Annotated in this window: 49 protein-coding genes, 1 tRNA gene and 1 other RNA gene (2 of these 51 running past the window's edge); 30 read left to right on the top strand and 21 right to left on the bottom strand. The window is 61.7% G+C overall.

Annotated features, from left to right (window positions below):
* Positions 1-4 carry the start of a sensor histidine kinase gene (locus FHS06_RS08285; protein ID WP_167048328.1) on the bottom strand. It extends 1,688 nt beyond the left edge of the window, so only the first 4 of its 1,692 coding nucleotides appear in the window; it begins with the start codon at positions 2-4; the stop codon falls past the left edge of the window.
* Between the two features lie 193 nt (positions 5-197).
* Between FHS06_RS08285 and FHS06_RS08290 the strand changes: the two genes are divergently transcribed.
* Complete coding sequence (locus FHS06_RS08290; protein WP_167048329.1) at positions 198-1,826, top strand: serine hydrolase; 1,629 nt, start codon at positions 198-200, stop codon at positions 1,824-1,826.
* A 6-nt stretch (positions 1,827-1,832) separates the two neighbouring features.
* Here FHS06_RS08290 and FHS06_RS08295 read toward each other — a convergent pair whose 3' ends face one another.
* Positions 1,833-2,864, bottom strand: a complete 1,032-nt coding sequence (locus FHS06_RS08295; RefSeq protein ID WP_167048331.1) for an LLM class flavin-dependent oxidoreductase — start codon at positions 2,862-2,864, stop codon at positions 1,833-1,835.
* A 146-nt stretch (positions 2,865-3,010) separates the two neighbouring features.
* On the opposite strand from FHS06_RS08295, the gene FHS06_RS08300 reads away from it, so the two are divergent.
* Entirely contained in the window at positions 3,011-5,896 is a 2,886-nt protein-coding gene (locus tag FHS06_RS08300; RefSeq protein ID WP_167048333.1) for a glycoside hydrolase family 2 TIM barrel-domain containing protein, read from the top strand.
* Positions 5,897-5,900: 4 nt separating this feature from the next.
* On the opposite strand, the gene FHS06_RS08305 is transcribed toward FHS06_RS08300, so the two are convergent.
* Entirely contained in the window at positions 5,901-6,632 is a 732-nt protein-coding gene (locus FHS06_RS08305) for a VIT1/CCC1 transporter family protein (RefSeq protein ID WP_167048335.1), read from the bottom strand.
* Positions 6,633-6,813: 181 nt separating this feature from the next.
* Here FHS06_RS08305 and FHS06_RS08310 point away from each other — a divergent pair, with 181 nt between their 5' ends.
* The 9 genes from FHS06_RS08310 to FHS06_RS08350 all read left to right on the top strand — a co-directional run bounded on the left by FHS06_RS08310 (position 6,814) and on the right by FHS06_RS08350 (position 17,852).
* Entirely contained in the window at positions 6,814-7,410 is a 597-nt protein-coding gene (locus FHS06_RS08310) for a DoxX family protein (protein ID WP_208388129.1), read from the top strand.
* Between the two features lie 239 nt (positions 7,411-7,649).
* Positions 7,650-10,556, top strand: a complete 2,907-nt coding sequence (locus tag FHS06_RS08315; protein ID WP_310734783.1) for a glycoside hydrolase family 3 N-terminal domain-containing protein — start codon at positions 7,650-7,652, stop codon at positions 10,554-10,556.
* A gap of 72 nt (positions 10,557-10,628) precedes the next feature.
* Complete coding sequence (locus FHS06_RS08320) at positions 10,629-13,097, top strand: glycoside hydrolase family 3 C-terminal domain-containing protein (RefSeq protein ID WP_167048337.1); 2,469 nt, start codon at positions 10,629-10,631, stop codon at positions 13,095-13,097.
* Entirely contained in the window at positions 13,097-13,723 is a 627-nt protein-coding gene (locus tag FHS06_RS08325; RefSeq protein ID WP_167048339.1) for a hypothetical protein, read from the top strand. The genes FHS06_RS08320 and FHS06_RS08325 overlap by 1 nt, the downstream gene beginning before the upstream one ends.
* Positions 13,720-14,760: a glycosyltransferase family 2 protein gene (locus FHS06_RS08330; RefSeq protein WP_167048341.1), complete on the top strand. Its 1,041-nt coding sequence runs from the start codon at positions 13,720-13,722 to the stop codon at positions 14,758-14,760. The genes FHS06_RS08325 and FHS06_RS08330 overlap by 4 nt, the downstream gene beginning before the upstream one ends.
* A 54-nt stretch (positions 14,761-14,814) precedes the next feature.
* Entirely contained in the window at positions 14,815-15,537 is a 723-nt protein-coding gene (locus tag FHS06_RS14340) for a LytR/AlgR family response regulator transcription factor (protein WP_167048343.1), read from the top strand.
* Positions 15,534-16,856, top strand: a complete 1,323-nt coding sequence (locus FHS06_RS14345; RefSeq protein WP_167048345.1) for a sensor histidine kinase — start codon at positions 15,534-15,536, stop codon at positions 16,854-16,856. The genes FHS06_RS14340 and FHS06_RS14345 overlap by 4 nt, the downstream gene beginning before the upstream one ends.
* A gap of 143 nt (positions 16,857-16,999) precedes the next feature.
* The gene (locus tag FHS06_RS08345; RefSeq protein ID WP_167048347.1) at positions 17,000-17,326 is read left to right on the top strand and encodes a hypothetical protein; all 327 of its coding nucleotides are present in this window, start codon (positions 17,000-17,002) and stop codon (positions 17,324-17,326) included.
* 52 nt (positions 17,327-17,378) lie between these two features.
* Positions 17,379-17,852 (top strand): GNAT family N-acetyltransferase, encoded by a 474-nt coding sequence (locus FHS06_RS08350; protein WP_310734784.1) that lies wholly within the window; start codon positions 17,379-17,381, stop codon positions 17,850-17,852.
* A gap of 1 nt (position 17,853) precedes the next feature.
* Here FHS06_RS08350 and FHS06_RS08355 read toward each other — a convergent pair whose 3' ends face one another.
* Entirely contained in the window at positions 17,854-18,657 is an 804-nt protein-coding gene (locus tag FHS06_RS08355) for a GNAT family N-acetyltransferase (protein WP_167048349.1), read from the bottom strand.
* Positions 18,658-18,766: 109 nt separating this feature from the next.
* On the opposite strand from FHS06_RS08355, the gene FHS06_RS08360 reads away from it, so the two are divergent.
* Positions 18,767-20,824 carry a heavy metal translocating P-type ATPase gene (locus FHS06_RS08360; RefSeq protein WP_167048351.1) on the top strand — a complete coding sequence of 686 codons (2,058 nt, stop codon included), beginning with the start codon at positions 18,767-18,769 and terminating at the stop codon, positions 20,822-20,824.
* Positions 20,825-20,930: 106 nt separating this feature from the next.
* On the opposite strand, the gene FHS06_RS08365 is transcribed toward FHS06_RS08360, so the two are convergent.
* Positions 20,931-22,241 carry an HNH endonuclease signature motif containing protein gene (locus tag FHS06_RS08365; RefSeq protein ID WP_167048353.1) on the bottom strand — a complete coding sequence of 437 codons (1,311 nt, stop codon included), beginning with the start codon at positions 22,239-22,241 and terminating at the stop codon, positions 20,931-20,933.
* A gap of 133 nt (positions 22,242-22,374) precedes the next feature.
* Complete coding sequence (locus FHS06_RS08370; RefSeq protein ID WP_167048355.1) at positions 22,375-22,986, bottom strand: HD domain-containing protein; 612 nt, start codon at positions 22,984-22,986, stop codon at positions 22,375-22,377.
* Between the two features lie 63 nt (positions 22,987-23,049).
* On the opposite strand from FHS06_RS08370, the gene FHS06_RS08375 reads away from it, so the two are divergent.
* The 3 genes from FHS06_RS08375 (at position 23,050) to FHS06_RS08385 (ending at position 24,933) form a co-directional block, all read left to right on the top strand.
* Complete coding sequence (locus FHS06_RS08375) at positions 23,050-23,679, top strand: SRPBCC family protein (RefSeq protein WP_167048357.1); 630 nt, start codon at positions 23,050-23,052, stop codon at positions 23,677-23,679.
* Complete coding sequence (locus FHS06_RS08380; protein ID WP_167048359.1) at positions 23,676-24,347, top strand: DUF4166 domain-containing protein; 672 nt, start codon at positions 23,676-23,678, stop codon at positions 24,345-24,347. Before FHS06_RS08375 ends, FHS06_RS08380 begins: the two co-directional genes overlap by 4 nt.
* A gap of 61 nt (positions 24,348-24,408) precedes the next feature.
* Positions 24,409-24,933, top strand: a complete 525-nt coding sequence (locus FHS06_RS08385; RefSeq protein ID WP_167048361.1) for a hypothetical protein — start codon at positions 24,409-24,411, stop codon at positions 24,931-24,933.
* Between the two features lie 8 nt (positions 24,934-24,941).
* Here FHS06_RS08385 and FHS06_RS08390 read toward each other — a convergent pair whose 3' ends face one another.
* From FHS06_RS08390 to FHS06_RS08400, 3 genes are all read right to left on the bottom strand, one after another.
* Entirely contained in the window at positions 24,942-25,685 is a 744-nt protein-coding gene (locus FHS06_RS08390; protein ID WP_167048363.1) for a hypothetical protein, read from the bottom strand.
* A 94-nt stretch (positions 25,686-25,779) separates the two neighbouring features.
* Positions 25,780-27,027 carry an LCP family protein gene (locus FHS06_RS08395; RefSeq protein ID WP_167048365.1) on the bottom strand — a complete coding sequence of 416 codons (1,248 nt, stop codon included), beginning with the start codon at positions 27,025-27,027 and terminating at the stop codon, positions 25,780-25,782.
* Between the two features lie 46 nt (positions 27,028-27,073).
* Positions 27,074-27,478 (bottom strand): hypothetical protein, encoded by a 405-nt coding sequence (locus FHS06_RS08400; protein ID WP_167048367.1) that lies wholly within the window; start codon positions 27,476-27,478, stop codon positions 27,074-27,076.
* 148 nt (positions 27,479-27,626) lie between these two features.
* On the opposite strand from FHS06_RS08400, the gene FHS06_RS08405 reads away from it, so the two are divergent.
* Both FHS06_RS08405 and FHS06_RS08410 read left to right on the top strand, forming a co-directional pair.
* A complete protein-coding gene (locus FHS06_RS08405) occupies positions 27,627-28,070 on the top strand; it encodes a thioredoxin domain-containing protein (RefSeq protein ID WP_167048369.1) in 444 nt (147 codons plus the stop codon).
* A complete protein-coding gene (locus tag FHS06_RS08410; RefSeq protein ID WP_167048371.1) occupies positions 28,051-28,581 on the top strand; it encodes a DUF4395 domain-containing protein in 531 nt (176 codons plus the stop codon). The genes FHS06_RS08405 and FHS06_RS08410 overlap by 20 nt, the downstream gene beginning before the upstream one ends.
* A 14-nt stretch (positions 28,582-28,595) precedes the next feature.
* On the opposite strand, the gene FHS06_RS08415 is transcribed toward FHS06_RS08410, so the two are convergent.
* Positions 28,596-29,042, bottom strand: a complete 447-nt coding sequence (locus FHS06_RS08415) for a pyridoxamine 5'-phosphate oxidase family protein (protein WP_167048373.1) — start codon at positions 29,040-29,042, stop codon at positions 28,596-28,598.
* A gap of 198 nt (positions 29,043-29,240) precedes the next feature.
* Here FHS06_RS08415 and FHS06_RS08420 point away from each other — a divergent pair, with 198 nt between their 5' ends.
* Positions 29,241-29,702, top strand: coding sequence for a DUF3817 domain-containing protein (locus tag FHS06_RS08420; RefSeq protein WP_167048375.1), 462 nt, complete (start codon positions 29,241-29,243; stop codon positions 29,700-29,702).
* 203 nt (positions 29,703-29,905) lie between these two features.
* Here FHS06_RS08420 and FHS06_RS08425 read toward each other — a convergent pair whose 3' ends face one another.
* A complete protein-coding gene (locus FHS06_RS08425) occupies positions 29,906-30,310 on the bottom strand; it encodes a glucose-6-phosphate dehydrogenase (protein ID WP_167048377.1) in 405 nt (134 codons plus the stop codon).
* A 249-nt stretch (positions 30,311-30,559) separates the two neighbouring features.
* Between FHS06_RS08425 and FHS06_RS08430 the strand changes: the two genes are divergently transcribed.
* Together FHS06_RS08430 and FHS06_RS08435 are read left to right on the top strand one after the other, a co-directional pair.
* On the top strand, positions 30,560-32,089 hold the full coding sequence (locus tag FHS06_RS08430) for an HNH endonuclease signature motif containing protein (RefSeq protein ID WP_167048379.1): 1,530 nt from the start codon (positions 30,560-30,562) through the stop codon (positions 32,087-32,089).
* Positions 32,090-32,166: 77 nt separating this feature from the next.
* Positions 32,167-32,868 (top strand): NUDIX hydrolase, encoded by a 702-nt coding sequence (locus FHS06_RS08435; RefSeq protein ID WP_167048381.1) that lies wholly within the window; start codon positions 32,167-32,169, stop codon positions 32,866-32,868.
* Here the strand turns inward: FHS06_RS08435 and FHS06_RS08440 are convergent.
* From FHS06_RS08440 to FHS06_RS08470, 7 genes are all read right to left on the bottom strand, one after another.
* Positions 32,856-32,943: transfer RNA gene (locus tag FHS06_RS08440), tRNA-Ser, on the bottom strand. The genes FHS06_RS08435 and FHS06_RS08440 overlap by 13 nt on opposite strands.
* Before the next feature lie 75 nt (positions 32,944-33,018).
* Entirely contained in the window at positions 33,019-35,292 is a 2,274-nt protein-coding gene (locus tag FHS06_RS08445; protein WP_167048383.1) for a transglutaminase TgpA family protein, read from the bottom strand.
* A complete protein-coding gene (locus tag FHS06_RS14200; RefSeq protein WP_167048385.1) occupies positions 35,279-36,616 on the bottom strand; it encodes a DUF58 domain-containing protein in 1,338 nt (445 codons plus the stop codon). The genes FHS06_RS08445 and FHS06_RS14200 overlap by 14 nt, the downstream gene beginning before the upstream one ends.
* Complete coding sequence (locus FHS06_RS08455) at positions 36,534-37,541, bottom strand: AAA family ATPase (protein ID WP_167048387.1); 1,008 nt, start codon at positions 37,539-37,541, stop codon at positions 36,534-36,536. Before FHS06_RS08455 ends, FHS06_RS14200 begins: the two co-directional genes overlap by 83 nt.
* Positions 37,542-37,620: 79 nt before the next feature.
* Positions 37,621-38,085, bottom strand: a complete 465-nt coding sequence (locus tag FHS06_RS08460) for a hypothetical protein (RefSeq protein ID WP_167048389.1) — start codon at positions 38,083-38,085, stop codon at positions 37,621-37,623.
* 88 nt (positions 38,086-38,173) lie between these two features.
* Positions 38,174-40,189: a primary-amine oxidase gene (locus FHS06_RS08465; protein ID WP_167048391.1), complete on the bottom strand. Its 2,016-nt coding sequence runs from the start codon at positions 40,187-40,189 to the stop codon at positions 38,174-38,176.
* Positions 40,190-40,275: 86 nt separating this feature from the next.
* Positions 40,276-41,751, bottom strand: a complete 1,476-nt coding sequence (locus FHS06_RS08470) for an APC family permease (RefSeq protein WP_167048393.1) — start codon at positions 41,749-41,751, stop codon at positions 40,276-40,278.
* Between the two features lie 219 nt (positions 41,752-41,970).
* On the opposite strand from FHS06_RS08470, the gene FHS06_RS08475 reads away from it, so the two are divergent.
* A complete protein-coding gene (locus tag FHS06_RS08475; protein WP_167048395.1) occupies positions 41,971-43,473 on the top strand; it encodes an APC family permease in 1,503 nt (500 codons plus the stop codon).
* Positions 43,466-44,167: a helix-turn-helix domain-containing protein gene (locus tag FHS06_RS08480; RefSeq protein ID WP_167048397.1), complete on the top strand. Its 702-nt coding sequence runs from the start codon at positions 43,466-43,468 to the stop codon at positions 44,165-44,167. Before FHS06_RS08475 ends, FHS06_RS08480 begins: the two co-directional genes overlap by 8 nt.
* Here the strand turns inward: FHS06_RS08480 and FHS06_RS08485 are convergent.
* Both FHS06_RS08485 and FHS06_RS08490 read right to left on the bottom strand, forming a co-directional pair.
* Complete coding sequence (locus FHS06_RS08485) at positions 44,164-44,739, bottom strand: dihydrofolate reductase family protein (RefSeq protein WP_167048399.1); 576 nt, start codon at positions 44,737-44,739, stop codon at positions 44,164-44,166. The two genes, FHS06_RS08480 and FHS06_RS08485, sit on opposite strands and share 4 nt — an antisense overlap.
* Positions 44,740-44,814: 75 nt before the next feature.
* Entirely contained in the window at positions 44,815-45,240 is a 426-nt protein-coding gene (locus FHS06_RS08490) for a GNAT family N-acetyltransferase (RefSeq protein ID WP_167048401.1), read from the bottom strand.
* Between the two features lie 74 nt (positions 45,241-45,314).
* Between FHS06_RS08490 and ffs the strand changes: the two genes are divergently transcribed.
* The 7 genes from ffs (at position 45,315) to recR (ending at position 55,190) form a co-directional block, all read left to right on the top strand.
* Positions 45,315-45,414: signal recognition particle sRNA small type (gene ffs / locus FHS06_RS08495), an RNA gene on the top strand.
* 72 nt (positions 45,415-45,486) lie between these two features.
* Entirely contained in the window at positions 45,487-47,634 is a 2,148-nt protein-coding gene (pta, locus tag FHS06_RS08500; RefSeq protein ID WP_167048403.1) for a phosphate acetyltransferase, read from the top strand.
* Between the two features lie 4 nt (positions 47,635-47,638).
* On the top strand, positions 47,639-48,865 hold the full coding sequence (locus tag FHS06_RS08505) for an acetate/propionate family kinase (protein ID WP_167048405.1): 1,227 nt from the start codon (positions 47,639-47,641) through the stop codon (positions 48,863-48,865).
* Between the two features lie 105 nt (positions 48,866-48,970).
* Complete coding sequence (locus tag FHS06_RS08510) at positions 48,971-49,702, top strand: HAD family hydrolase (protein ID WP_167048407.1); 732 nt, start codon at positions 48,971-48,973, stop codon at positions 49,700-49,702.
* A gap of 53 nt (positions 49,703-49,755) precedes the next feature.
* Positions 49,756-52,281 (top strand): glycoside hydrolase family 65 protein, encoded by a 2,526-nt coding sequence (locus tag FHS06_RS08515; protein WP_167048409.1) that lies wholly within the window; start codon positions 49,756-49,758, stop codon positions 52,279-52,281.
* 162 nt (positions 52,282-52,443) lie between these two features.
* Positions 52,444-54,597, top strand: a complete 2,154-nt coding sequence (locus FHS06_RS08520; protein ID WP_167048411.1) for a DNA polymerase III subunit gamma and tau — start codon at positions 52,444-52,446, stop codon at positions 54,595-54,597.
* A complete protein-coding gene (gene recR, locus FHS06_RS08525; RefSeq protein ID WP_167048414.1) occupies positions 54,597-55,190 on the top strand; it encodes a recombination mediator RecR in 594 nt (197 codons plus the stop codon). Before FHS06_RS08520 ends, recR begins: the two co-directional genes overlap by 1 nt.
* An 84-nt stretch (positions 55,191-55,274) precedes the next feature.
* Here the strand turns inward: recR and FHS06_RS08530 are convergent, their stop codons facing one another.
* On the bottom strand, positions 55,275-56,672 hold the full coding sequence (locus FHS06_RS08530; RefSeq protein WP_167048416.1) for a threonine/serine exporter family protein: 1,398 nt from the start codon (positions 56,670-56,672) through the stop codon (positions 55,275-55,277).
* A 203-nt stretch (positions 56,673-56,875) separates the two neighbouring features.
* Between FHS06_RS08530 and FHS06_RS08535 the strand changes: the two genes are divergently transcribed.
* Positions 56,876-57,671, top strand: partial view of an aspartate kinase gene (locus tag FHS06_RS08535; RefSeq protein WP_167048418.1) — the 5' portion only. 491 nt of this gene lie beyond the right edge of the window; 796 of the gene's 1,287 nt are visible here — the first part of the coding sequence; its start codon is at positions 56,876-56,878; the stop codon falls past the right edge of the window.

The raw sequence follows: 57,671 nt of genomic DNA on the forward strand, positions 1-57,671 counted from the left end.
ACATCTTGCTCCTGACGGCGGGGTTGGGTTGTTATGGGGCGGGTGTTCTGCCTCTCACTATCTTCCGGGAAAGCGGTGGGTCTCTATAGACCCATGTCTATATCGCACGTGGTTCTGGTGGTTAACGATGGGTGAGAAACATCGGGCACGATCATGCCCGATATCTCTCTTTCTGTGATCCCTGCCAAGGAGCAACCGTGCGTTCGCGATACCGCTTCCCCCTTGTTCTTCTTTCTTCGCTTGCGATCGTTGGGCTGGTGGCGGGGTGTACGAGTGAACCAGCGACAGTCGAGGTTGTTACCGGCGGTAGTCCCGACGCCGACGCAGTTGCGTTCCCGAAGGGCGCGAGCAATGAGGAGATCGATGCCGCCGTCGATTCGGCGCTCGAGCAGTTGCCGGAGCTCGCGCAAGAAGCGCTCGACACAGCTGGTGTTCCCGGACTCGCGATTGGGGTCGTGCATGGTGGCGAAACTGTCTATGCGGATGGTTTCGGCGTAAAGAACATAGAAACCGGCGCCCCGATCGAGGCCCAAACCGTGTTTCAGCTCGCTTCTCTTTCGAAACCGATATCTGCAACTGTCGTGGCTAAGGCGATCACTGCCGGCGCGATCACATGGCAAACACCAGTTCAGAGTGGACTCGACGGCTTCGCGATGTCAGATCCGTACGTGACTGAGAACGCGACTGTCGGCGATTTCTTCTCTCACCGCTCGGGGCTGGCTACGGGAGCCGGCGACGATCTCGAAGATATCGGGTTTGATCGTCAGTACATTCTCGATCACATGTACCTCCAGCCTTTGACTCCGTTTCGGGCGCAGTATCACTACTCCAACTACGGAATCACGATTGGTGCAGAAGCCGCAGCATCCGCGATGGGGATGACGTGGGAAGACACCGCTCAGACGTACCTTTACGAGCCCCTCGGCATGGATTCGACGAGCTCTCGGTACGAGGATTTTCTCGCTCAGGCCGATCGAGCCGACCTGCACGCGGTCGTCGACGGCGAGTTCACGCCGATCTTTGAGCGCGATCCGCAGGAGCAGTCGCCCGCGGGTGGTGTCTCGTCCAACGTCGAGGATCTCGGCACCTGGATGAACGTGGTGCTTTCGGAGGGCGAGTTTGAGGGAGACGCCTATATCGACTCGTCAGCTCTGCTGGCCGCGACGACAGGGCAGATGGTGTCGGGTCACCCGGGCACCGCGGCGGGACGAACGGGAATGTACGGATTCGGCTTCCAGGTGGGGTCCCTACCGGGTGGGCGAGCCTCAATCAGTCATTCGGGGGCTTTCGTCTTGGGCGCGGGAACCAGCTTCAGAATGATTCCGAGTCTTGATCTGGGGATCGTCGTTCTCACCAACGGTGCTCCCGTGGGCGCCGCGGAGGCAGTCACGTCATCATTCTTGGATCTTGTGCAGTTTGGATACGTCACGCGCGACTGGTTCGCCGACTACGCCGGTGCGCTCGGCGTCTATCTCGCACCCGCTGGTGATCTCGCGGGCGAGACCCGCCCGACAGATGCTGCAGCTCCCGGTGACTACGCCGAATACGTTGGCACGTACGAAAGTGACTACTACGGCACCCTCTCGATCACAGCGACAGACGACGGATCGACTCTGATGGGAGCCCTCGGGCCCGACGGTCAGTATGAGTTCGTGCTTTCGCCGTGGGACGGTGACGAATACTCGTTCATCCCCACCGGAGAGAACGCGCCGGAGGGATCTCTTTCTTCCGCCGAGTTCGTCCGTGACGGCGGGCAGGCCACCGCTGTCACGCTCGACTTCTTCAATTCGCAGGGGTTGGGCACCTGGCAGCGCGTGTCCCCCTAGCCTGCGCTAGCTATTACTCGGTTCCCACCCGAGCGCGGGTGCGACGTACTTCGCGAACGACTCGACCATACGCAGGTTGAATTCAACACCCAACTGGCTCGGGATCGTGAGCATGAGTGTGTCGGCAGTGCGGATCGCCGCATCGTCAAGCAACTGCTCGACGAGTACATCGGGGGCGGCCGCGTACGTCTTACCGAACGTCGAGCGCATGCCGTCGATGACTCCGACCTGGTCGCCGTCCTGGCGCCCGCCGAAGTACATGTTCTCTTCTGCCGTCGTGATGGGGAAGATGCTGCGGCTCACCGATGTCCGCGGGGTGCCCGGGTGACCGGCATCCTTCCATGCGGCGCGGAACGCGTCGATCTGCTGTGCCTGCAGCTCATCGAAAGGCAGACCCTTGTGCTCGGTGAGAAGCGTCGACGACATGAGGTTGACGCCCATGCGTCCAGCCCATTCGGCCGACTCGCTGTTGCCAGCGCCCCACCAGATGCGGTCACGAAGCCCGGGGGAGTGCGGCTCGATGCGCTGAAGGCCCGAGGCGCCGGTACTGAAGGGACTGTTGTTGTCGGGTTCGCCGATGCCTACGCCCTCGATTGCGCGCAAGAATTCTGCGAAATGTTCGCGCGCGATGTCGGCTCCGCGGGGGTCTTCTGACCCCGTGTAGCCAAACTTCTCGTAGCCGCGAACCACGGACTCGGGCGAACCACGGCTCACGCCGAGCGCGAGCCGACCGTCGCTGATGAGGTCAACGGCTGCTGCCTCTTCGGCGAAGTACAGGGGGTTCTCGTAGCGCATGTCGATGACGCCGGTACCCACCTCGATGTTCTTTGTGCGGGCAGCGATGGCGGCAAGAAGAGGCATAGGCGCGGCTTGCTGCCGGGCGAAGTGATGCACACGAAAATAAGCGCCGTTGACGCCGAGCTCATCCATTCCCTGCGCGAGGTCGATCGCCTGGTGTAGCGAGTCGCCGGCGGTGAGCTCACGGCCGCCACCGAGGGGGCCGTAGTGTCCGAAGGAGAGAGTTCCAAAGCGTTGCATGGTGACTGTAACGATAGGGCCCGGCGAAACATTCCAATGAATGAATCTCGGTGTTGCAGTGTCAAAGCGGCAGTGCAGGGGACTGGAACCAAGTCGCTCGTCGACCTAAGATTGCTGCTGCCCTGATATCGATAACAAGGTTGGTTATGCACCCCCAGGTTTCCGCCGGAACGCTCACTCCTCGCGCACGACTCACAAGCGATGCGCCGGAACAGCTGCTCGACGGAAAGTGGCGCTTTCGCCTGTCGAGTTCACTGCGGGGCGCGCCGGCCGGCGAGTGGCAAACGGCAAACAGTGCGCACTGGGCCGAAATCGACGTTCCCGGGCACTGGAACCTGCAGGGGTTCGAGTCTCCCGCATATTCGAACCACCAGATGCCTTTCCCGCTCGACCCGCCCTACCCGCCGGATGTCAACCAGATCGGCGACTACCGGGTTGATTTCGACACGGATGCTGCGCTCCAGCGCCAGCGCGTGGTTCTCCGTTTCGACGGCATCGAGTCGGCGGCGGAGATTTGGCTCAACGGTGATCTTCTCGGCACCACTCGAGGGAGCCGGCTCACGCAAGAGTTCGATGTGACGGCATCTCTTCGCGAGAGCGGAAACCAGCTGGCCGTGCGCGTGATGCAGTTCAGCGACGCGAGCTACATCGAGGACCAAGACATGTGGTGGCTCCCCGGTATCTTCCGCAGCGTCACTCTGCTCGCGCGCCCCGAGGGTGGCCTCGACGATGTATTCGTCATCGCCGACTACGACCCGGCGACCGGCGCAGGCATGCTCGACGTGCAGGTAGACGTCGACGCTCGACTGACGATTCCGGCGCTCAACGTCGATGCCGTCGCGAAGGGGCAGATCAAGGTCGGCCCCGTCGAACCTTGGTCGGCAGAAACTCCGACGCTGTATGACGCTGAGATCAGCACCTCGACCGAGAAAGTGCGGCTGCGCATCGGCTTCCGTCGTGTGCACACCGAGGGGGCACGGCTTTTCGTCAACGGTCGTCCGATCATGCTGCGCGGTGTCAACCGCCACGAGCACAATCCGGACAAGGGCCGTGTGTTCGAGCCTGAGCGGGTGCGCGCCGAGCTGTCGCTCATGAAGCGTCACAACATCAATGCCGTCCGCACTTCCCACTACCCGCCGCACCCCGAAGTGCTCGACCTGTTCGATGAGCTCGGCTTTTACATCATCGACGAGTGCGATCTCGAGTCGCACGGCTTCGAGCACTCCGAATGGCGTCGAAACCCCAGCAACGATGATGCGTGGCGTGAGGCATATCTTGACCGCATCCGTCGCACCGTCAACCGCGACAAGAACCACCCGAGCGTCATCATGTGGTCGCTCGGAAACGAGGCAGGAACAGGTGCCAACCTCGAGGCGATGTCTGCCTGGGTGAAGTCGTTCGATCCTTCTCGTCTCGTGCACTACGAAGGCGACTGGTCGAGCACGTACGTCGACGTGTACTCGCGGATGTACGCCTCGCACGAAGAGGTAGTCCAGATCGGGCGGGAGACCGAAGAGCCAGCTCCGATCGCCGCAACGGCGGCCGAAATGCATCGACGCACGCTCCCGTTCATTCAGTGCGAGTTCGGGCACGCGATGGGCAACGGCCCCGGTGGCGTTGCTGAGTACTGGGATTTGTTCGAGCAGCACCCGCGTCTTGCGGGCGGGTTCATCTGGGAATGGATCGAGCATGGCCTCGCCGTCGCGGGCGCTGACGGTGCTCGTCGTATCGCGTACGGTGGCGACTTCGGTGAAGTAGTGCACGACGGCAACTTCGTCATCGACGGTCTCGTTAGCGCTGATCTCGAGCCGCGGCCAGGGCTCATCGACTACGCCGCGATCATTGCGCCGGTGCGCATCGCCGTCGCGGCTGACCGCAGCCGCGTCGAGCTCGCGAACCGCTACGACATGGTCACGCTCGATCATCTGGAGCTTGTCTGGCGCCGCAAGGTCGATGGAGTCGAGGTAGCGAGCGGAGTCCTGGAAGCTTCGGGCATCGAGCCGCGCTCGCGCACGAGCATTCCGTTGGCCGAAGCCGCAAGCGACGTCGTAGAAACCAAGATCGCCGATGTGCTCACGATCGAGGCGCGCCTGCGGGATAGAACCTCATGGGCGCCCGCCGGTCACGTGGTTTCGGTAGGCGAAGATGTTCGCGCAGCATCCCAAGAGCTGCCAGAACCGGCAGATGTCGTCGCCACTACGTCGCGCGTCGGTGCCGCGTCGTTCAACGCAGTGGACGGCGCCCTTACAGCTCTCGGTGAGCTTCCGATCGCGGGCCCCTCCGTCGGAATCTGGCGCGCTCCAACCGACAATGATCGCTACCCCGGTTGGGATGAAGTGGACCTGCCACCATTCGCCGACCGCTGGCACGAAAGCGGAATCGATCGCACCGTGTCGCGGTTTATTTCAGCCGAGCCAGAATCGGCGAGCCTGACCGTGCGCACCCGAACCGGCACTCCCATTCGCGAAACCGGAATCGAGGGCACCTTCACCTGGACGGCCCTTTCGTCCACCGCAGTGCGCCTCGATGTCACGCTCGAGCCACGCGGTAATTGGACCGCAGATTGGGCTCGCCTCGGACTCGACTTCGTGATTCCATCACCGCCGCAGGGACTGGAATTCTTCGGTCTTGGCCCCGGGCAGTCGTATCCCGATTCGGCTTCCGGCGTATCGCACGACTGGTGGAGCGTTGAGCGTAAAGATCTCACGGTCGATCACGTGCGTCCGCAAGAGAGCGGTTCGCGCCGAGATGTGCGCGAAGCAACTGTGCAAACGGATGCTGGTGCGCTCACTGTGCGCACGCTGTCGCAACCGTTCGCGCTCACAATTTCGCCACATTCGCGTCAGACGCTCGCTGCGACAACGCACAACGCTGACCTCGTCGCTGACGGCAATACATACGTGTCGATCGATATCGCGCAGTCGGGGGTGGGAACCGCGACCTGTGGCCCAGGCATCCTGCAGCGCTATCGAGTCGCTCCGCAGCCTGGACGCATCTCGCTCATCCTCAGCGCCGCGCCCACCGGGAGCTAGATACCTAGATACCTGAGACGCCGAGTAGCGAGCCGATTCCGTAGGTTGCAAAAAGTGCCACGGCACCGCCGATCAGCACGCGAACGACTGACTTTGTGCGCGAACTCCCGCCGATGTAGGCAGCGACCCATCCGGTAATGGCAAGCGCGAGCAATACCGAGACGAATGTCACGGGCACACGCCAGCCAGCAGGCGGAAGAAGAATTGCCAGCAGAGGAAGAATCGCGCCGATCGTGAAAGCGAGAGCGGATGCCGCGGCTGCGGCCCACGGGCTCACGACATCACTCTCGTCGATGTTGAGTTCTGCCGCGAGGTGCGCTGCGACGGCATCGTGTGCTGTGAGTTCGACCGCGACTTGACGAGCGGTTTCGGGCGTGAGGCCTTTGGATTCGTAGATGGCCGTGAGCTCGTCAAGCTCTTCTTCTGGCATTTCACGCAGCTCCCGCTTCTCTTTTTCGATGAGTGCGCGCTCGCTGTCGCGAGCGCTGCTGACCGAGACGTACTCGCCAAGAGCCATTGATATTGCGCCACCGACGAGCCCTGCGATCCCGGCGATGAAAATCGGGGCGACACTGCTCGTCGCTCCGGCGACACCCACAACGATCGCGGCCGTCGATACGATTCCGTCGTTCGCACCGAGCACTCCGGCGCGCAGCCAGTTGAGGCGCTTCGCGAGGCCCTCTTGGTGAGGTTCGTGAGGGTGCCCGGCAGGGAAGGCCGCGGAGTTCGTCGTCATAGACAGAGCAAAGCACGGTGATGCGGCCCGCAGATAGATTTCTGAGAAATTTCTGTGCACTGGGACCAAAGTCCCTATTGCTGCGAGTCGATAAGGAGGATTGTTTATGTGGTCAGACCACATAGACAACTAGGGAATCCGGACAGAGAATCGGACCCTGATCAGCATTTAGGAGAACACCATGTCCACCACCGCGGCTCCCCGCGTCACCACGACCGCTGCTACGAGCAACGCCGCGGCCACCAAGGCCATCCCCGCCGAAAATGATGTCGTCACGACAGTTATTGCTCGTCGGGTTCTGGCTGTATCTCGCTACGCCATCGGCTTCATTTTCCTCTGGGCGTTTCTCGACAAGACCTTCGGGCTGGGCTTCTCTACTCCGGTAGAGCGAGCTTGGGTCAATGGCGGCACCCCCGCTCAGGGCTTCCTCAACAGCGAAGCAGTCACTGGCCCTTTGCAGCCCTTCTTTCAGGGCATCGCAAGTCCGCTGGTTGATGTGCTCTTCATGGCAGGAATGCTCGGTGTCGGACTCGCGGTCATGATCGGCATCGGACTTCGCATCTCTGCTGTTGCCGGCACCGCGATCATGATCATGATGTACCTCGCAGAATGGCCCTTCGCCATCCTGACCGGGTCCACCAACCCGATCGTTGACTACCACATCATCTACGCGTTGATGCTTGTTTTTGTCGCCGCAGCTTCTGCTGGTGACACCTGGGGGCTCGGCGCTCAGTGGAAGAAACTGCCGATCGTGCAGAAGAACCACTGGCTCGTCTGACCGCAGCCAGCCCCTACGGCCCGCAACCTCCTCCAGGTTGCGGGCCTTTTTCGTCGCTAGCGTTGGGTGTGCGAGCAAAATTTGATCCTGGGCGAACAGATCATGCGAGCAAAATGACAGTTTGTGCATTTATACCGATGAGCCTCTTGAGGCCGATGTGGAATGGGTCATGGCGCCGCCGCATTGTCGCGCGGCGCTGACCCCCGAAGACGAGGGTCTGCACACAAGAGGAGAACACAGTGAGTTCAACCACGGCTAAGAGGCCGATGTCGAACAAGAAGTTTCTCGCGATCTGGATCCCGGTTGTGGCAGTAGTGGCGATCATCGCCATCGGAGCCAACGTCGCGATCGGGATGTTCCGAGGAGCTATCGAGTCCTACATGGGCACCGGTACGTACGAGATCACGAACACCGCGGAGGGTTCAGATCTCGACACCGAGTACTACTCAGGCGACTACGCGACCGTTGACGAGGCAAAGGCCGCATCGACGAAGGTTGTCGAAGACATCGCAGATGAAGGCATGACGCTGCTGAAGAACACCGGCGCGCTGCCGTTGGCTGAGGGTAATGTCACTCTCCTCGGTCGCGGTGCAGCAGACCCCATCTACGGCGGTTCGGGTTCCGGCGGTGCTGACACGCGCACGGCAGTGGATATTCGCGCTGGCATCGAGAACGCCGGATTCACCGTCAACGACACGGTCTATAGCGAGCTTTCGGCCTTCGCCGAAGACAATGCTGCCGCAGACGGTGGCCGCACAAACATCGTCATGGACAAGCCAGACGAGTCCAACTACAACATCGGTGAAATGCCGGTTGCCGACTACACGCAGGACGCCATCGACAGCTTCGCTGACTACAACGAAGCGGCGATTGTTGTGATCGGCCGTGGCGGTGGCGAAGGTGGCGACCTCGCGACCAACATCGAAGAGTGGGACACGAACGCGGAGGCTGGACAGCACCAGCTCGAGTTGAACAAAGATGAAAAAGACCTCATCGCGCTCGCCGAAGGCAACTTCGATACCGTGATCGTCGTCATCAATGCATCGACATCGTTCGAACTCGGTGGACTGCAGGACGATCCCGAGATCAACGGAATCATCATGGCCGGTTCACCAGGTGTCTCGGGCTTCAACGCCCTCGGTCGCGTGCTCAGCGGCGCTGTGAATCCCTCCGGACACACGGTCGACATTTTCTCGCGTGATTTCACAGCGGACCCGACGTTCCAAAACTTTGGTGACTACGCCTACACGAACGTTGAGGACGGCTACTTTGTCGACTACAACGAGGGCATCTACTCGGGCTACCGTTACTACGAAACAGCTGCTGTTGAAGGTTTCATCGACTACGACCAGGCGGTCGTCTACCCGTTCGGGTACGGACTCAGCTACACCGACTTCAGCTGGGCTGTGAGCGACGAGCAGCTGGGCGACGTTGATGGCGACATTTCCGTCGATGTCGATGTCACGAACATTGGTGATGTGGCCGGTCGCGATGTCGTGCAGCTGTACTACACGGCGCCCTACACGCCTGGTGGCATCGAGAAGTCTTCGGTCGTTCTCGGTGACTTCGCAAAGACGAGCTTGCTTGAGCCCGGAGCGACGGAGACTGTCACACTGACAATCCCGGTGGAAGACATGGCGTCTTACGACATGTCGGGCACCGGCTCGTACGTTCTCGACGCAGGAACCTATGAACTCAAGGTTCAGACCGATTCGCACAACCTCGCCGACGGTATCGACCCGATTTCGTACACGGTTGATAGCACCGTCACGTACACGGACGGACGCCAGAGCGACGCCGCGCCCGCGACAAACCAGTTCGCCGACGTGACCGAGCCGTATGTCGATGGTTCGCTCACTGCGTTCTCGCGCGCCGACTTCGCAGGTACATTCCCGACGGCTCCGTCTGCTGAGAACTACGTGGCAAGTGATGCGACAGTCGCAGCATTCGCTCCGTATGACGCTGCTGCTGCCGCCGCCGAGAATGAAGACGCTGTGGCGCCAACATGGAACGCCGAGGGTGATGCTTCGCTCGTTAACATGCGCGGATTGAGTTGGGATGACCCGGCATGGGACGCTCTGCTCGATCAGCTGGACATCGACGAGACCGTGGCGCTTCTGACATCTGGTGCATACAACACGGCCGGACTTCCGGAAATCGGAAAGATTCGCACGAACGACATCGACGGTCCCGCCGGTTTTAGCTCGTTCATCAACCCGGACCTGTGGACCGGAACCGCGTTTCCCTCCGAGTACCTCATCGGTCAGTCCTGGAGCACTCAGCTCGCTTCAGACATGGGCGTCGCTATCGGAAACGAAGCGATGGCTATGGGCATCAACGGATGGTACGGCCCCGCAGTAAACCTGCACCGTTCCCCGTTCGCTGGGCGTAACTTCGAGTACTACTCCGAGGACCCGACGCTGTCGGGGCGCCTCGCGACGTATGCAATCGATGGCGCGCTCACCAAGGGCGTCTACTCGTTCACGAAACACTTCGCGATGAACGACCAGGAGACCAACCGAGTAAACGGCAACGGTCTTGCTACCTGGGCTACTGAGCAGACGATTCGCGAGCTCTACCTGACGCCTTTCGAGATGGTTGTCAAAGACGTGTCCGGAGAGCTTCCGTTCTACGACGAGAACGGTGAGCTGACGTCAACCGAAATTGGTTCGACGGCCGTCATGAGCTCGTTCAACCGCATCGGTGCAACCTGGGCTGGTGGCTCACCGGCTCTCATGCACAATGTGCTGCGGGAAGAGTGGGGATTCACCGGAATGGCGATCACCGACTTCAACCTGTACCCGTACATGTACCCCGATGAGGCGTGGGCGGCGCGTGGCACCGACCACATGCTCACCTTCGAAGGCATGAAGACGATTGAAGACACGGAGAGCGCGTTCGCCCAGGAGAACCTGCGGTACGCGATCCACAACGTGCTGTACACCGTCGCGAATTCAAATGCGGTCAACGGCATGGCACCGGGTGCGACTCTGACGTATCAGGCTGCGGCGTGGGAGGTCGGCGTGATCGCTGGCACCGTGCTGCTCGGCATCCTGATCGCCGGCGCCATCGTCTGGATCATCATCCGGGTTCGTCGTCACCGCGGTCTCGCATCCGTCGTGACTGAAGAGCCAGCCGCGAGCTGATCGCCCGGCTGAAACAACACTGATCGCGGGGCCGGGGGGAGACTCCCGGCCCCGCATAGAAAGACACACACCGTGAATAACATCTCTGACTCCTCCGAAGCTGTCGCGTCCCTCAGCTTGATCGAGAAAGCCGCACTCTTGAGCGGTGAGAATATCTGGCAGACGCGAGCGATTCCGCGGATCGGGCTGCCGTCGGTATGGATGTCGGATGGGCCCCACGGTGTGCGAAAGCAGGTCGGTTCAGCGGATCATCTCGGCCTCAACGACTCTGAGCCCGCGACCTGTTTTCCGACGGCCGCCGCTGTCGCCAACAGCTGGGACGAGGAGCTATCCGAAGAAATCGGTGCGGCCCTCGGACGTGAAGCTTCGGCACAGGGCGTGCATGTTTTGCTGGGGCCCGGCCTCAACATCAAGCGCAATCCACTCGGCGGACGCAGCTTTGAGTACTTCTCTGAGGACCCGGAGCTTGCGGGACGCCTAGCGGCAGCGTACGTCCGCGGCATCCAATCGGAGGGCGTTGCTGCCACTCCCAAACACTTCGCGGTGAACAGCCAAGAGCTTCGCCGTATGGTCAGCGATTCGGTCGTTGACGAGCGGACGCTCCGGGAGCTGTACCTGACAGCGTTCGAGATCGTCGTCACGGGCGCAAACCCGTGGGCAATCATGAGTTCTTACAACCTCGTCAATGGTGCGTACGCGCACGAAAACACTCACCTGCTTGACGAAGTTCTGCGCCAAGAGTGGGGCTTCGATGGCGCCGTCATTTCGGATTGGGGTGGCGGAAACGATGCCGTTCGCGCGGTTCACGCTGGTGGCACGATCGAGATGCCATCACCTGGCTTCGACTCGGCTCGCGCGATTGCGGATGCCGTGCGCTCGGGCACGCTCTCCGAAGCTGACCTCGACGCACGCGTGCGTGAGGTCATCGACCTCGTGCGGCGCGTGACAGCTCGCGAAGCACCCGCAACCTTCGACGCTGAGGCGCATCACGCGCTCGCTCGGCGCGCTGCAGCAGAGTCTGCTGTGCTGCTGAAGAACGAAAAAGCGCTCCTGCCCCTCGAAGCAGGCACACGCGTCGCGCTTATCGGCGATTTTGCGCAGACGCCGCGTTACCAGGGCGCTGGCTCATCGAACGTCAACGCGACTCGCGTGACGAATCTCCGCACTGCAATCGCGTCCACCGATCTCGTACTCACTGACTTTGCTCAGGGCTTCCGTCGCGATGGAAAGGCTGACCCCGCGCTCGTTCGTGAGGCGATTGCTGTCGCAACGAAAGCCGACGTCGTTGTGCTGTCGCTGGGACTGCCCGAAATCGCCGAGTCAGAAGGTATTGACCGCGACACTCTCGAGTTGCCTGACGATCAGGTGGCGCTTCTAGCGGCAGTCGCCGCGGCGAACCCTCGCACCGTTGTCGTGCTCAGCGCCGGTGGCGTGGTCGAAGTGCCATGGGCGCACCAGGCTCAAGCGCTCGTGCATGGCTATCTCGGTGGGCAGGGTGGCGCCGAAGGCATGCTCGATCTGCTCACTGGGGTCGTAAATCCGGGCGGAAGACTCGCGGAATCGTATCCACACAAGCTTTTGGATGCCCCGGCTGCAGGCTCCTTTCCGAGCGTTCTTCGCACCGCGGAGTACCGTGAGGGACTCTACGTGGGCTACCGCTACTACGAGTCGGTTGCGGCATCCGTCGCTTTCCCCTTCGGGTTCGGCCTCAGCTACACGACGTTCGCTTATGAGAACCTCACGATCGATGGCGGCTCTGCGTCTTTCACGGTTACTAACACCGGCGAGAGCGCAGGCAGCGACGTGGCTCAGCTGTACGTCGCTCGCGTGAGCGAGAGTCCGCTGTACCGTCCGCGGCGTGAGCTCAAGGGTTTTGCCAAAGTGAGACTCGAGCCGGGCCAGTCGCAGACGGTCACCATTGAGCTGGGCGAACGTGCCTTCCGTTTCTTCGACGAGAACACCTCGTCGTGGCAGACCGAGTCGGGGACGTACGAGATTGCCGTCGGATCGCACGTGCGAGACCTGTCGCTAAAAGCGCAGTTCGACGTCGCAGGCACGATCGAGTCCGCCGCGGTGGCAACGTCGGCTGAGGTCTATCAGAGCGCTGACATCGCGAACGTTTCGGATACCGACTTCTCGGCGCTACTTGGTCGTCCACTCCCGCGTGCTGCATGGGGCGACGGGCTACTCGGCTTCAACGATCCGATCGATCGTATTCGGGTGGCGCGCAGCGCTCTCGCGCGCTTCGGATTCCGGATTATCGATGGACGTCGCCGCAAGGCCGAAGAATCTGGCGAGCCAGACCTCAATATTCTCTTCATCTTCAACGCGCCATTCCGTGTGCTGTCGAAAATGAGCGGCGGTCGCGCAACGCGGCAGTTGACGGACGGCGTTTTGACACTCGTGAACGGCCACATGTTCCGCGGTATTGGCCGCGTTGTGGCTGCCTATTTCACGGGCCGCCGCGCCGAAAAGCGTTCGCGCGACCAGTTCCACGCGGCTGCGGCAACTCTCACCCACACTTCACACAGGAGCTCGTGATGTTTACCAAGATCAAGAACTGGTGGGTCGACTTCGCCACTCGCCGCCCGGAAATTTCACGATTCCTCGTGTTTTTCGTGTTGTCGAACGGTGTGACGGCGCTGCAGCTCGCCATGCTGCCGATCTTTCGGTGGCTCTTCGATTCGTTTACAAATCTCGTCAACGTCGACTTTCAGACGTTGCCGGTCGGTACGAATTTCGATGGCAGCCAGTACTACATCTTCGACTACGCGGCTGGTGCTCTGCCACAGGGTGGCGGCGGGCTCGCATATTTTCTCGCGGTGCAGATCACGCTGTTGATCGCGCAGGTAATCAACTTCTTCCTGCAGCGAAACATCACCTTCAAATCCAACACCTCAGCGTGGATCGCGGCCGGTTGGTACGCGCTCGCGTACGTCGCCATTACGTTCATCGCTGCCGCTGCGCAGGGTTTCTACAAGGCGCCCATCTACGATCTACTCATGAACACCTGGGGCTGGGGATCGACGGGTGAGGTAGTCGCTGACCTCATCACCGGCGTTATCAATGCGGCGATCTCGTTCTGGGTCTTCTACCCGATCTTCCGAGTGATCTTCCGGCAGAAGAAGACCGAGTCGGAAGTTGGATCGGTGAGCGAATCGGCATGACCACAGGCGCCGCCCTGCCGCTGCTGACGATTGTCGTTCCGTCGTTCAACGCCGCCGGATATCTCCACCGTGCTGTTGATTCCCTCGTGGGTATCGACGATATCGATGTGGTGATCGTCGACGACGGTTCGACTGACGCGACAGGTGTGATCGCCGACAACTTCGCGGCACTGCACCCCGACACGATCCGGGTGGTTCATCAGAAGAATGGTGGCCATGGGGCCGCAATCGAGACTGGAATCGCGCACGCGCGGGGTCGATACCTCAAGGTGCTCGACGCCGACGACTGGCTCGATCGGGCGGCTCTGGTACGGGTGCTCGATACTCTTCGCGGGCGTGATGCGGTCGGTGGTGTTGACGCGCTGTTCACCGATTTCGTGCACGATCGGGTGGGCAAACAGAACCGGGCCTCGCGGTTCGACTCCGTCTTTCCAGAACGCCAAGTGTTCGGCTGGGATGATGTGGAGCGCTTCAGTAAACGGCAGTACCTGATGATGCACGCCATCATCTATCGCACAGCTTTGCTTCGCGAAAGCGGATTGCAGCTGCCGCACCACACGTTCTACGTCGACAATCTTTACGTCATCGTGCCGCTTGCCCGTGTGCGGACGATGTACTACTTGCCGGTGAGTCTCTACCACTACTTCATCGGGCGCGTCGGGCAGTCGGTCGACGCCAACGTGATGCTCGCCCGCGTCGATCAGCAGCTGCTCGTGAACCGCCTGGCCCTGCACGCACTGCCGTCGCCGACACAGGTTTCGAGCGGCGAAGTACCGCTCGCGCTGTACACGGCCCTGCTCCACTACGTCGAAGCGCTGTGCGCTGTTACCTCCGCGACTCTGGCCCGCGGCGGAACGCCAGAGCACCTGCGTAAACGCCAGGATTTCTGGGCTGACATCAAGCGCGAGAACCCATGGGTGTACACACGGATGCGGCGAAGCTTTATGGGCACCAGTAGCAACCTTCCGGGGCAAGCCGGTCGCCGCGTCACCCTGCTCGCGTACCACGTGGCGCGAAGGGTGGTTGGATTTAGCTAGGTTGCATACTTCTCGAGAGAGGGGTTGCACGCACCGTAAGGGAGGAGGAGAGCAGTGATTCGAGTCGGAGTAGTCGAGGACGACCCCGCGAGCATTGATCGACTGCTTTCTCACCTTGATCGGTTCCAACGCGAGCAGAGCGAAGCGTTCCATGTGGGCGCGTTTCACGATGGCGCCGACATCCTTGAGGACTATCGACCCGACTGGGACATTCTCTTTCTCGACATTCAGATGGAGCGCGTCGACGGCATGACCGCGGCGCGGCGCATCCGCGAAGTCGATAGCGAAGTGATCATCGTGTTCGTCACGAGTTCGCCGCAGTACGCGGTTGCCGGCTATGAGGTGGATGCCCTGAGCTACCTCATGAAGCCGGTGGCATATGCCGCGTTCGCGCAAGAACTGACGCGAAGTCTCGTGCGGCTGCGGCGGCGAGAACGACGGCATCTTCTGTTTGCTGCCGTTGATGGCGACCGTCACCGCGTGGATATTGCCGACATCCTCTACATCGAGAGTGTTAAGCACCACGTCATGATTCACACCCTCGACGCCGATCACGCGGTCGTGACGACCCTGAAGGCGATGGAAGCGGAACTCGTTGACGACGGTTTCTTCCGTTGCAATAGTGGTTATCTCGTCAATCTTCGTCACGTCACAGGCGTCGAAGGCAGCGACTGCCGCGTGCGCGGCGGAGTGCGCCTGCAGATCAGCAGGCCGCGGAAGAAAGAGTTTCTTGCTGTTCTTTCGGCGTATATCAGCGCACGAGGAATCACGACGTGAACGCCATTGAAGTAGCAACTGCCGCGACCGCGGACATCCCGCGTGTTTTCACCGCGTGTGCCGAGTGGGGCGCGTGCATGGTGTTCGTACTGCTCGTCAACCGACGGATGCGGTGGCTCGGAACCGCGGTTGTCGCCGTTGTTGCGTTGCTTGCGCTCGTTGGAGTTCAGATGTGGGCCGGAACGCTGCCCTTGTCTCTCTGGATATTCGGCATGCTCGCGGCAGCCCTCACGATGTTCGTCATCGTGCTCATCAGCCTCAAGGTCACGGCGACGACGGCGGGCTACGTGGCGGCGCGCGCATTCGTTCTCGCTGAGTTGACGGCATCCGTGCATTGGCAACTGGAGCGGTTCTATCTCGCCGCAGCGCCACAGCTCGTGCGGACGACTGTGCTGGTCGTTGTGTACGGGTCGGTTTTTGCCATTGCGTGGTGGGCGGAGCGGCGCCACCTGCCGCGGGGAGTCGAGTTCGAGGTCGGGGTGGGCGAGCTGGTGAGCGCATTGGCGATCGCGGCAGTGACCTTCGGCATCTCAAACCTCAGTTTCATCAATGCCAACACACCCTTCAGCGGTCGGCTCGGTACGGAAGTGTTCTACATTCGGACGCTTGTCGACCTGTGCGGATATATCGCTCTGTACGGGCAGCACGAAGTGAGACGTAGCCTGCAAGCACGGCGTGAAGCCGACGCGATGGCACGGTTGCTGACAAGCCAGCACGACCAGTACGAGATGTCTCGTCGCGCGATCGATGAAGTGAATCGCAAGTACCACGACATGAAGCATCACCTTGATGCGATTCGAGCGGAGCAAGATCCGCAATCACGGATGTTGATACTCAATGAGCTGGAACTGTCGATTCAGGACTACGGGGCGAGCATCCGGACGGGTAACTTGGTGCTCGACGCTGTCTTGATGGGCAAGCAGCTTTACGCGCGTGAAAACGGCATCGAGATGACATCGGTGGCTGACGGGCGGCTTCTGAACGAACTGAGCCCGCTCGATCTGACGGCCATTGTCGGCAACGCGCTCGACAATGCGTTCGAAGCAACGTTGCGTGTGGCTGACGCCGAGGAGCGCCTCGTGAAGTTTTCGCTCTTTGCGCGCAACGACTTTGTGATGATCAGCGTGGAGAACACGTTCGATGGGGTGGTTTCTCGCCGCGATGGTCGAATCGTGACGCGCAAGGCGGGCGATGAGCACGGCTATGGGCTTCGGAACATTGAAGCCGCAGCTGAACGGTACGGCGGATCGATGTCGCTGAGCTCGACCGACCAGTGGTTTTCACTGCGGATCCTTTTGCCGCGTGCCAAAGTGCTATGAGGTTGCTGAGAGAGCCGCTTTCTTAGCGCTCTTTGAGAGAGCGCACTCGACTATGTGGGTATGACCACTCTCGCAGCGCGGACGACAGCTCCCGCTTCCTCGGCCCCCGCACCTCGCCCGCGCACGCGTTCGCACAAGAAGGCGTGGAACATCGGAGCGAGCTTTCCGAGGCGGATGCCGACCCACGGGTTGCTGAAGTTGCGCGAGCGTGCCGGGCGGCCGAAGCCGAGACGAATGGTCTGTTTTCTGCGTACTGGCTGGGCTGTCGAGCGCGCAGCCCGCACGCACCTTCGGTCGTTGCCGACAGTCTGACCCGCGCTGATGTGTGGGCAACGGCTGCGGTGGTTGCGGGCGTCGATGATCGCTCCTGGGTGTCGAAGGCTGGAACACAGACCGGGATGCTGGTTGCCGATGATGGCCGTGTGGCCCGCTGGCTGGGCAGCACAGTCATCGAGACGGTGGCGGCATAGCGAGAGGCTGTAGCGAAAGCGCGACGCAAGTCTTCGGGATAAAATACCCGGTGTGGATGACTTTCTGGCTGCCCCTCCCTCGGAGCTGCAAGCGATGGTTTCGCTGCGTGCAGCTGTGGGTCGCGACATCGAGTGGCTCGTTGAAATCCGCGCTGACGTGCTTCGGACAGACCTTGAGCGCCTGGGGCGATACGACTCGGTTCGGGTGCGTCAACGCATGCGTGATGCTTTCAAACCTGCGAGCGCGCGCGTGATTGTTGTTGACGGCAGCGACGTTGGTTCGATCACCGTGCGGGTTGAAGATGACGCCCGCTGGATCGAGCACTTCTACATCTCTGCGGCGCTGCAAGGGCGCGGAGTGGGGAGCCACGTGCTCGAAACAGTGCTTGCCGAAGAAGACAGTTCGCGGCCTTTTCGCCTCAATGTCTTGCAGGGAAGCGCGGCCCGACGGCTTTACGAAAGGTATGGATTCGTGGTTGATAGCGAAGACGCTGTCGACGTCTTCATGTCGTTGCCACCGGCGTAACTCACCGCTCCCAGAGGTACGGTGTTGTCGTCGATACCGCGACCAGCCCGGAACGCTCGAGAATTGGCCGCGAGTAGTCGGTCGAATCGCTGTGGATCAGCGTTTTCCCCATCGCGATCGCTGAGCGAGCACGTACCGCTGTCAATGCGCGGTAAATGCCTTGGCCCCGCCACGCCGCGCGCGTCGCGCCTCCCCAGATGCCGGCGAAATCAGAATTTGGGACGGGCTCAAGACGACCCGCTGTCACGATTTCACCTGCCGCCTCACCGACCCACAGCTCCATGCCGTCTTCGAGCGAGAGCCGATGCAGCAACTCATTTACCATCTCATCCGAAACTGGGTCGCCGAAGACTTCATCTTGCATCGCGCTCATCGCACGCACATCAGCTTCGGCATAAATGCGTCGGAGAGATACGCCCTCGGGCAACGGCACGTCAACGGCGAGCCCCTGTGCGTCACCGATCATGATCGATTCGGGTTCGTCCGCGACGAAACCGTTCTCAAGGAGTGCGTCAGAAAGTCCGGGCGCGTGATCGTGGCCGCGCGTCTTCCATTCGACGCGATCAATTTCGTCATCCGCCGCGAAGTATCTCAACGCTTCTGGTACGAGCCGGCGCAGCGATTCGGCCGACGCGTCGCCGAGGGTTTGATACGTGATGAAGCCTCGGCCGCCAGCAAACGTCACCAGTCGTAGCGAGCCGAGTCGAGTGATCTTGGTGGCGCCTGGAGTCTCGGCATCCGTTCGCAGCTGTGTGTCGTACGCATGCAGAAATTCAGCGCTCCGGTTCAGTCCGTCATGACTCATTAAATGATTCTCGCCGTGTAGCGCCCATTTCACATTCCCAGCACGAAAATATGGTACCGGGGTAGGGTATATCTGAACTCCAAAGAACAACCGGCGGACGAGGTTCCCAATGAGTCAGCACGATAGCCATTCTGGCCACGCACAGCAGTCGGATCACGCACAGCAGTCGGATCACGCACCGCATGCTGGTCATGCTAACCACGTGGCGAAGTTTCGGCGGCTCTTTTGGATCATGCTTTTCGTGGCGGTCCCCGTTGTGCACTTTTCGCCGATGTTCGCGATGCTGATTGGGTACCCGTTGCCGAATGCTTCATGGGCACCGTGGGTATCGCCTGTGCTCGGAACGGTGATGTACCTGTGGGGTGGAGCACCATTTCTTTCGGGAGCTGTGAGCGAGCTTCGCAGCAGGCAGCCGGGAATGATGCTGTTGATCGCACTCGCGATCACCGTCGCATTTGTGGCGTCATGGGGTGCAAGCCTGGGCGTGCTCGACGAGGGGCTCGATTTCTGGTGGGAGCTCGCTCTCTTGGTCGTCATCATGCTGCTCGGCCACTGGGTTGAGATGCGCTCGCTCGCACAGGCCACCTCGGCACTCGACTCTCTGGCGGCGCTCCTGCCTGATGAAGCGGAGCGCGTCGATGGGGATTCAACGACCACAGTGTCCCCGTCGGAATTGAAAATCGGTGATGTCGTCATCGTGCGACCGGGTGGGAGGATCCCGGCCGATGGACGCGTGGTGCAGGGGGAAGCTTCGGTAGATGAATCGATGATCACGGGGGAGTCTCGACCGGTACGTCGAGCGGACGGAGACGCTCTGGTCGCCGGTACCGTCGCGACCGACTCTGGGTTGAGAGTCGAAATCACGGCAATCGGCGATGACACGGCGCTCGCGGGTATTCAGAAGCTCGTGGCCGACGCACAAGGGTCTTCGTCTCGCGCACAACGCCTCGCTGATTGCGCGGCAGGTTGGCTTTTCTGGTTCGCGCTCGGCTCTGGTGTGCTGACAGCGATCATCTGGACGGCGATTGGGATGCCGGATGCCGCTGTCGTTCGAACCATCACGGTTCTTGTCATAGCGTGCCCGCATGCGCTTGGTCTCGCGATCCCGCTCGTTGTTTCGATATCGACAGAGCGTGCAGCGAAAGCGGGAGTGCTCATCAAGGACCGTCTCGCGCTTGAGCGAATGCGATCGATTACCACAGTGCTCTTCGACAAGACGGGCACTCTCACTGGGGGAAGGCCTGCCGTCATCGGAATCGAGCCTGCCGATGGTTTTAGTGAGGAAGAAGTTCTCAGCCGGGCTGCGGCTGCGGAGTCAGATTCCGAGCATCCTCTCGGTCGCGCGATTGTGGCGGTTGCGGCGGAGCGTGAGCTCAACCTCGAAGGTGCGACCGAATTCACGTCTGCCCCTGCTGTGGGCGTGAGCGCCCGCGTGGCAGGTCGCACAGTACAGGTCGGCGGGCCACATCTCCTCGAGCAAGAGGGCGCCTCGGAGCTGCGCATCGCGAACGAATGGCGTGCGCAGGGTGCGATTATTTTGCACGTTCTCGTTGACGGAAAAGTTGCGGGAGCGCTGCGTCTCGCCGACGCTGTTCGCGTCGAATCGCGTGATGCGATTGCTGCCCTTCACGCGCGGGACGTGCAAGTGGTCATGATTACGGGCGACGCGGATGCTGTTGCTCGGTCGGTTGCAGAAGAGCTCGGAATCGATAGATTCTTTGCCGGTGTGCGACCAGAAGAGAAGGCGTCGAAGGTGAAGGAGCTTCAGTCCGAGGGGCGAAAGGTCGCGATGGTCGGTGATGGCGTCAATGATGCTCCGGCGCTTGCGCAAGCCGACGTCGGTATCGCAATTGGAGCTGGCACCGACGTCGCGATTGCATCGGCGGGTGTCATTCTTGCGAGCGATGACCCGCGCTCTGTGGTGTCGGTTATCGAGCTTTCGCGAGCCTCGTATCGCAAGATGACGCAGAACCTCTGGTGGGCCGCCGGCTACAACCTCATCTCCGTGCCGTTAGCGGCAGGAATTCTCGCACCGATAGGTTTTGTGCTGCCGATGTCGGTCGGTGCAATACTCATGTCGCTTTCCACCGTCGTGGTTGCGTTGAATGCGCAGTTGCTTCGCAGGTTGGACCTCAGTGCCGAGCGTGTTGCGCGTCGTGAGCTGTAACGGTCATCGTGGCGATGTCGGCATCGTCTTCGACGTACAGCACGCTGCCGCGGTCGTCTGAGGCCATGTTCGAACACTGCTCTCAGTGCCTCCAGCGACGCGCGCACTAGACGGTCACGTCGGGTTCGAATGCGACGCCGGGTGGCTTGTCGGTGTAACTTCGCCCGGTCGGCGAAGTCCACTCCAAAACACCATCACCGCGCTGCTTCACCGACCAACGGCTCGCATGTTTCAGGCTGTGATGTCTTCGACACAGATGAGCCAGATTGTGCTGATGAGTCGGCCCGCCAAAGGCTGCATCGACCGTGTGATCTATGTCGCAGCGGTGGGTGGGCATGCGGCATCCCACGAACCTGCAGTGCTGATCTCTCGCCCTGAGCTGCCGTTTAAGTTGATCACTCGGGCGATACCGATCCACCGCGACCACGGTGCCTGCCACAGGCCGGGTGAACACCCGATCCCACCCCGGCGCAGTACCCGCGAGGCGCCGCGCGCTCTCGGGATCAACCAAGCTGAGCCCCGACAGGTCCGCCGGTGTCGATGAGGTGCCAGCGAGCGTCGTGGCAGGCACCGTGACCTGCACAATCGCGCGGATCGCACCCAACCCACCGCAATCGTCACCCGCGAGGGGGTCGAGGCTGGGCACCGACGTCAGCAGCATGTCGGAGAACAGGTCGGCCCTGATCTGGTCCGTCGTCCTCCGATCATCCACGGGCTCGTCTTCTGCGCGGAGCTTCATGCCATAGTCGGATCGCCCACTCCGGAAGTCCTTCAACGCCCGCGCCTGCTGTGTCAACCGGTTGAAAATCCCATGCGCCTGCACCGACGGCAACACCGCGTTGAGAGAACTCATCCCGTCGGCGAGGTCGAACAGTCGCACAGTCCGGGTCGCGTTGGCGTCTTCGAAGCGTTCCTGCAGCGTCCGCGGCTGTGCTTTCTCCGCCAACGCTGCAGCAAACCCCCGCAACCTGCCCGGCGTCTCAGCCTCAGCGACCCCGACAACCTCGCGGTCGTAGCGGGCCTTGGCTGCAGCATCCGTCAGGTTCACGCCCGCCCGCAAGATCTCTTGTACGTGGCGTTCCGAGACACGCCCCGCGCTCCACGACCCAAACGTCTCCGGATACGACTCGGTCACGTCGAGCGCATCATCGACACGTATTTGCGCCGTGCGATCCGACAACCGCAGTGCAGCCCCAACTTCTGCCGCGACCGCTCGCATCGGAATCTCGCGGTCCCGCGAGTCACGCGATGTCATCCGCTGTATTTGCGTAAGTGCGATCCGCCCCATTTTTGCAAGAACCGCGGCCCGTGACGCCTGAATGTGTGCGATCTGTTCATCGAAAGAAAACAACATCGACACAGACTCAGACAGCTCGTAGGCCTCTGCTTCTTGTTGCTGGGTTTCGTTCTCTGACATGACCCAAGTATCGAACATACCTCCGACATTGACCATGCCAAACCAGCCTAAAAAGCCCCGGTGTGGATAACTTTCCCAAAAGACTTTTGGGGAGAAGCGAACGCGAAGTTCTCGCCCGCTGAAGAAGCGCCGCTCACGACGCGGCAAGAGCTGCCCATCCGGCCGCACCGGCTCCGATGCGTCTCGATCTGTCGAGGCGCGCAGCATTGGATTTCGGTTTGCGCGAGGCCTGCTCATGGATCGCTGCCGCGAACTCGCTCGCGAACCCGAGTCGCGGAATTCGAAGGGTCACCGATTCCAAGAGTGCGGCATCCCACCGTTCTGGTTCTGCGTACGAGACGTCAAGGCTCGTCGCCGCCTCGAGCAGGTACGACTCGGGGTCGTCCTCGACGTCGACCGATGTCCACATGTGCCGTTCGATGATCTGCGACACGCGCTCCGCCTGGGCGCGCGGCCAACCAGCGCCGGTGGCAAAGGTCCAGCCAGCGGCCCCGCCCGAGCGCTCGAACGGCTCGGTGTGAGAGTCGAACGGCGCACTGACCCCGGTGTCATGCAGCATCGTGGCAACGAAAAGTAGCTCCAGATCGATGTCGAGCTCAAGCGATTCGCCGAGTGCTCGGGCCCATACCCATGACCGCAGACAGTGATTGACCACTGCGGGTGTGCACCAGTGCTGGGCGACGTCGAGAGCGCGCTTTGCCGTCTCGGTCGGTGGTGCGAGCATCTCATCAATAGACGTGGTCATGCCAGATTCTCTCGCATGGAGCGTCGCCCGCGGGCATTGCCGCATGTGTCGTACCGTCGAGGGATGGCGGCGCGTGGAATCTACGTAAAAACAAGTATTCGAGCGCCGCTAGAGAGCGTGTGGCACGCAACTCAAGACCCCACTCAGCATGTGCGCTGGGACGTGCGGTTCACGAGCATCGCCCCGACCTCGACTACGGATGCCGGGGCTACCCGCTTCGTCTACACCCGGCGGGTTCCGCTGCACACCGTGCACGGCACCGGCATCAGTCTCGGTGAGGTCACTCGCTCAGACGGCACGCGCACATCGGCGCTGCGTTTCACGACATCCGACCGGCTGTCACCGATTCGCGATGGCCGCGGGTATTGGCGGTACGTGCCAACGGACGACGGGGCAATCAGCTTCATTACGGGCTACGACTACTCGAGCGGATGGGGCGTGCTCGACGTGGTCGTCCGCCCCGTCATTGGGTGGGCCACCGCGTGGAGCTTCGACCGCTTGCGCATCTGGCTTGAAACTGGGGTTGCGCCCGAACAGTGGCCGTTGTGGAGCGTGCTGTGGTTTTGGCGCGCGAACCGGCCTCAGGCTGGTCGTTGCAAGCGCAAACCCCACGGTGGAAGTCGCCGCGCCGATCATCTCAATGCCGCGCCAGAAACGCTGAAGACACTCGCCGACCCGGAGGGGACAGTATGAGTTCGATGTTTGCGAGGGCTATTGGCGAGCAGGCGTTCGCAAGGCTTCATCCGATGATGCAGCGAAGGTTTGGCGTCGGGCTTGAGTCGGGCGAAGCGTGCATCGGCCGCGGTGTCATGACAGAAATTCGGCGCGGGCCGTGGTGGACTGTCCCGTTTTTGCAGATCGGGAGACTTCGCAACATCCTGATTCCCACGCTCGGTCGCGAGGTGCCCTTCACCATCGAGAACTTTCCGTATCGAGACCCATTCGGACGTGAAACTGTCACCTTCGTGCGTGAATACACGATCAACGGGCGCGCGAGCCGGTTCGATGCGACGATGATCCTCAGCGCGGGGCGCATTGTTGACTACCTCGGCACTCATCAGCACCTCGCTGTTGATCTTGAGCTATCGGTCGACGACGACGGTGGGCTGAGGCTGATATCTGACGCGCAGCGGTTTTATGAAGGCCCCGTTGCCTTCCGCTTTCCCATGCTCTTCAGCGGGCGCGCCACCCTGCATGAGTGGTACGACGACACTGATAAGTGTTTTCACGTCGACATGCAGGTGCACAACCATCGCTTCGGTTTTCTCTTCGGATACCGCGGCTCGTTCACCTGCGAATGGATTCCGGCATCCGACGCTCCCGAGCGCCTCAAACCTGTGCGGCACGAGCGGCGCGTGTAGGGATTCTTTGCAACGCCTCTCGATTCTGGAAGAGTGGGTGCGTCCGAGGAGGGGGATTCCAATGACAACTAGCTTCGAGTCAAAAGCGACTAAAACGGTATCCGGGGCTGAGGATCGCGCCTTCATCGACTCTGCGGTGGTGGCGCGCATACGGCGGCTTTTCATCATCGGGCTGGTCTCCGCTTTCATCTACTCCGTATTCATGACGGGGTCACAGGGCGCTTGTCTCGGGGGAATGACGGGGGACGGTGGTTTTCTTAACGCGGCAGGCGAGCCCACCGATGTTGCGCCGAGCTGCGTTCAGCTCGTATTGCGGCCGAGCCCACTAGTTTTTCTGAGCCTCATCGCAGTCTTTCTCTGGGCGATGAGTTCGCTGCAGCGAAAGGCTGTGACCGAAGCAGCGGCGCTCCGCACACTCAGACGTGCCGAGAACATCATCATGATCGTGGCGGTAGGTGCGCTCGTCATCGGTCAGCTGTGGTTTTGGCAGATTCCGGTGTCGGAATGGGACGGAACCGGAACGTTTTTCTTTCCGTTTCCCTTCGCCTCCGGAGAAATGACAGTCTCGCCGATGAATCAGGGCTGACGATCGAGCTAGCGAGTCCAGCCACGAAAGCTATGCAGCATGGCTGTTTTCGGGTACGCGCCGCTCGGCTGCCCGATTTCAAAAAGATCGATCATGAGGAACGTCGGGTAGTTCGGCGCTTGCGGGATGTCGCGAACGACGATGTTTTCGCAGCAGATGACGGTGCGGTTTTCGCCCCAATCAACGCTCCATGTGTGTGGCTTCGAGGCGTCAAAGGGCAGGCACACGTCTGCCATATCCGTCTCGATGGCAGAGTCGGTGTGAGCTTTGATCCCCGAACGCGCGAGAGTTGAGGCGCCGACCGCGTGCCCGTCGATCTCGAAGATGCAGACTTCGCCGGAGTGCGCGGCATCCAGATGCTCCGTGCCTACCAGCCACGCAGCGAGCATGCATTGCGGATCTACGCTCGCGCTCACGGTCAGCTCAACGCGCCCGGCGGTGGGCGCCCACAGCAGCCGAGTCGGAGTGGGTGAGCGGACAACGAGTCCGTCTTCTCGATGTCGGTGTGTGCCAACTCTTGTGCCGAGATCGCCCGCAAACGTGCCGGTTTGAAGATTCGAAACGCGCAGCGGGGCGTCTTCGTCACGCCAGTTGAGCTGCTCTAAATCGATGCGCAGCTGCATTCCTTCTGTTTGGAATGAGTATCGCGCAGCCGAACGCTCGGGTGTTGTCCAATGCGGTAGATAGTGGTCAACCCACAGGTCGGCGCGGAGGGGGCCCGAGAAGTCATCTTCGATATCCGGCTGCTGCATGGACCTATTCTCGGCGTTTCGCCGACCGTGCGCTGCCACATCTAGCTGTCTTCGAGAACCCTGCGGTTGTGGCGGGCGGGGCAACCGCTACGAGCTACCGCCCGTTGCCGGCGGAGCAGGTCTCTTGATCGGCCGATGTGCCGTTGACGTTGCCTGGCAGCGCGACGGTTTCATCCGCCGGCGCATCAGATGCGGCATCCGTCGGTTCTTCCGGTGCGGGCTCTGCGGGCTCGTCTGTGGGCGTCACTTCGATGACGCCACCGTTAGAACCAGCTTTTCCGTTCAACTCGAGTGACTTATTCTCGGCGATCGCTGTCATCAGAACTTCGGCGGAGGCGAAATCGGGGGCGACCTTATTGGAATTTTCCGAGTCGTCAACGACGGGATACTGCACGAAAGTAATGTCTTCGAACGGCACGTCTTTCACCGCGAGTGCAAGCTGCACGAGGCGCAGCGGGTTTGTGAGGCTTTCGCTCGGCGTGATGTTTGTCACAGCGGCATTCGCAAGTCGGTAAAGGGCACCGGCATCCGCGAGCACTTCATCGCTTCGCAGCTTGTGTGCGAGTCGTGACATATATTGCTGCTGATTGCCGATGCGGGCCAGGTCGCTCTCATCGCCAACACCGTGCCGTGTGCGCAAAAACTGCAGAGCATCGAGCCCCTGAACTTGACGCATGCCCGCTTCCCAGTCGATGCCGGTGTAGTAATCGCGGATGCCGTTGTTCCCGATGCAGACTTCAACGCCACCGATCGCGTCGGTGATATTCACCACTCCGCCGAAGCTGACCTTCGCAGCGAACGGAATATCGAAATCAGTGAGCGCGGAGATCGTGGATGCGACGCATCCGAGACCACCAACGCTGAAGACACTGTTAAGCGGCTGCTTTGACATCGCGGAAGTCGTCGAGCCGTCTTCTCGCGTGCACGACGGCACAGCAACCATCAGGTCGCGCGGAAACGAAACCACGCTGACCCGACGCGGATTTTCTGACACATGCATGAGCATGTTCACATCGTTGAGCTGTCCTTCGGAGTCGGCTCCCGTGCAGCGATCACCGAGAGCCGCCTGAAGCTCTTCTTCGCACTCGTCCGTACCAACGATCAGCACGCTGAAGTCACCTTCGAATGCGCCCATTGTGGGCGGCTGAACGACCTCATCTTCGAGCGCAACAGCCTTGCTCGTCACCGTGTTCGATAGGTCGTAGATAACGTAGGACGCCACTCCGGCAACCGCGACGAGTGCAACCACAGCAGCAACCGCGACGAGTTTCAGTGCTTGCTTTGCTGGGTGTGGAGAGCGCAAGCGCGCGTGCCGTGCGACAGTCGAGCGTTGTCTTGACATCGTTCCCCCAGGTCGAGCGGCGGCCACCGAAAGCTTCAGCGCAACATCAAGCGGCGGCTTTGCGTGCGTTCCTCGACAAACGTAGCGAGGAGTGGAAGTACGCGACTGACAAAACGCTGTTGACGACGAGACTCGTCACGAGAGCGACAGCACTCTGCGGCTCAACGAACCCCGCGGCAACCCACGAAACCTGGGCCAAGAAAAGCACGCCCAGCAAATATCCCGCTGTCGGGCGGGACGTCATGCGCCACCAGGCCCGCGGCGGTGCACTTTGCTCATCAACACCGCGAAATGTGCGCACGCAGAAGATCACTGCGGTCCCCATGACAGCCGTGCCGAGAAAGTATCCGAGCGAAAAGTTCGTGGCCCCAACGAACGCGGTAATTCCGAGCGAAATCCCGGCTGCACCGACGATCGTGGCCGCCTTGGTGAACGTGCTGTGGATGCGCACTAGTCCTCTTCTCGTTGGGAGCGGCGGGTCGAAACGCCCCCACCGTCTTCGAGGGTACGCGGTGCCGCTTCACCCCATCGCGACTGAACTATGACGCACTATGACGTTGTTTCGCCCGTACCGACAAATCCAGACGTAACGTCATTGTGTGAATCCCGTGCTTGCCGCCTCGTTGCTCGCCGCGCTCGTGCTCGTGGCTGCGTCTGTCGGAATCATCACTCGGCATCGGTCGAGCCGCAAGCGCCGCGTTATCGTTGCCGATATCACCCCTGCCGAAGTCGACCTCACGGTGCTAGGCGAAGTCGCAACCGTCGTGCAACTCAGCACGGAGTTCTGCTCGCGCTGCCCTGGAGTTCGCCGCGCATTGACGAAGACTTTCGAAGGATACGGCGACGTCGTCTACACCGACGTTGACCTCACTCACCGTCCCCAGCTTGCATCGCAGCTGCGAGTGCTGCAGACCCCGACAGTTCTCGTGGTTGATGCGCACGGCCGTGTCGCCGCGCGATATGCCGGCACGGTATCGCCGACTCTGATCGGTCAAGAAGTCGATGCACTCAGAAGGAGCGAAGATGTCGCATTTGCACGGTGAAACAGCCGAGCAGCGCCCCCGCGGCATCGACCCGAGGGCGCCTCGGTTCGCCGCGTGGATCACTGCGGTGCTTCTCCTCGTAGGCACTTTCTTCGCCCTGCTCGGGCCCGCGGTGTCGGCCGAAACCACGTTCACCGCGCGACTGGCCGACCCGGGATTCATCGTGCTGATCGTCGTTGACGCACTCTTTGTGTGGGGGTTCGCCTTTCCGCAGACGGCGCCCTGGGGCGTGCTGTACCGAAAGCTGATTCGTCCGCGCCTTTCAGCTCCCGATGAGCTCGAGGACCCCCGTCCTCCACGGTTCGCCCAGGTTGTCGGATTCGTCGTTGTGACCATCGGCGTCGCGCTCTATCTTGTGGGCGTGCCGTGGGCGCTGCCGATCGCGGGAGCGGCGGCGTTCATTGCGGCTTTTCTCAACGCGGCGTTCGGGCTATGCCTCGGATGCCAGCTCTATCTCGCTTTCACGCGGATAGGTCTGATCCGTCCGCGCGGCGGCCTCATCGGCGTCTGATTCGGACATCTACGTTAGATGCGACCGATTGGCAGGTGGCGCTCGAACAGGCGACCACGGATGCTGTTGGGCTCAAGCGAGACGTAAACAAACTCTTCGACCGGTATCCAGGCCGGAAGAGTTTCGCGCGCCGCAACAGAGAGCACCAGGTCATCTTTCAACACCTTGGCAGTGGCATGAACGACGACGCTCCACACATTGTCGGGGGTGTCGGCATCCACTTCGAAAGCGACGTGTGGGTTCTCCACGAGCTCATTGAGCTTTGCCCCCTTGCTACTTCGAAAAAGGATCGTTCTTCCGTCGGAGTAGTAGTTGACCGGGAAGATATCTGGCCGACCCCGCGTGCTCAGCGCGAGATGACCAAAGTTCTTACTTGAGAGGCGCTTCCAACTCTCCTCATCCGAAAGCTCTACCACGGGCCCCTGCGGAGACCAGCCCGGTTCTGAGACGTCATGAGACATGCTTCACATCTCCCTTATGTTGCGGACTACGCTGCGACATAGTCTTTAACACCAGACGTTATGTCCACCAGGGTCTTTGGTCGTAGGGCACGTTCGTCTTGGCGTGCAGCGCACTGATAGGACCCCGGCTTTCTGCCGAGGATGATCCAAACAATCGAACTGTCCTTGCGGTATTGCTTGATTGGTTAACTAGAGAGCATGTTCCGAACTCCACTGACCCTCTTTCGCACGCTCGCTATCGCTGAGGCCGTGTCGTGGACGCTCCTCATCGCCGGGCTGATTCTTCGCGCGACGGTCGACCTCGACATCGCTGTGTCTATTGGCGGTGGCATCCATGGCTTCGTGTTTCTCTCTTACGGCGCGACGGCGGTACTCGTCGCCAAGAACAATCGGTGGAAAGCCGGTCCGACGATCACCGCGATTGTCAGTGCTGTCATCCCGTACGCGACGATTCCGACGGAGATCTGGCTGCACCGTGCCGGCAGGCTAGTGGGTGCGTGGCGCCTGCAGGCGGGCGATGACCCGCGCGATGCGGCGTGGCACGACCGGTTTATGCGCCTGCTCCTGCGCCGCCCGTGGCTGCTCGCTCTGCTGCTCGTCGGCGTGGTCGCGTTGGTCTTCGTCATGCTGCTGATGTTGGGTCCGCCGGGAGGCAAATAGCCAGTGCGCCCAGGACGCCATGAGTCCTCGCCCTGGGGGCTGCGCGCTGCCACTCAACCGCGCGCGAAAGCTGCGAACTGCTCGACGGATACTTCGCGATTGCTGACGTGCTCAGAGACAGATCTGAGAGTGCGACTGTGATCGCGCGCATACTTGCGAAGCAGCGCGAACGCATCATCCATGTGATGCTTAGGCGCTAGAAATCAGGCCATCTGCTCGCCGCACATGCCGCACATGCCCTTGGCGGACACCTCGACGTAGCAGGTTGGGCACACAGCGCGGGGTCGCTCTTCGGCCGGAGTTGGGCGGCGAGCAGGCACGGCAGCTCGTGAGGCACGGGGTGCCTTCGCGGTTTTGGCTGCGATCGGTGCAGCAGGCTGCTCTACGACCGCCGCAGGCACGTGCTCGGCGCAATAGAAGCGCACAAAGCCGGCATGGTTTGTGGGGTGGCGGTGCTTGAACGCCCAGAGGTCTTCGCGAGCGAACGCATCTTTATCGTTGCTGCACGTCGCGCAGCGGGTGGGCTCACCCGGCGCTGATTCCGACGCGATCATGGGGGTTTCGAATGGGATCTCGTCTCGCCAATCGGCAGACATAACAATCTTCATGAGCGCGTCCTCTCTCGGGCTGACGCCAGCCACCAGTTGCAGCGAATCACGAAGCAGACCGCGCTCTCTCTACGGTAGGCGAAACTCGGCGCGTCGGGGACTAGGAGGACGCTTTGAGGTGTGGATCAGCCGCCCTGGCCGGTGCACAAGGTTTTGAGGTGGTTAACCGTTACGAGTCTGTGACTTTTGGGCGCGAACTTTGGCATATTTCCACCTCGCAATGTCGGAGGTTATTCGTATATTTGTTCTATGGAATTCACCGCCGCATCACCAACAACCCGCCTCGCTGCGGCGTCGGCGCGTGTTGTCGAGGTGTTTCGTGATGACGAATTTTCGCGAGCTGTCGCAGCCCTCGAAGGCGAGGTGTTGTTAGCTGTCTTGACGAATGCTGCTGAGGCGCGCAATGCGCTTGATCTCATTGTTGCGACAGCTTCTGCCGAGGTTGGGCACAGGTCCACGAGGGATCGCGGCTACGACGGGCTCGCGCAGCGGAAAGGCCATCGCAACGGCACCTCGCTGGTTCAGAACATCACCGGGCAGTCGCGTGGTGATGTCAATCGAGCGTTGCGCACGGGGGAGGAGTTGGCGCCTTCTGCGTTTGTTAGTGACACTGCGGTTGTTGGCGACACTGCGTTTGTTGGCGAAGCAGCGGTTGAGGATGCCGATCCGATCCCGCCGCGGTGGCTGACACTGTTGCGGGGTGCGCTTTCGGGCGGGCTATTGAGTTCGGCGCAGTTCCGCGCGATTCGAGTGAGTTTGGGTGAGCCGCCGATCGAGCGATACCCCGAGCGAAGCTCAATGGAGATGCTCGAGTCGTGGGCCGCTGTAGTCGAGCAGTTGCTCGCTGAGACTTCGACATTGCCGGTTGAGGAGTTGCGCGCAGCGGCGCGGATTGCGCGCGACCGGCTCGATCCGGTGGGTGTGACGCTCAGATTCGAGGAGCGGTTCGAGGCACGGTCTTTCCGCACGTGGATTGACGAGCACGGCCAACACCATGCGCGCGTGGTTTTTGACGACGATGGTGCCGCCTGGGTGCATTCGATTCAGCAGGCGGCCCGCCGCCCGCGGCGCGGGCCAAGGTTTGTGCCTTCGGACCCATCTGAGCGTGCAGCGGTTGCCGAACTCGCAGCCGAAATAGCTGCAGATCAGCGCTCGAATGAGCAGTTGCAGTACGACACGATTTTGGCGATTCTCCGCACCGGTGCCGGAGCTGATCCGCGCCAGGCATTCGGTGATCGTCAGCCTGGCGTGCGGATTCTTGTGGAGGCTGCAGCGATTACTCGGTCGGGTGAACGCGGCCAAGCGCACGTGAGTGGGGCCGGGCACGTCGAAGACGGTGGTGCGGCGGTTCCTGGTGGAGTCGTCGAGTCGTACCTCTGCGATGCGGGAGCGGTGCCGATAACGCAGGACACTTACGGCAGACCACTGGATGTGGGCCGCGAGCATCGGCTCTTCACCCGCAAACAACGTGTGGCGATCGCGGCGCGAGACGGCGGGTGCATGTGGCCAAGCTGTGTGGCACCGATATCTCAATGCGAGTTTCACCACGTGGATCATTGGTGGCAGGACCATGGGTCAACGAATGTCGATGACGGAGTACCACTTTGTCGAAATTGCCATCTGAGGCTGCATAACCAGCAGTGGAAAACTAGACGAGAACGCAGCGAGGCGGGCGATGACGCGTATTGGCTGCACGCACCGCCGAACCCCGCGACGGGTGAAGTCGGCGAGCCAGTGCGACTCGCTTCGAAGTCACCTCTCCGGTTCACCGCTGCCTGACGTACGTTCCGAAAGTACGACAAACTGAGATCCGCGCCTAGCCGTCTTAACTGGGAGCGCGACAGGAGAGATCGAGCATGGCAACGAAGGGCGCACGCGACCAACTCCGAGCTCTCGCGGATGCCGCAGCCAACGGTGAGCGCATGTTCCCGGTGTTCGACCAGATGCCTCGCGCACGCCGAGAGCGCGCAGCATCCGTCCTGATCCTGTTCGGGGCGCTCGACACTTTTCCGAGCGCCCATGACGCCGACGCACACGCAGTTTCGCGAGACCTCGATGTGCTGCTCTTGGCACGAGCCTCAACGCTTCGCTCTCACCCCGGGCAGGTCGCTTTTCCTGGAGGACGCGCTGATCCGGGTGACGCCGATGCCATCGCTGCGGCGCTCCGGGAAGCCCGCGAAGAAACCGGGCTCGACACCGAGGGCGTCGAAGTTCTCGGCACCCTTGAAGGCGTTCCACTGTCTTTTTCTGAGCACCTCGTCACCCCGGTACTGGCCTGGTGGCGGCGTCCGTCGCCCGTCGGTGTCGTCGACGAGTGCGAATCATCCGATGTATTTCGAGCTCCGGTCGCAGACCTGCTCGATCCCGCAAATCGGGGCGTCACGGTATTGGAACGCGGCGGCCAGCAGTGGCGGGGTCCTGCTTTCCATGCAAAAGGGCAGCACGGTACGCAGTTGGTCTGGGGCTTTACTGCGCTGCTTCTTGACGCGCTCTTTGACCGACTCGGATGGACCGAACCCTGGGATGAAACCCGTGAGTTCACAATTGGCGGAGGATAGGGGATTCGAACCCCTGAGAGCTTTCACTCAACACGCTTTCCAAGCGTGCGCCATAGGCCACTAGGCGAATCCTCCACAGCCCCGGAGGGCCGCAGACCATCCTACAGGTCATCAGCAGTGCTCCCGAGCCTGGGCCCACGATCGACCTTGCTAACGTGCAACCTCAATCGAGGGGCGCACCACGAGCGACCGTGGCGCCACTACCGCGACGACTCGATTGGCCGGGCCGCTGGACGCCATCAACTCGTCACGAACGGATGCCGCAGCATCCGCCAAACTGCTGCTGCCCGCCGCGCCGCCCGGCGGGGCATACGCTGCCCGCTCAAGAGCCGGCACGAGCACATCCAGCCCACGAAGCTGCGACTTGCAGCGATCGCGAAGCTGCGCGGCGACAGCGCGCGGCGACGTGCTCGCCGAGACTGCGGTTCCGAGATCAATGGCGCTATCGACGACGAATGCCCACGCCGCGTGCGCATCACCAGCACGCGCCCGATGAAGCTGTCGCTGACGGCGAAGCGCACCGGCCGCTCCGGGGGCGGTGAGCAGCAGAACCACGAGCAGCACAACGAGCACCGTCGACCCCAACGGGCTGCCTTGCCCAACATTCTGCGCGTTGTTCTGGTCGAGTGCGTCAGCGGGGCGCCCAGTCGACGCTGAAGGCGAAGCCGAGGGCGCCGTCGGCGCGGCTGACGGTGAGTTTTCGTCGGTCGTGTCGGTGGAGTCTGTGGCCGTTCCAGAGAAAACCGTCGCCGTACCGAGGCTCTTGGTCGGCTCGAACGCTACCCACCCGATTCCGTCGAAATACACCTCGGGCCACGCGTGAAGCTGTGAACTCGATACCTGATAGACGCGCTCTTCGTCTACGACGTCGGTTGTTGCGATACCCGGCAGGTAGCCGACGACAATGCGTGAAGGCATATCGAGTGTTCGCGCCATCGCTGCGAACGCCGAAGCGAAGTGCACGCAGTAGCCACTTCGCACCTCGAGAAATTGCGAGACCGCCGCCATTCCCGACCCGTCGAATCCTTCTTCTACCGGGGCATCAAGGGAGTATTCAAAATCCGAACCTCGAAACCAACTTTGCAGCGCGACCAGCGCGTCGTAGTCGCTTGTTGTTCCCGACGTGACTTCGCTTGCTAGTTGGGAGATGTTGTCGGGGACGGTACTCGGCATTTCGGTGAGCAATTCGTCATTGCCTGAGCCACCGGCATCCGTGGCTTGAATTTGTTCACGGGTGGGTTCTGGAACCTCGCTCGTCACGGCATAACTTTGCCCGCGGGTGCTGCCCGATACGGCGGTAATCGTTCCGCCGTCGGGGCGCGACTCCCACTCGCCGGTCAGCCCCGTCAGCTCTATGGCGGGGTACGGCACTGGCAGGAGCCCAGAATTAAGGGCTTCGATATCGATCGTCGTGACTCCGGTAGTGCGGGCGATGCTGTCGCCTGCCGTGATCACTGCGACGCTCGAACCTGGCTCGAGCGTCAGGGTGTCGCCCTCGTCGGGGCTCCACACATCTCCGTCGAAGGTCGACAGCGTTGCAGCGCGAAGGTAAGGGGTTACCGGCAGCGTCGTTCTCAACGTCAGGACGTCGACCTCACTCGGGCGTCGGAGGTCGTCGCCGAGCCGAAGCGTGGGGTTGATTGATGTGCCGCTGAGCCCGGTGCCCGTTTGCGTCCGCGCGGTCGGCGAAGGCAGGAGCGGGGTGGCAACCTGAGCTGTAATCACAGCGACAGTGCCGATAGCGAGCGCCGCCGCCCCACGGCCAGCGCGTGGGGGACGTCCAGCATCAGGCGGCGAAGACTGCAGTGCTCGTGATCTTTCTCGACGTCGTGTCTCGGTCCATAACAGAAACAGGATGCTGGCAGACAAGAACACGAAGGCGCCCGGGCTGAATTCACCGGGAACAACTATCTGTGCGATGACCGACACGGCGATGAGCGCGAGGCCCGCGAGAAGTGGCATGCGCGCGGTGAGAACGACGTGATCCATCGCGATGGCGAGGAGCATTGTCGCCGCAACGAGGCAGAACGACAGCGCCAACGTCGGCGACAACGGAGCTGCACCAACCTCGATTTCTATGAGCGCTTGAGCGAGCAACGATTGTGCGCCGACAAACGTTTGAGGCGTCGGGATGACAACCAGCAACCCGGTGGTGGGGAGAAACGCGATCGTGAGAAAAACGGCCCATGCAAGTACCTCTGCCACCGGGACGATGACCGCAGGTAAGAGCAGTCGGCGTGCGCCCCAACCGACCGCGAGAATCACTGCGGTACCGAGGAGCGCTGTGTACACCCAGCTGCCCGGATCGATCACGCTCAACAGCGGTAGCGCACTCGCGGCAAGTGCTATCCAGAGGGCAACGGCGGGCAAGAGCCCACCGCGGCGAGTGCGTGCGCGGAGCGCCCGGCGATCAGCCGATGCCATATGCCACCCCCGCGGTAGACGTTGCTGTGCGCCATGCCTCGTCAAGCTCGGAATCTTCGGACACCGTCACAGCCCGCCAACCGGATGCCGCCAGCAAGGTCTCACGGTTTCTCGTCGTTGTGATCAATGCTGGCAAATGGCTGTGGCCGGCGAGGGCGACGAGCGCGGCCGTATCGACGGGCGTGAGGGCTCCGGTCACGACGACGAGCGGGCCGATGGTTCGTCCGGCAACCTCTTGCGCGAGACCCGCAAACGGCGCACCAGCGCGCACCGAGCGCGCCGTGATCGTCGCAAAGTCGAGCACAAGCTCTTCCACAGCGGCGGTGTCTCCGCCCGCTATCGGCGCGCATAACGGTGAGCCGTCGGAGTCAATGACGGCGACGGTGTAGCCGTCTCGGACGAGCCGCGCTGTGACCGAGAGCGTCGCCGAAATGACGAGTTCGAAATCGGGGTCTGTGCCGGTGGCATCCATCGCAACCGGTTCGAACCGTGTGACCGCTCGATCGCATACGACAGTCGCTTCAGGGGTGCTCTCTTGCTCTTCTTCGCGCACCATCAGCTGGTCGCGATGGGCGCTTGCGCGCCAGTGGATGCGCCGCATCGAGTCTCCCGAGGCATACGGGCGCGCAATGAGGTTGTCTGCTCCCTGTCCGCGCTGCGTTGTCAGTGGGCTGAGCGTGCCGCCGCTGTCGCCAGAAAAGCCTGGAGTTGGTCCGAGCTCGACGACTGTGGGAGCCACCACGATTTTCGTTCTTTCCCCGAGGGTTTGCTGGCGACGGACGAGCCCGAATGTGTCCGTCACGGCCAGCCGCAGCGGACCGATCCAGTGGATGCCGCGGTGCACCGCATTGAGTTCGTAGGTGACTTCTGCGTGCCGGCCGTCGCGGCGAGAAGTGAACGCGGGAAAGACCCCGGTGGCATCCGCTGTGATGTCTCGCGGCAACGCGTCGCTCCACGTTCCCGAAGATGCCGGCCATGACGATTGTGCTGTCACCCTCACTGTCACAGTGGCATCGGAACCGATCGATGGCACATCGGGGTAAAGCATGCGCGTCACACTCGCGCGGCGTCGCCCGAGCCACACCGAAAGTGCCGCAAGCACGAGGAGCGCGAGCAGAAGCACGGCGAACGCGAGAAGCTCAATGAGCCCCAGTTCGTTGGCTGCGACAAGAAACGCGACAACGAGAACAAGGGCACCCGAACCGCGCACGGTGAGGGGCCAAAAACGCCTCATCGAAAGATCACGACCGTGCAGCCAGCGGAACCTGCATGCTGCGGGCGATGCGTTCGAGAATGGCTGCGACGCCGCCGGTGTTTCCGCCACGGGCCGAGACTCGAGACAGAACGATGCGGTGCGCGAAGACCGGCACCAAGAGGTCGGTGATGTCATCGGGAATCACAAACGCGCGGCCATCGAGCGCCGCCCAGACCTTGGCTGCTCGCAAGAGCTGCAGGGTTGCCCGGGGGCTGGCGCCGAGCTTGATATCGGCGTGGGTGCGGGTTTCGTTGGCAAGAGCAACGACATACTCTTCGATCGCCGGAGACACGTGCACAGCGCGCGCCCACGTTATGAGGTCACGCACTCGGTCGGCTGAGATGACGGGGGTGATGGCGGCGAGCGGATTCGAACTCTCACGCTGACGCAGCATGAGAATTTCGGATGCCGCATCGGGATACCCCATCGAGATTCTCAGCATGAAGCGGTCCCGTTGGGCTTCGGGAAGTGCGTATGTGCCTTCCATCTCGAACGGGTTTTGCGTCGCGACGACGAGAAACGGGTCGGGGAGTGGGTGAGAGTTGCCGTCAACGGTTGCTTGACGTTCTTCCATCGCTTCGAGAAGCGCCGACTGCGTCTTGGGAGATGAGCGGTTGATCTCATCGGCGATGACGATGTTTGCGAAAATCGCGCCCGGCTTGAATTCGAACTCCCGGTCAACCGGGTCGAAGACGCTCACGCCTGTGATGTCGCCCGGGAGGAGGTCAGGAGTGAACTGCACGCGGCGAACACTCGCGGCGACCGAGGCCGCGAGGGCACGTGCGAGCATCGTCTTGCCGACGCCTGGCACGTCCTCGATGAGGAGATGTCCCTCGGCCAGCAGCGCGACCATCGCTGAGCGGACGGCTTCGGGCTTGCCGTCGATCACTCGTGAAATAGACGTTTCGACGAGGCCCGCCAAACGCTGGAATTCAGCGGCGTCTAATTCGCGGGTGTACGCGGGTGCAATATCGGATGTTGCGGTGTTATCCATCTGGTCCCCCGGCCGGTGCACTCGGTGGGCGGCGTCCACCTCGTTACCCGATCGTAACCCGGCACAGTGGGTGGCAGGGTCAGATGATCAGAGCGACGGCCATCAGTGATGTTGTGGCGCCCATCGTGGCGTACTCGGCGCGTACCAACCATCCGCGTTGACGGGCGGCCAGAACGAAAGACACTGCGGAGTAGACAGCGGCACCACCGACAAGTGCAACGGTCATCGATCCCGCTCCGAGACCGTGGTGATGCACGGCCGCGCTCGTTAATGCAGTCGTCGTCGCGGCGGCGGCCCCGTGGCTCATCCCCAGCATGAGAGCGGCCATGACGATCATTCCGAGCGTTGTATGAATGCCTGACCCGGCAAAGCTCAGCATCTCGACCCGTGGTTGCTTTCTCGCGCGTCGAGAGGTGCGAAGAGCCGCAATTCCGATTGCGCCGGCAATTAAGAGCGCCGTCCAATAGACGGGTGCGAGCCGGTGGGTGAAGGCGGCATCAAGCATCGCCAGCGCCATCAACACCGATGCGATGAGCTCGGGCATCCGCACCCGGCTGCGATCGGCTGCTAAGCAGCACGTTCCGATCGCAGCCGGGGCGACAGCCCACGCATGGAGCAGTTCGGGCATCAGATCAGTGCGCGGAGTGGTCGTCGTGGTGGCCGTGTCCGTGGTGCTCAGCGTGAGCATGCCCCGTACCCGCCGAGCAGTGGTCGGTTGCCGGAGCCGGCACATTCAGCACAGGTGAGCGGTCGAAGAAGTTGTACGGCTTGAGCGTGAACTTGGCGTAGTCCATCGGCATGACGGGCCAGTCTTCGTTCCGCGGAAAATGGGTGAGCCCGAACGTGTGCCAGAGCACAAGGTCTTCGCCGACGAGGGGCTCATCGCCCGCAATGAACTCCGGAATACCGCCGCCGCCCGGGTGCTGATTCACAAAGTCACCTGCGGCATAACGTTCTGCCGGGTCGTACTTTGTGACGAAAAGGTGTTTTGTCGCGAATTCCGCGCGCGAAGTGATGGATGCCGATGGGTCAGCCATCAGCGTCGGCGTCTCTGTCGGAAAGAGCATGTACGAGGTTGGTTGACCCATCGACGTGGTCTTCTCGGTCGACGCGATCTGCCAGACCCGATTCACTGCGCCGTCGGCGAGGCGGCCGGACACCTTCTCTGATGTGATCGGCGTCACCTTCTTCGTGAAGGCATTCCCATACGGGTTCGACTCCGAGATCGGCAGCCGCACGGCGTCGATCTCGTTGACGACGTTTGCAGTGCCGTCCACTGTCATGTCGAGTCGTGCCGAGAACAGGTGCTGGTGGTACGGAGCGCCGAGGCCCGGTGCCACCTGGGAGGCGTACGGATACGGGGTGCCGTCTTCACTGTCACCCGGGTATGACGACGTGAAAAGGATGCCGGTGAGCTTTGCCTCGCACTCGATTGTGCCGTCGAGATACAGGTACCAGAAGAACCCGTAGTCGTAGTTGCCCACGGTCGTGAAGAACGAGATGACAAGTCGGCGCTGACGTCGTACTTCGTTTGATCCCGTGAAGATATCGGTGTGCTTCCAGAGCGAACCGAAGTCTTCTTCGTGCATGCACACGCCGTTTCGCACGAATCGTGGCATGCCCAACTCATCAGAGAGCGTGGCATCCAAATACGTGATGTCGCCAACGCAGTCGCACCCGAGTTCGAGTTCATTCGTGTACCGGCCGAACAGGTACTCGCCGGTGTCGAAGTAGTTCTGCCAGAAGCGGTTCGGTGATGGATCGGCGTAAGGGACGACCATTTCGCTGATGGAACCGCGGTACATCACCGGCCGGTCAGCGAACGCCACTTGACGCAAGATCAGGCCCTCGCGAGTGTCGAAGCCGATGCGGAGCTTCCAGTTGCCCCATGTGACTTCTTCGCCATCGACGGTGAAGCTCGCGCCCTCGGGCTGCGTAATTTCGATCGGCTTGAGGCCCTCGAGCGGTGGCCCCTGGAGCGCCGGGTCATCGAAGTTTCCACTCGTTTCGGGGACAGCAAGCCCCGGGTTGTCGATGATCTCGATCACTTTGCGATCGGCGACGTCGATGTATGCGGTCAGGCCGTCTACAGGGTGCGCCCACGGGTGATCGGCGGGGTGATCTTGCCGAAATGCGAACGTGCGGAGAATTCGGCGTCCCTCCTCTGCGGCGTAGCCGTAGTGACCAGCGGAGAGCGGCACGAGGGCCACGTCATCGACTGTGAGTCCGCGACCGGCGAGAGCGGCGAGCCATCCCTCGTCAGCATTCGCGATGATGCCGACCTCTTCGAACTCGGCATCAAGAATTGGCAGTTGCCCGGCTGTACCGTCAAGCACGTCTGCTGAGAGCACAGTTCCGCTTGTGATCGAGACGACAGCGTCTACTGAACGCGTCGTTGTCATGTCGAGAAGCTGAACACGTGCACGACGGTCAGGAAGCTCGCCACCGGTCTCCCATGCGCCTACGTCGGCCTTCGGCGGCTCTTCCAAGCCGACGTAGGCGAAACGCACGCGGTCGCCCATTTCAGGAAGAGTCGCCGTGATCTCGCGCACGGCGTCGATTTCGTCGGCGCTCAATGACGACAGCGGGTGCGAGGGTGCAGCGGGCGCGGTATAGCTGGCAGCGGTTTCGATGTCGGTGATGCTCATGGGTGATGCTCCTAGAAGAAAGGGTGGCAACGGGGAGAGGGATGCCGGGGGCACACGGGATGAGGAGCGTGCGCCCCCGGCGGTCGTCAGCTTGAGATGGTGTCGATGAGTTTTGCGTACGCCAGCGGCCTACGGGTACGAATCCACCAGGCCTGCACGAATCCGAACAGGGGGAAGACGACGATCAGCGCGAGCAGAACCCAGCTGACTCCGCCGAAGACGGGGTTGCCGTCGGCGTCTGCGTCACCGACGAGAACGGGGAAGTTGGCGATGATCAGCACCGCCGAAACGATGAGCCCGACGAAGCCAAGGCCCGGGGCAACAATGGTCTGCCACACGCGTCGGTCTTTTTTGGTTTTTGCGAAGTAGACGATGACCGCAATTGACGTCAGTGCCATCAGTAGGGCGATTGCGAGCGTCGCAACACCGGCGAACCAGGTGAAGACCTGCAGCACCGGGTCGAGCTGGAAGATGGCGAAGACGACGATGAGCACGGCGGCTGTCACGGTCTGCACAACAGAAGAAATGTGGGGCGAGAGGTGCGTGTGATGCACCGTCCCCACCTTTTCGGGCATGACACCGGCATTAGACATGGAGTGCTGGTAGCGCGTGACAACGTTGTGGAACGAAAGCACGCACGCGAACATCGACGTGATCAGCAGAATGTTGGTGATGATTTCGCCAGCGCTCCCGAGGTAGATCGACATCGTGCGAAGAATCAGATTGCCCGGGTCTTCAGCTGCGGCATCCATGATTCCGTCGGGCCCCCATGCCATGACGAGTCCCCACGACGCCAACGTGTAGAAAACGCCGATGCCGATGACTGCGGCGTACGTTGCGCGAGGGATTGTGCGGTTGGGGTTCTTCGCCTCATCGCGGAAAATCGCTGTCGCCTCGAACCCGATGAAGGCGGCAATGGCGAACATGAGCCCGACTCCCGGCGAACCGCTTGCGATGTTCGACGGAACGAACGTGTCGAGGCTAAGACCCTGCGGCCCGCCGTTGATCATGACGGCCGCCACCATGACGAGCACGATTCCGACCTCAGCGACCAACAGAACGCCGAGCACCTTGCTGGACAGGTTGATGTGGCGGTAGCCGAGCACCCCTACGAGGGCGATCACAATGAGCGAGAAGAGCCACCAGGCGATAGATGGGCCGCCGACCGATTCGACCGTGTAACTCAGGATGTATCCGACGTAGCCGTATACCGACACCTGGATGGTCGTGTACGTCAGCATCGCGATCCACGCTGCAGCCAGGCCCGTTGATCGGCCGAGGCCGTATCCCGCGTACGTGAAGAACGCTCCGGGCTTCGGAACATGGCGCGCCATTGTGGCAAGGCCGACCGAGAACAGCAGCAGTACGACAGCGCTGATCACATAGAGCGAGGGGAAGCCAACACCGTTGCCGATCAGAATGCCGAGGGGTGCGGCTCCTCCGACGACAGTGAGGGGAGAAGCTGCGGCGACGACCATAAAGACAATGGCGGTAACGCCGAGAGAACCGGTGAGCGAGCGCTTTGCGGGCGCTGCGACCCCCGTGGATTCGAGCTGTGTCATGAGCAGTCCCTTCGTGGGCGGTCCAGGGTGAACGAGCGGATGTCACGAGACTCTCGCGCCCGCGTTGCCGCATCGTTCCTGGGCTGTGAAAAAGAAGGGCGTCACAAACGGGACGGTGCCCGAAGGCCGTCTCATTTGAGAGATACACACTCGAAACACGGGGGACCCGTGACGGCAACCGGTGGTGCTTACGCTGCACACACGGCTTCCGGAGGCATCATGACAGCACTCGAACGCGCCATCGCTCGCCCTGACCCGGTGCGAGATTTTGGCTCGCGCTCGCCGCTGCACGGCCTCGATCGCCGGAGCGTCGGGTTCGTCGATGTGCTCGCTCAGTCGGTTGCGGCGGTTGCACCCGCGGCGGCCGCAACAACAGTTGTGCTGCTCGTTGCCGGAATATCGCCCTCAGCGACGGTGCTGTCGATTCTTCTCGCCGGTGTGCTGAGCTTTTTGGTCGCGCGAACGATCACGCAGTTCGCGCGTCGCTTTGCCGTTGCCGGTTCGACCTACACCTACACAGCGCGCGGGCTTGGCGCGGGGGCAGGCCTCGCCTCGGGCGCAGCGATTCTCGTCGGCTACGGCGCGATCGCGATGTTCGCGCTCTTCGGAGGCGCCTACTACCTCACGTTTTTGCTCGGTGAGATTTTTCCCGGTACATCGGGGCCTGTCGTAACGGCGTTCGTGCTGCTCGCCGAGGCCGGGTTTGTCGCGCTGGTTTTGGTGCGCGGCATCCGCGTCTCGTCGCGGATAGCTCTCGTTGTCGAAGTGATCTCGGTGACACTCATCGTCGTGATGCTCATCATCTTGCTCGTACAGATCGGTCCGATCGACCCGGCAGTTTTGGTGCCGGCCGTGGGGGAGTGGTCGCCGGCAGCGATCGCAGCGGGATCCGTCATCGCCCTCACCGCGTTCGTCGGGTTTGAGAGCTCAGCGACTCTCGGCGTCGAGGCGCGCTCGCCGCTTCGCACAGTACCGAGAGCGATCGTCTGGACGGTCATCCTGTCTGGCGGGCTCTACCTTGTGGCTTCCGTCGCCCAGGTTGCGGGTTTCGCCGCGATGGGCGAAAACCTCGCCGAGAGTGCATCGCCGATCAACGAGCTCGCCGCCGCATATGGAATGGGCGGATGGGCAATTCTCGCCGACGCCGGGATCGCGGCATCCTTTCTTGCCTGTGCGATCGGCTCAACAACAGCTCTCACCCGAGTGCTGTTCACGATGGGGCGCGATGGAGTGCTCCCGCGGGTTGCCGGGCGTACGCATCGGCGCTTCGGAACTCCGATCGGGGCTATTTGGCTTTCGCTCCCTGTGATCACGATCGCGCCGCTGCTGCTGACAGTTGCAGGAATCGAGATTCGCGACGCCATGCACGTCACGATCGCCCTGGGAGGCGTGGGGTACATCGTCGCCTACATCCTCGTCTGTGTCTCAGCACCCGTGTTCTTGCGCCGAATTGGTGAATTGACGTTAAGTGCAGCGGTTGTTGCCGGAGTGTCTGCGATCGCCCTCACCGGCGCGCTCATTGCTTTTCTTGTGGTCGATGCGGCATCGGGAAGCCTCGCCATCTGGATCGTCCTCTTCGTCGCCCTCGTGGCAGGCGTCATCATTACGATGCGGATCCGCGATGATCGACGCTCGCTCGATGGCATTGGCGCGTACGACGAGCCGGTTGCGTCCCAAGTGTTGGGTGGTGTCGCCCGAGATGGACGAGCCACGGATGACTGAGGGAGCGGCACCAGCCCTCACCGCGCGTCAGCCGCGTGCGATTCACAGTGCGTTGACAGTGCTTGAGGCCGTCGCTCATTTGGGAGCGGGTGCAACGGCGCGCGAAGTTTCAGCCCAACTCGGCTTGCCGCGCGCGACAACGTACCGGCTACTGAACCTGCTCGTGCAGGACGAGTATCTTGTGCGGACACCAGATTTGACGGGCTTCGCACTCGGGGCAAAAGTGTCGCAGCTGGTCGCAGCAGCCTCACCGCCGCTCCGCCTCACGACGGCGGCACGCACCGTCGTGGCTGACACGCGGTCGACTATTCGCGGCGGAGTGCACGTGGTGCTCTATTTCGACGGTCGCATCACGGTCGTTGATGCTGACCCAGACTTTCCGCTCTCCGACGACGTCCGACTCGCCCGCGAACCGAGCCGTTTTGCGCTGGGGCGTTTACTTATTGGCGAGACCGCGTCGGCCAGTGCGCTACCTGTGGGTGTGGCATCCGACCTTGCGCGATTCAATGCGACCCGTCAGGTGGGCGAGATCACCGCGGGGTATGGATGCCTCGCGGTGCCTATCCACGACGCGAACGGTGTGCTTGCTGGCGCTGTCGGATTTTCGGGCCCTTCCCATCGCGTAACTGAACCCACAGCGGTGCTTGACGTGTTGCGGCCCGCTGCGGAGCGACTTGCCCCACTGGTCACCTAGGGCGCAAGGATGGAACGCTCAACGCGGTATGTGGCGTGTACTCCGCCGTCGTCGGTGGCGTCGCTTGCGAGCAAAGTCAGATGGACGTCCGCGTCGAGCTGCCCGAAGAGGCGGATGCCTTCGCCGATAAGTACCGGCATCCAGCTCGTCGTCATTTCATCGATGAGTCCCGCCCGAAGAAACGTCTGGATGACGCGCCCACCATCGACATATACCTGTCGTGCGCCATCGTCTGACAACGTCGCGAGTGCATGATCGAGATCTCGAGTGACGGTGATGCGCGTGTCTTCATCCGACAATGTGGTCGACAAAACAATGACGGACTTGCCCTCGTAAGGCCACTCGTCGAAGGTCAGTACCTTTTCGTATGTCGCCCGGCCCATCACCACGTGATCGATAGCAGGAAAAAAAGTTTCCCATGACTCGGCGGCGCGGCTGCTGTCGATGCGGGAATGTGCTCGACCTTGAGGCGGGTCAGTCAGCCATGTGATGTCGCCATCGCTGCGTGCGATGAAGCCGTCAACGCTCACGCCGATGAAGACTCGGCCGATCCAGGTTCTTTCGTATGTCATTTCCATAGCTCCAAGAAGGCGTCGATAGCGTCGATGACCATTATCGATGGCCCTCTCACGGTGAAGCCGGACGCCTCACGCGCCCGGCTGTAGCCGCGCCAAGAAGCGGTCGGGCGCGGGTAGCGGAGCAAAACCGTACTTCGCATAGAGTCCGTGTGCATCCGCCGTCGCAAGAAGCACACGGGGAAGGCCCAGAGGCTCAAGGTCTGCAACGACTCCAGCGATGAGGCCTTTGCCGATGCTGTTGCCTCGCGCGTGAGTTGCGACGAAGACATCGCACAGCCAGGCAAAGGTCACGCCATCTGTGATGACGCGAGCGTAAGCGACTTGTGCGCCGGACTCGACCTCGAACATGCCGTAGTTGCGTGAGGCATCGATGGCAGCATCCTGCGCCTGACGAGTGCGTCCCTTCGCCCAGTACGATTCCTCGCTCAGCCAACTGTGCACGAGCGCGCGGTCGATCTCGTGTGAGGACGTCGAAAAGCGGAAGCGGGAATTCACCCCCTCAGAATATGGCGACGGAATGTCGCCTCCGGACCGTCGACTGGCGAGACGCCGCGAGCACGTTAGACTATTGGAAGCTCTCCGCGAGGCGGCATCCAGGCCAACTCCCCCAGGACGGAAACGTAGCAAGGGTAACCAGGCTCTGCCGGGTTCGCGGAGAGTCTTATTTTTCCGGAGTGATTCGTAGGACTTTCTCCGGTGCACCCGGGCGCGGCGGGTGCCGCGGCCTCTTAGGGTTGATATGTGGCACAGAGCATCTTCATCACCTCAGCCGAAGGACATTCCGGCAAGTCCACGATCGCACTCGGAGTGCTTGACGCGTTAAGTCACGCGACTCCGCGCATCGGGGTTTTCCGAACGGTCGCGCGCTCCACCGTCGAACGCGATTATGTGCTCGAGATGTTGCTCGACCATGATGGCGTCGACCTCGATTACGACGAGTGCATCGGCGTCACGTACGACGACGTGCACGACGATCCGGATGCTGCGCTCGGTCGCATCGTAGAACGCTACAAAGCTGTTGAAGCGCAGTGCGACGCGATCGTGATCCTCGGTAGCGACTTCACCGACGTCGGTAGTCCCGCAGAGCTCGGGTACAACGCACGGATCGCCGCGAACCTCGGTGCTCCGGTGTTGCTCGTGCTCGGAGGTCGGGCACACCAGGGGAGCGGCGAGCAACTCGGCACGTCGACGCCGCGAACCCCCGAAGAGATGGGCCAGATCACATCTCTCGCTCTCACCGAGCTGTCGAACGGTCGAGCTGATCTACTCGGAATCGCGGCGAATCGCATCGATCCTGAGCGCTCGGATGAAATCGTCGCCGCTGTTCGCGGGGTCATCGAGCACAGTCTGCCCGCGGCTCGCGCAGCCGAAGTGCCGGTATGGGCGCTGCCAGAAGATCGTTTCCTGGTTGCACCGTCGGTGCGTGGAGTACTCCGTTCCGTGGACGGGACCCTCGTCAAGGGCGACCCTGACCTCATGACCCGCGAAGTCCTCGGCGTCGTCGTCGCTGGCATGTCGATGGTCAACGTGTTGCCCCGCCTGACTGAAAGCGCGCTGGTTGTTATCCCGGCCGACCGCACCGAAGTGCTCCTCGCCACAATGCTTGCGCACTCGTCGGGTACGTTCCCGTCGCTCGCTGGTGTCGTGCTGAACGGGCCGTTTCCGCTGCCCGAAGACATCGACCGCCTCATCGACGGTCTCGACTCGACGCTGCCGATCATCTCGACCGACGGCGGCACGTATGAGACCGCCGTGCAGATCATGAACACGCGTGGCCGGCTCGCCGCCGACTCGCAGCGCCGCTATGACACGGCGCTTGCGATGTTCCACAAGCACGTCGACGTCGAAGAGCTCACTCGTCTCTTGGGCCTCGCGCGCTCAAGCGTCGTCACGCCCCTCATGTTCGAGTACGGAATCATGGAGCGCGCTCGCAGCAATCGAAAGCGCATTGTTCTCCCCGAGGGCGAAGACGATCGCGTGTTGCGTGCTGCCGCGACAGTACTGGCGCGCGGCGTTGCCGACATCATCATCCTCGGTGAAGATCTCGAGGTTCGACACCGAGCCCTTGAACTTGGTATCGACATCTCCGGGGCCGAGATCATCAGCCCATTCGATGCCGTCTACGTCAATAAGTTCGCCACTGAATACACGCGCCTGCGCGCCCATAAGGGCATGACGTATGAACGCGCCGCAGATTCGGTGACGGATGCCTCGTACTTCGCCACTCTCATGGTGCACATGGGCTTCGCCGACGGCATGGTTTCGGGTGCGGCTCACACGACTGCTCATACGATTCGGCCGGCTTTCGAGATCATCAAAACGAAGCCCGGTGTCTCAGTCGTTTCGAGCGTCTTTTTGATGGCGCTCGCTGACCGTGTGTTGGTCTATGGTGACTGCGCGGTGATTCCCGACCCGACGAGTGACCAGCTTGCTGACATCGCGATCTCGTCGGCATCCACTGCGTCGCAGTTCGGTATCGATCCGCGCGTTGCGATGCTCTCGTATTCCACGGGGGAGTCCGGCACCGGAGCTGACGTCGAAAAGGTACGGACTGCCACCGGCATCGTGCGCGAGCGTGCGCCCGAGATGCTCGTCGAGGGTCCTATCCAGTACGACGCGGCAGCAGATGCGGCAGTGGCTCTCGCCAAGATGCCAGGGTCAGACGTTGCTGGGCGCGCGACTGTGTTTATCTTCCCTGACCTCAATACGGGAAATAACACCTATAAAGCTGTGCAGCGATCGGCTGGGGCCGTTGCCATCGGCCCGGTACTGCAGGGCCTCAACAAACCAATCAACGACCTTTCGCGTGGTGCGCTGGTTGAAGACATCGTCAACACGATTGCGATTACCGCGATCCAGGCTCAGGCCGACCAGGAACAGGGAGAGTGACCGCGTGAGCGTCGTCCTCGTCGTAAATAGCGGCTCATCTTCATTCAAATATCAGCTCATCGAGATGACAGGTGAGCGCGTGCTTGCATCTGGAATCGTGGAGCGCATCGGTGAGCCGATTGGCCGTGCCAAGCACAAGGTGATGGCGCCAGGTGGGCAGAACGCCGTGACGATGGTGGATGCCACCACCACCCGCGAAGTTCCGATCCCCGATCACCGGGCCGGATTCGCAGTCATGCTCGAGGCATTCGAGGCGCAGGGGCCGTCACTCACCGACAACGCCCCGACAGCCGTAGGCCACCGAGTGGTGCACGGTGGCGCGCGCTTCTTCGAGCCGACGCTGATCACCCCGCTGGTTGAGATCAATATCGATGAGCTCGCCGCCCTCGCACCATTGCATAACCCCGGCGCTCTTCAAGGCATCCGTGCTGCTCGTGATGCGTTCCCAGCTCTTCCGCACGTCGCTGTTTTCGACACTGCCTTTCACCAGACGCTGCCGCCGGCGGCGTACACGTACGCGATTGACCGCGAGGTCGCTGAGGCGTACCGCCTGCGAAAGTATGGTTTCCACGGCACGTCGCACAAATATGTGAGCGAAGCGGCCGCCGCTTTTCTCGAGCGCCCGAACAGCGAACTGCGTCAAATCATCTTTCACCTCGGCAACGGGGCATCGGCGGCAGCTGTGGCCGGTGGCGAGTCGATCGACACGTCAATGGGCTTCACGCCCCTGGCGGGCCTCGTCATGGGGACACGCTCGGGCGATATCGACCCCGCCGTCGTGTTTCAGCTCGCACGCCGAGCTGACATGACGATCGGCGAAATTGATTCACTGCTCAATAAGCAGAGCGGTGTACTGGGGCTTGCAGGAGTCGGCGACATGCGCGACCTCATGGATCGTGTCGACGAGGGTGATGCTGCCGCTCAGCTCGCATACGACGTCTACATTCATCGCTTGCGCGCCTACCTCGGTTCGTACATCGTGCAACTCGGCGGCATCGACGTCATCAGCTTCACCGCGGGCGTCGGCGAAAATGACCCCGCCATTCGCGCCGCAACTGTAGAAACTCTCGGCTTCCTTGGGGTCGAGATCGACCCGGAGCGGAACGGGAAGCGTGGGGGCGGCATCCGAGTGATTTCGACTGATACCTCCCGGGCGACTGTGCTCGTTGTGCCGACCAACGAAGAGCTTGAAATCGCGCGTCAAGCTCTCGTCGTTGCCGAGGAGTCGTAGCGGAGATACCGGCGCGTAACGTAGGCCCACTACGCTGAGCAGACACGCACGCCGAGGTGCAATTCCCCAATACCTGCGGCACGCCGCACCCTGTCTGGAGGCACTGTGACCGACGACGCCCTGCCCGACCTCACGAGCTTCGAAGCTGTGCTCTTTGATCTCGATGGCGTTTTGACGCCGACGGCCGAAGTGCACATGCACGCGTGGAAGACCATGTTCGAGCAAGTTTTCGTGGAGTGGGGCGTAGAAGCGCCCTATACCGAAAGCGATTATTTCGAATACCTCGACGGCAAGAAACGCTATGACGGTGTGTCGAGTCTTCTCCGCAGTCGCGACATCGAGATTCCCTGGGGCGATCCAAGCGACGACCCCGCACTCAACACTGTCTGCGGCATCGGCAACCGTAAGAACGAGGTTTTTGCGGGTGTCTTGCGCGCCGAAGGCATTGCTCCCTACCCGGGGTCGTTGCGCCTGCTCGAGAAGCTCGCTGCCGCGGGAACCCCGGTTGCTGTGGTGTCGAGCTCGAAGAACGCCGAAGAGGTTTTGGCCGCCGCAGGCATTCGGGATCGTTTTCCGGTCGTGATGGACGGGGTCATCGCCGAGCGTGACAACCTCTCGTCAAAACCTGCCCCCGACGTTTTCATTGAGGCGGCCCGGATGCTCGGGGTCGACCCAGCGCGCACGGCGGCTGTTGAAGATGCCATCAGCGGAGTGAAGTCAGCATCCGCTGGGGGTTTCACCCTTGTTGTCGGTGTCGATCGCGGAGTCGGCGCTGAAGCGTTGCGCAATGCGGGCGCTGACGTGGTCGTAGACGACCTCGACGCATTCGTAAACTGACTTTTTGCTCGTTTCTTGACAGCTGCCGAAATTCGGCAGTGGAAGGCATCCCCATGATGGATCGCGACCGATTCCCCGTAGACCCCTGGCGCCTCGTTGAGCGCTCGTATGGGCTCGATGATTTCGGAGTAACCGAGACGCTGTTCTCGGTCGGCAACGGATACCTCGGCCTCCGAGGTAACCATCCCGAGGGCCGATTCGGCCACGAGCAGGGCACGTTTATCAACGGGTTCCACGAGACCTTCCCCATCCGTCACGCCGAGCAGGCGTATGGCTTCGCTGAGGTGGGTCAAACCATCATCAACGCGCCGGACGCGAAAGTTATGCGGGTTTACGTCGACGATGAACCGTTGTCCTTCGACGTCGCTGATGTCACCGAGTACGAGCGCAGCCTCGACATGCGTGATGGCGTGCTGCGCCGCAATCTGTTGTGGTGCACCCCATCGGGTAAGGAAGTGCGCATCGACTTCGAGCGGATGGTTTCGTTCGATGAGAAACATCTTGCGATCATGAGCGTCGAAGTCACCGTGCTCAACGCTGACGCGCCAGTGACAATCAACTGCCAGCTTATTAATCGACAAGATGGCGAAGACGTATACGGCGGCACCCCCAAGCCGACGAAGCGAGCTGGTTTTGACCCCCGTAAGGCTGAGCGCATCGCTGAGCGGGTGATGCAACCCGAGGAGTACTGGCAAGACGGGCTGCGATCTGCGCTGAGCTACCGCGTGTCGGAGTCCCAGATGACTATCGGTGTCGCCGCCGACCACGTCATCGAAACCGAGAACGCATACAGTGCGCGCACTCTCATCGAGCCCGATATCGCGAAGAATGTGTTCCGCGTCAGTGCGAAGCAGGGCGTGCCGACGCGCGTTGTCAAAGTTGTGAGCTACCACACGTCGCGTGGCGTACCTACGCGTGAACTCATAGACCGTTGCCGCCGCACTCTTGATCGCGCCGCATCCGATGGTATTGCCTCGCAATTTCAGAAGCAGCGCGAGTGGTTGGATGCCTTCTGGCGCCGCTCCGACGTGCGCATCGAAGGGCACGACGATCTGCAGCAGGCGACCCGCTGGTGCCTTTTTCAGCTCGCTCAGGCTGCGGCCCGCGCCGACGGGATGGGCGTGCCGGCAAAGGGTGTTTCTGGCTCGGGATATTCCGGTCACTACTTCTGGGACACCGAGATTTATGTCTTGCCGTTCCTGGCCTACACGACACCGCAGTGGGCGCGAAATGCGATCCGGATGCGCGCTCTCATGCTTCCAGCAGCTCGCCGCCGCGCGCGTCAGCTCAATGAGGCTGGGGCCCTTTTCCCCTGGCGGACGATCAACGGCGAAGAGGCATCCGCTTATTACGCCGCGGGAACCGCGCAGTATCACATCAACGCTGACGTCAGCTTTGCTCTCGCGAAGTATGTGAGGGCCACCGGTGACACCGCGTTCTTGTACACCGAGGGCGTCGACATCGCAGTGGAGACAGCACGGCTGTGGACCACTCTCGGGTTCTGGCGTGAAAGCGAAGGCGACAGTTCCTTCCACATTCACGGCGTGACAGGACCCGACGAGTACACGACGGTCGTCAACGACAACCTGTTTACGAACGTCATGGCACGCTTCAACCTCAGGTTTGCGGCACGCACGATTCGTGAGATGGAAGTCTACGAACCCGATGCCTACCGCCTCCTCGTCAGTCGAGTAGGCCTCGACGCAGATGAAGCCGAGATGTGGGACAAAGCCGCTGAGGCCATGCACATTCCCTTCAGCGAAGCTCTCGGCATCCACCCGCAAGACCACGTGTTCTTGGAGCGTGAAGTGTGGGATCTCGAAAACACGCCGGTCGATCAGCGGCCGTTGCTCCTGAACTTCCACCCGCTCGTGATCTACCGCTACCAGGTACTCAAACAGGCGGATGTCGTTCTCGCACTGTTTTTGCAGGGTAACCACTTCACGAGTGAAGAGAAGCTTGCTGATTTCCAGTACTACGACCCGCTGACGACAGGAGACTCGACGCTGTCGGCGGTTGTGCAGTCAATTCTCGCGGCCGAAGTCGGATACCAGGACCTCGCACTCGACTACTTCTTACAGTCGATCTTCGTCGACCTCGGTGACCTGCACCACAACGCGGCTGATGGCGTCCACGTGGCATCGGCGGGCGGTGTCTGGACCGCACTCGTCTCTGGATTCGGCGGAATGCGAGACCACTTCGGTGAGCTTTCGTTCGATCCTCGGCTACCCGCGGACTGGCCGGAGCTTGCGTACACGCTGCACTGGCACGGCACTGAACTCGACGTCATACTTCGTGCGAACGAGCTTCGCATCAAGGCGGGCGAGGGCACTCCCGTGACGTTCTGGGTGCGCGGGGCCGAGTACACGGTGCAAAGTGGTGGCGAAGTATCTGTGCCACTTGCCGACCAGGGCCCCGTGATTCCTGGGCGTCCCTCACTCACTCAGTTCGCCGATGTGCGCCGCGAAGATGGCACGCTGCTGTCGGCGTCCGTTCCCACGGTGACCACCAGCATCCCGATCATCGGTGAAGACGGAAACCCCATCGATCCGGATGAACCGCGACCCATGATCGACTAACCACCCTCCCGCGGGAGGAGATCTGCCGAGGGGAGGACATATGCTCGAAAATTGTCATCCAATCGGCGTATCTCCTCCGCGCGGCGGCGTGTGCTCACGAGCGAACGAGCGGATGCTGGAGCGAACCGCGGCAGTGTCGGTGGAACGCCGTAGGCTGGGTTTGTGACTACTGCTCTGTACCGCCGCTACCGCCCCGAGGCGTTCGGCGAGATGATCGGACAGGCGCAGGTAACCGAGCCGCTCATGACGGCGCTTCGTAGCGACCGCGTCGGTCACGCATACCTGTTCTCGGGTCCTCGTGGCTGCGGTAAAACGACGTCAGCGCGAATTCTCGCCCGGTGCCTCAACTGTGCCGATGGCCCAACCGATACGCCCTGCGGTGTGTGCCCCAGCTGCGTAGAGCTCGGTCGCGACGGCGGCGGCTCGCTCGACGTCGTTGAGATCGACGCGGCAAGCCACAACGGCGTCGACGATGCCCGTGATCTACGCGAACGCGCCGTGTTTGCGCCGGCTCGTGATCGCTTCAAGATCTTCATCCTCGACGAAGCGCACATGGTGACTCAGCAGGGATTCAATGCGCTCCTCAAGCTGGTCGAAGAGCCGCCTGCGCACGTCAAATTCATTTTTGCGACGACTGAACCCGAAAAGGTTCTCGGCACGATTCGTTCACGCACGCACCACTACCCGTTCCGGTTGGTGCCGCCCGCTGCGATGCTCGAGTACGTCGGCGAACTGAGCGACGCCGAAGGCGTTCAGGTCGAATCAGGCGTATTGCCACTGGTCGTCCGCGCGGGCGGTGGCTCTCCTCGAGACACGCTCTCGTTGCTCGATCAGCTCATCGCTGGCTCTGACCCGTCTGAATCAGGCGGGATGCTGGTGCGTTACGAGCGTGCGGTGGCCCTGCTGGGTTACACCCACGGTGCGCTGCTCAGCGAGGTCATCGATGCGCTCGCGAGTGCAGATGCGGCTGCTGCTTTCGGTGCGATTGATCGTGTCGTGCAGACAGGTCAAGACCCGCGGCGTTTTGTCGAAGATCTTCTGGAGCGGTTGCGTGACCTCATCGTGATCGCGGCCACGGGCCAGGGCGCGGCGACGGTTTTGCGCGGTGTGCCAGCCGAAGAGATCGAACAGATGGCCGGTCAAGCTGTCGTCTACGGATCAGATCGTCTCTCGCGTACTGCCGACATCGTGATCGGCACGCTCGACGAGATGACAGGCGCCACGTCACCGCGGCTGCAGCTTGAGCTCATGATCGCGCGCGTGCTCGCACACACATCCGGAACGGCGGCTGCGCCGGCAGCGACGCTACCTGCCGTGGCAAACGCTGCGCCGGTCTCAGCGCCGATAGCCACGGCACCCGCACCGCCGGTGGCGCCAGCCGCACCGATTGCTGCTCCTCCGGCGGAGCGCGAGCCTGAGCAGACGGCACCAGAACAAACAGCACCTGAGCCGGCCACACCTGAGCCACCTGCAGCCCCCTTGGCGTCGGGCCCGGTGAGCTTCACGCGGCTACGTGATGCATGGCCCGAGGTTCTCGTTCGCCTCGAGAGCATCAGCCGTTCGTCGTGGATGATCGCGATCGGTGCACGTGCTGTCGCGCTCAACGATGACGTACTCACGCTTGCTTTTCCCAGCCAGAGTGATGTCGAGAAGTTCAAGCAACGCAGCGCCGGCGGCGGCCCGAGCGAAGATCTTCGCCAAGCGATCCTCAGCATCGTGGGCGTGCGAGTGAAGTACATCGCGAAACACGAGAGCGATCTCGGTCCTGACTCAAGTGGTGGACCCGGCCGGGGCCCCACCCCGCCGGCAGATGGTCCACCCGGTGACGATCCCCGTGGTGAGTCGCGAGCCGTTCCTCCTTCGGCGCCATCCGCGGGTGTTGGTGAGTCATCGAGTGCCGCCCCGGCGCAGACAGCGCCAGTGACCGACTGGGACGTCGCGCAGATTCCTTCGGATGATGACGCTCCGCCGCCCGACATGGGGTGGTCAGACAACGCTGTTTCGCAATTTCCCGTCGATGATGATCCAGAAGACGCGACCGGGCGACGCGTGCAGACGGCAGTGGTTGCCCTCCCGCACACAGCCTCAACCGACGGTGCTGTTCTTGCTCCCGAACCGAACCACTCTGACGATCGCGATGATGACATCGCGCCACCCATCGAAGAGGCGTACGCGCCGCCGACGGTTGCGCCTCCGATTCGCACAGCTCCGGTGCCAGACGGCATCCAGCGTTATGGCGAGGCAGTAGTGCGGCAGGTACTTAACGCGCGCTTCATTCGTGAAGAGCCATACGAGCGACCCACGAGGTTTAACTGATGTACGACGGTATCGTTCAAGATCTCATCGACGAGTTTGGGCGCCTCCCAGGCATCGGGCCAAAATCGGCGCAGCGAATTACGTTCCACATTTTGCAGACCCCGAGTTTCGATGTGTCTCGCCTTTCGACGCTTCTGGGTGATGTGCGCGACAAGGTGCACTTTTGCGAGATTTGCGGCAACGTGACAGAGCAAGAGCGCTGCTCGATTTGTCGCGATGCGCGACGCAATCAAACCCTCATCTGCGTGGTTGAAGACGCAAAAGATGTCTCGGCAATTGAGCGAACCCGCGAGTTCCGCGGTCTTTACCACGTGCTTGGCGGCTCGATCAGCCCGATCGCGGGAGTTGGCCCTGACGACTTGCGCATCACTCAGCTCATGCAGCGTCTCGCAGACGGCACAGTCCAGGAAGTCATTCTCGCGACGAACCCGAACCTCGAGGGCGAAGCGACGGCAACCTACCTCAGCCGGCTGTTGCACACGCTTGAAATATCGGTCACCCGTCTTGCTTCGGGCTTGCCGGTAGGCGGCGATCTGGAATACGCCGACGAGGTCACGCTCGGTCGTGCGTTCGAGGGCCGCCGCGCTCTCTGACACGTCACTCTTTGACGGGTTCTTCTCCGACGACGGGTTCTTCTCCGACGCTGTGCCCGACGGCTCCGACGTTGTGAATTTCGTCTAGCGTCGAACTCGCGCGCGGGTTCGAATCACGCTTTTCAACGACGCTCGCACCGGCTGGCCGAGGTAGATACCAAGCGATGCACCCACCGCCAGGCTGATGCCGATCACTCCGGCGCTCACCAGTGTGCCGAACCCTTCGAGTAGCAGTGTCGGGTCCTCGCCAGATTCCACGATGGAGAGGAGACCTCGGAAGACAGCAGCACCCGGCACCATCGGCAGGATTGCGGCGGTCGTGATCGCGACCGATGGCACATGCAATCGATAAGCGATCAGGATGCCGACAAAGCTGCCCGCGAATGCACCAAGGCCGCTCGCTGCCGCAACGTCGAGGCCGATGATCGACGCCGCGAGGTAGCCAAGCCACGCAACGAGGCTAAGGAACGCGCTGACGACGATAATGCGGAGCCCAGCTCCGTTGTAGATCGCGACTGAGACGGCGATGAGAACGGCTCCGAAGAGCTGAAGCGCCACGGGCCCGAGGGGCACGGCCTCGCTGGGAGGCTCCATAGCGAGCCCGACGACGCGAGCTGTTTCTAGACCCACGAGAATTCCAAGCACGACACCGAGTGTTTGGGTCATGAGTTCGAGAATCCGACCGAGGGCGGTGAGTGCAAACCCGTCGATCGCATCTTGAGCGGCACCCACAACCGTGAGCCCGGCGAGCATCAGCACAATTCCTGACGCGACAATGACCGAAGGCCGGATTTCTGTCGCGACCTGGAGGTTCGTCATCGCGAGCAGGGGAGAGAGCGCCGCAACCATCGTGAGCACGAAGGCTCCAGCTATCTGGCTGAAGAAGAACGGCACTCGCGCTTTCGTAAGCGCGGCCTGAGTGAACGCCGCGAGGGCCGCGGCGATGAATGCGAGTGCGATGACGAGCCAGCTGCCACCAAACATGACCGCCACACCGACAGCAAGAGTTGCCTGGGCTGCAATGACGACAGCGGGGCGGTACCGGAACGGCATCCCTCGAATGGCCCGGTATTCCAGCCGCGCGGCGTCGACACTCAGTCCATTGCCGATCTCGAGCACGAGTGCTTGAAGGCGCTGGAGCTTTTCATGATCGGGAGCGCTGACTCGAACGACCCTCATGAGGGTGATTGGCCGATCGGCCCCGCTTCGATGGTGCGCGACGGTGATGGAGTTGTACGTCACATCGGTATGCACGGGATCAAGGCCGAAGGCCCCCGCCACGCGAACGATCGTGAGAGTCACTTCACTCGCGGGCGCACCGGTGGACAGCATCGTTTCGCCGATACGAACGGCCAGGTCAAGGATGCGCACGGCCATCGAATCGTCGATGACCGGAATCGCTTCAGTCATCGCCTGCGATGAGGTTTCGCTGCGAATGAGGGCGTTTAGTGAGGTGAAGATCCCGCGGCGTGGGGGTTGCATTTCGCCGCTCTCCTCGTCTGTGTGGGGTGGACCAAAGCAACCACCCATCCTACTGACACCGCCCTCGAAATAGCTGGATGCCGTATGACCGACGACGTGCGAAGAGCTCGAGCGTGCTGCATGTTCGAGCTGGCATATCTGGATCCGTAAGATGGACTGTTGGGCGTAGCATCCGAGCGCCTTTCATCCCCGGGAGTTTCACTGTGGCGCTGATCGTCCAGAAATACGGCGGGTCATCCGTCGCCGATGCCGAGAGCATCAAGCGCGTCGCAAAGCGAGTTGTCGATGCCCGTCGAGCAGGGCACGAGGTTGTCGTCGCTGTGAGTGCAATGGGTGACACCACCGACGAGTTGCTTGCGCTTGCCTCCCAGGTAGCGCCGATTCCAGCCCCGCGAGAGCTTGACATGCTGCTTTCGAGCGGTGAACGCATCTCGATGGCGCTGCTTGCGATGGCGATTTCATCGATGGGCTTTGAAGCTCGCTCATTCACCGGCAGCCAAGCGGGAATGATTACGGATGCCACGCACGGCTCCGCACGCATCGTCGATGTGACGCCGGTTCGTCTCCGCGAAGCGCTCGACGAGGGTGCAATTGTCATCGTCGCCGGCTTCCAAGGCTTCAACCGCGATACCCGCGACATTACAACTCTTGGCCGCGGCGGATCCGATACGACAGCTGTTGCGCTCGCCGCGGCGCTCAAAGCCGACGTCTGCGAAATTTACAGCGATGTCGACGGTATTTTCACCGCAGATCCACGCGTCGTTCCGAAAGCTCGCAAGCTTGACCGGGTTTCGAGCGAAGAGATGCTCGAACTCGCCGCCAACGGCGCGAAGGTCCTCTACATCCGCGCCGTCGAATATGCCCGCCGTCACGGTGTGCTTATTCATGCACGGTCCACCTTCAGCTCGGGGGAGGGCACATGGGTGCTTGGCCGCGAGACCCGCTCCGAACTCGTCCCCCAGGGAGAAATCATGGAAGAGCCGATTGTCGCGGGCATTG

Source organism: Microbacterium halimionae (genome assembly GCF_011761265.1).
Taxonomy (GTDB): Bacteria; Actinomycetota; Actinomycetes; order Actinomycetales; family Microbacteriaceae; genus Microbacterium; species Microbacterium halimionae.

Bases quoted from the DNA above. Each gene is read 5' to 3' on its own strand.
- FHS06_RS08295 (WP_167048331.1), bottom strand. From the start codon at position 2,864: ATGCAACGCTTTGGAACTCTCTCCTTCGGACACTACGGCCCCCTCGGT.
- FHS06_RS08300 (WP_167048333.1), top strand. From the start codon at position 3,011: ATGCACCCCCAGGTTTCCGCCGGAACGCTCACTCCTCGCGCACGACTC.
- FHS06_RS08305 (WP_167048335.1), bottom strand. From the start codon at position 6,632: ATGACGACGAACTCCGCGGCCTTCCCTGCCGGGCACCCTCACGAACCT.
- FHS06_RS08310 (WP_208388129.1), top strand. From the start codon at position 6,814: ATGTCCACCACCGCGGCTCCCCGCGTCACCACGACCGCTGCTACGAGC.
- FHS06_RS08325 (WP_167048339.1), top strand. From the start codon at position 13,097: ATGTTTACCAAGATCAAGAACTGGTGGGTCGACTTCGCCACTCGCCGC.
- FHS06_RS08330 (WP_167048341.1), top strand. From the start codon at position 13,720: ATGACCACAGGCGCCGCCCTGCCGCTGCTGACGATTGTCGTTCCGTCG.
- FHS06_RS08355 (WP_167048349.1), bottom strand. From the start codon at position 18,657: ATGAGTCATGACGGACTGAACCGGAGCGCTGAATTTCTGCATGCGTAC.
- FHS06_RS08360 (WP_167048351.1), top strand. From the start codon at position 18,767: ATGAGTCAGCACGATAGCCATTCTGGCCACGCACAGCAGTCGGATCAC.
- FHS06_RS08365 (WP_167048353.1), bottom strand. From the start codon at position 22,241: ATGTCAGAGAACGAAACCCAGCAACAAGAAGCAGAGGCCTACGAGCTG.
- FHS06_RS08370 (WP_167048355.1), bottom strand. From the start codon at position 22,986: ATGACCACGTCTATTGATGAGATGCTCGCACCACCGACCGAGACGGCA.
- FHS06_RS08375 (WP_167048357.1), top strand. From the start codon at position 23,050: ATGGCGGCGCGTGGAATCTACGTAAAAACAAGTATTCGAGCGCCGCTA.
- FHS06_RS08380 (WP_167048359.1), top strand. From the start codon at position 23,676: ATGAGTTCGATGTTTGCGAGGGCTATTGGCGAGCAGGCGTTCGCAAGG.
- FHS06_RS08385 (WP_167048361.1), top strand. From the start codon at position 24,409: ATGACAACTAGCTTCGAGTCAAAAGCGACTAAAACGGTATCCGGGGCT.
- FHS06_RS08390 (WP_167048363.1), bottom strand. From the start codon at position 25,685: ATGCAGCAGCCGGATATCGAAGATGACTTCTCGGGCCCCCTCCGCGCC.
- FHS06_RS08395 (WP_167048365.1), bottom strand. From the start codon at position 27,027: ATGTCAAGACAACGCTCGACTGTCGCACGGCACGCGCGCTTGCGCTCT.
- FHS06_RS08410 (WP_167048371.1), top strand. From the start codon at position 28,051: ATGTCGCATTTGCACGGTGAAACAGCCGAGCAGCGCCCCCGCGGCATC.
- FHS06_RS08415 (WP_167048373.1), bottom strand. From the start codon at position 29,042: ATGTCTCATGACGTCTCAGAACCGGGCTGGTCTCCGCAGGGGCCCGTG.
- FHS06_RS08420 (WP_167048375.1), top strand. From the start codon at position 29,241: ATGTTCCGAACTCCACTGACCCTCTTTCGCACGCTCGCTATCGCTGAG.
- FHS06_RS08425 (WP_167048377.1), bottom strand. From the start codon at position 30,310: ATGAAGATTGTTATGTCTGCCGATTGGCGAGACGAGATCCCATTCGAA.
- FHS06_RS08430 (WP_167048379.1), top strand. From the start codon at position 30,560: ATGGAATTCACCGCCGCATCACCAACAACCCGCCTCGCTGCGGCGTCG.
- FHS06_RS08435 (WP_167048381.1), top strand. From the start codon at position 32,167: ATGGCAACGAAGGGCGCACGCGACCAACTCCGAGCTCTCGCGGATGCC.
- FHS06_RS08445 (WP_167048383.1), bottom strand. From the start codon at position 35,292: ATGGCATCGGCTGATCGCCGGGCGCTCCGCGCACGCACTCGCCGCGGT.
- FHS06_RS08455 (WP_167048387.1), bottom strand. From the start codon at position 37,541: ATGGATAACACCGCAACATCCGATATTGCACCCGCGTACACCCGCGAA.
- FHS06_RS08460 (WP_167048389.1), bottom strand. From the start codon at position 38,085: ATGCCCGAGCTCATCGCATCGGTGTTGATGGCGCTGGCGATGCTTGAT.
- FHS06_RS08465 (WP_167048391.1), bottom strand. From the start codon at position 40,189: ATGAGCATCACCGACATCGAAACCGCTGCCAGCTATACCGCGCCCGCT.
- FHS06_RS08470 (WP_167048393.1), bottom strand. From the start codon at position 41,751: ATGACACAGCTCGAATCCACGGGGGTCGCAGCGCCCGCAAAGCGCTCG.
- FHS06_RS08475 (WP_167048395.1), top strand. From the start codon at position 41,971: ATGACAGCACTCGAACGCGCCATCGCTCGCCCTGACCCGGTGCGAGAT.
- FHS06_RS08480 (WP_167048397.1), top strand. From the start codon at position 43,466: ATGACTGAGGGAGCGGCACCAGCCCTCACCGCGCGTCAGCCGCGTGCG.
- FHS06_RS08485 (WP_167048399.1), bottom strand. From the start codon at position 44,739: ATGACATACGAAAGAACCTGGATCGGCCGAGTCTTCATCGGCGTGAGC.
- FHS06_RS08515 (WP_167048409.1), top strand. From the start codon at position 49,756: ATGATGGATCGCGACCGATTCCCCGTAGACCCCTGGCGCCTCGTTGAG.
- recR (WP_167048414.1), top strand. From the start codon at position 54,597: ATGTACGACGGTATCGTTCAAGATCTCATCGACGAGTTTGGGCGCCTC.
- FHS06_RS08530 (WP_167048416.1), bottom strand. From the start codon at position 56,672: ATGCAACCCCCACGCCGCGGGATCTTCACCTCACTAAACGCCCTCATT.